The organism is Hymenobacter telluris (genome assembly GCF_017313265.1).
Taxonomy (GTDB): Bacteria; Bacteroidota; Bacteroidia; order Cytophagales; family Hymenobacteraceae; genus Hymenobacter; species Hymenobacter telluris.
The window spans coordinates 1-57,671 of sequence record NZ_JAFLQZ010000022.1; the positions used below are offsets into that span (position 1 = coordinate 1).

Sequence of the window (57,671 nt, forward strand, 5' to 3'; positions counted from 1 at the left end):
CCGTCAACTAGTTTTTTGTCGGTCATGAGCAGCGGAAGTTAAGACTTCTCGCTGTCCGTTTCGGCTAGACCACCTCACCTACGAGGCTTTACCTACTGGCATTTAGTACGCTTTCTTCAGAAGCATAACCCGAACGTAATCGGGCTAAGCGAAAAGTTATTGAAGCCGACAGCTCGAGTTTTAAGCAAGGCGGGAAAGTTCTGGAAGGAATATCTCTCTGCCGAGCCAAGCCAAACTTGTATCTATTCTGGCGAGCTCCTAACCTTAGCGAACATGAGCCTTGACCATTTCCTACCATGGTCTTATGTCGCGCATGATCAACTGTGGAATATTATACCGACTCCTAAAAAGGTAAACTCCGCCAAAAGTGACTGGTTGCCTTCCTTCGGGCTGTATTTTGATGCCTACGCACAACTGCAATTTAATGGCTTTCAATACCATGCTTCACGAGGTAATGACACACTCTTAGAAGACTACCATATTCTTTTCTCTCAGGACCTAAATTTTTTACAAGGGCAAACTTTTGACTGGTTTCGCGAGCGGTTAGAACGCCAGATAGTACCGCAGCTCCAAACTGCACAAAATCTAGGCTTCTCCTATCCATTCGAGTATAAGCTCCCAGTACCCAATGTCTAATAACCCTAGATTCAAAAGCTAGTAATGGAATATCCCAAATTAGTGCGCGACTACATACCGACTATAATTCGTAAGTCAGGGCGTCATTGTCGCACCACAATACTGGCTGAGCCAGCATATCGTGTTGCTCTACTGGCGAAGCTAGTTGAGGAAGCCAAGGAAGCAGAGCTCGCTTCCTCAGAAGAGTTGTTGTCTGAACTTGCTGACGTACTTGAAGTCCTAGACGCACTATTTGTGGCTAACCAGTTCACTATGGATCAAGCTCGCCAACTTCAGCTACAGAAGCGGCAGGATCGAGGAGGGTTTGAAGGTCGACTGCAACTTGATTTAATTGAGGAGTAAACGTCAGTGCTGTTATCTATAAACTACTCTCTGACAACGTCAACTGAAACTAACAGTCAATGCTACCTGAAAGAGCTGGGATCTAGATCGCTGCATAGTAAGGACAAGCTAGTGGCCTAGTTTGACCCAGTAGGTTGAGCTAGATAATGACTTACTAGCTGCACCACTATCATTTAGCTTTCTAGTTGCTCTGTGTGGGCTTGCTGAGTAATAATTTTCAAGTCACTCATGGTCACCCAAGGTCTTTTGCGGTGTAGCATACGGTGGCAGTTTGAGCACACAAAAGCCAGGTCCTCCGGTTTTGTCAGCATTTCTTCCCTCAATTGTGATAGCGGAAGCACGTGGTGAGCTTCAATAAAACCGGCTCCCAGCTCGCCATACTTTTCAACGAAGGAAAAGCCACATATCTGACAGCATAGCTTGGGGTCCTCAGCTAAGCGTTGCTGCTTAGCCAACCGAATTAGTGCCTTGTTACGCTCTTTCGATCTGTGTAATGCAAACACTTCTTTACCCTCTGGGAAATACAAGACATCATCTTCCTCGGCAATAGCTTGTTGAGCAGGTTGCACATCTTCCACTGAATATATTACTGATTCAGTGGCTCTTACGTGCTTCGACTTAGTTTTAGCAGATCCTTCTTCTATCACAGGACCCTTCATCTGGTTACCTAGTATCCAGAGAAACGAGTGAGCGTCTAACAGCGTCGCCGCACTATCCTTTGTTCGAAGAAAGCTTTGTACCTGCTGGATGATGTCAATGAACGTCTTATAGTTTTCCCAAGAGACGTTCCGAGAGGTTTTAAACTCTGATAGTCCAATCAACTCGAATATATGATCAAATTTTTCCTGCGATATTGGAAGAAACCTGTTCCTATCCTTAATAAAGAAGAGATATGCAATAAATTGATAGCTTATTTTTTCATTAATCAACCGCTCGAATATCGTAACCTCAGAAGCCTTGCTTTTGTATAGATTAAAAAATATTTCCTCCAGGTTTTTGTTTTTACTTTGGTTTAGCAAATCATTCTTTTGCCGCCAATTGACAAGATTATTATTTATCCTCTTTCCAGAATGCACTACATTTGCATGGATTGCATTTGTTACACTCTCTTTAATAATTCCGCTACCGATCTGGTCTTGCTTCCACCACTTACTGCCCAGCGCATTTCTCGCCTCTTCATACACTGAGTATTTATAGTTTTCACTCATATTTATGAACACAGAATCTTTAAAAGATAAAAATGGACATTTATCCATTTTTTTAATGAATTCTTCAAAACGGCTGTAGCGTTGCTCAAGAAGATCAATACGTATTTTCACAATCATTTTTTTGATTATATCTTTTAAATATGTGCAAATACTTTTGGTGTATCTGACTTTTAAATCTGATTTACGCTTCGGTTCAGATTCCTAAATATTGCGCAGCATTAAACCGCTTTACATCATCTAATCGCGCATAGCGCTCAATCATGGCATCGGTTTTCTGCTTAGTTTGATTCTTAATAGCTTTATTAGATTGTCCCGCTTCAACTGCAATTGTGACGAAGGATGCGCGCAAGGAGTGAGCAGAATACATAAATCCTAGATGCCGCTGCACTAAGTCATTTACACTCTGATCCGTTAAGCGGTGTTTGCTAGGCTGAGCTGGACGATCCTTCGTGCCGCGACTCATGCGGGTGAACAAAGGACCACTCGTTCTACCTAAGGATTCAATCCATTCCTGCACGGCCCGCACCGGACAGAAATCCGCGCTAGGCGAATAGAAAACGGCTTTATCTTCCTCTAAGCCATATTGGTTGGTCTTGCTCTGCCGCAGATGAATCACCAGCGCTTGGCGGGTAAGCTCCACATCTTCTACGTTCAGCGCCACCAACTCCGAGCGGCGAAACGCTCCCGCAAAGCCCAGCAACAGTATGGCCCGATCCCGTAGCCCGGTGGGCGTGGTCACGTCCATCCCCCGAATGGCCTGCTTCAGTTCCGCCACGGTAAAAGCCGGAGCCTGCCGTTGCCGCTTGCCCACGACCCGGGCAATGCCATCAAGCACAACTTGCAAAGCCTCGTGACCAGTGGGCGACGGCTGACCAGCGAGTTGGTGCAGCTTGGCAATGGCGGCCACGTGCCGACGAATAGTCGCGAGCTTCATACCGCGGTCCGCCATTTGCGACACATAGCCGGCGACCGTGGTGACCTCCGCCGGCAAATGCGCGACCTGATGATGCTCGCAGTAATCCTGAAAGCTGCGTAAATCCGCCGAGTACCCACGCTTGGTATTCTCGGCACCGTGCAGACCAGCCTCGACGTACTTAGCAACCGAGGATGGCAGCTCAACCAAAGAGTTGTTACGAGTCGGAACAACGACGGTCAGCGAAGACGAATTTTCCATGCGCCTATATAAGGAGTAGCGATGAGTTTTCACCCCTAAAATAGTATAAAATAACTTAGTACCGATAATTGAGCATTATCGGTACTAAGTACAGCTGATGCCCTTTAGCATTCGACTTAAGTCTTGGGATATGTAAATTATAGAAGAAGAAGATGAGCATGAATAATTACTAATATACATTACATTAGATATTCAAACACCTTCATCAGTCTAATAGGATTAGTGATCCCTTGATATGGATGAAAGCGGATTCTTTGCAGATTCGCCTTCATCAGTTTCCCTGGGCACGGCAACTACAAACTATCAGTTAGTAGAAGTAGGTGCTGTCCGCCCCCAACAAGCCAGTCACCTCGAACCAGAGGTCCTGGTATACTTTAGCCCTGTCCAGCAGGGTACGCATGCTGCCGCCGATGCAGAGCGCATCCAGCAACCTATCCCGATGCAGGTACGCTTCTCGTAATCGCTGTCTGCTTTCCCCTTGCGATCTTGGTTAGTACCCAATTCCCAACCACTCGTTCCACTTGGCACGAACGGCATTGGTTGACCAGCAGTGCTGAGGCCGTCCCAGCCACCGAGTTGTATCCCCTCAGCAGAGGAAAAGCTGACATGCGACAGCTCACCAGACGATACAATGGGGAAACCTAGGTAAAACAAGTCGGGCAATGGCTGCGTTGTAAGTGCTTCCCATTTTCCTTCATTATGCCAACGAACACTCCCTCCGAAACAGTATTACGCGACTTGCTAAAAGGGCTTTACCGCGAGCTGGACGTTCACGAGAGCGCCAACAAAACGACCACCCACCCCGGCGTAAAACCAACCAACGACACCCTGATTGCCGAGGTCCGGGTGGCCATTGCCTGGGTGAAGTACCTGCTTCAAGAACCCCTTGAGGACGTAGAAGAATACCGGAAGTTTCTGCCACGGACCTAACCCTACCCAAATGATTGGTCACGAAAAGGCCCGGCTACTTCGGTATGGCCGGGCCTTTTGTTTTCCAGTAAGCGGCTGGGCGGCCTATTGGAGCTTAAAAGCGAACATAATGGTTTGCCGGGCCGCCACGGCCTTCGTGCTCAGCCGGGCCGGCGTCCACGTGTCGGGAATGGTGCGGGCCACGCGCAGGGCTTCTTCGTTACAGCCGTTGCCCAGGCCCTTGAGAATCCTGTGGTCTGATACCCGACCCAGTGTATCGACGGCGAAGGTAACCTAAACCTTGCCCTCGGTGTGGCGCTGGCGGGCCTACGCGGAGTAGGCGAGCTGGCTGCCCAGTACGGCCAGCGCGTCGTGGCGGCCGATAAACCACGGCGACTGGTTGAGGATGGTGCGCTCCCAATGCCCGGGGCTTACCTCAATGAGCCGTCGCAGTAATTCAGGAAAAGTGGACTTGCCTTCCAGCAGGTCAGCCCAGCGTTCGAGGTCGGTTGCGGTGACGAGTAACGTGTGCAGCATGATGATCCCGTTCAACTAAAAAAGCCCGGTACACTCCGAAGCGAGGACTTCGCCCGCGATGCATCTACCACCGAAATGTAGTCTGTCGCGATGATGGGCAGCGTGGTGGCAGATAGATTTTCTATCTCTCGACAGTCGCTGTATACTAAGCGGATGTAAAAATCAAGTAACAGAACGGCAGTCGGTTGGTAGCTGGTGCGCCGACTTATCGGCATCAAAGCTGCCTTGGCTAAAGTCAATTGCCAGCGAAAGTCGCTTTTTAAGCTATTTTTACTTAACCCATTTTTAAAGCAATGTTATTGAAAACCAACGCGTTAAGTAATATACAATAATATTTTGTAGGCTTAACCACAGAAAACAGATTTGATTTGCCACATTTGCAAAACAAAGTGGCAAATCAAATCTAAGCTTGTGGCAATTCCCGATTACGAAACTTGGCAGGGCAGCCCTAAGGAGGCAACGCAAGAAGTAGCAGCACTCTTGCTGGTTCATCACCCTGGTGTAATGCCTCCTACCGAGCGGGTACTGCGCAAGTGGCGTCAGGAGGAAGTAATCAGCCGCACCGGACGACGGTTCACCGGACGCAATGTGCTCGAAGCTGTGTATACAGCTTGGCAACGACGGGAAGGAGCCACGCTGATTGCTATTGCCTCGCAATTGCAGACTTTAGAATTGCCCCAGCTACACACGCAAGTAGCCTCGGCTACTGAAGCCACTACCCCAGCATATGCTGACGACCGGCGACTGACACAACTTATGACCCTGCTGGCGCACGGCGTGTTGAAGCAGTTTCAGGCTGTGCAAGCAGGACGAGCGGTGGGTGTCGGGTTAGGAGATACCACCGCCGCTACCGAGGCCGTTATTCCGTTGCCGCTTCGGCAAGCCCAAGCGCAACTAGCGCGGTTGGCATTTGAAGGTGGACAGGTAGATGAGTGTGCTAGTGTGCACGAGCTACTGTGGCGCTGCACTAAGCCCTTAAACGAGTGGGCCCCTCTGGCGCTGGCCCAACACCCGCATTACGCCGATGTGGTACTCATTGATGCCGAGTACCGAGTCCCTAGCCCAGCTTGCGAGGATTTTGGCGAGGAAGGCGGGCATTTGGCTGACCTCGTAGAAAATCAGATTTATCGGGGCCTGCGGCAGGCCCTTGACCAATTAGACGAGTCGGAACGCGACGTGACGTACACCTTAGTGCGGCGCTTCGTAGCAGAGCACCCCATGGTATCCCGCACGGGGCAAGCGTGGCGCAAGCTCTGGGCCAGCCCACGGCTCAATCCGGCCGTGCGCGAGTGGTTGCGCTTCGTGTATGAGCCGGCGCACGCCGCCTTGGCCAACCGCCAGGGCCTAGTAGCTCAATGCGCGCATTGCCACGCTCCGCTGGTAAGCCAGGACCGAAAGCCGCTCTCGTGTGTGCTATCGGCTTGCCGGGCCACCCATCCCCACCCAGCTGCTACAGGCGAACCCCTGGCATTAGCTGATGCCCTAGTAGCCCGGCCAGAAGTGCTACGCTACTGGTGCAATCCATCCCTCGATGAGTTGCGCCTGTTTCGGGAATTGACGGCTTTATTTCCGGAGGAAGAGGTGCAATTGTATCCTTATCAGGATTTGTGCGACGTGGCTGTGGGCACGCGCCTTGGCTTCGATGTGAAAGATTACACAGACCCAGTGCTGCTGGCACGCAAGCTGAACCGGGGCGTGGGGGGGCTGCGGCTCTATGACACAATGGTCGTGGCTGTGGCCGAGCGCCAAGTAGTAAACCGGCCACAATACTTGCCACAAGTGCGCGAGCACCTGCAAACGGCGCTCAGGCGCTCGCTCCGCGTACTTTCAGTGGATGATATTTTAGAAACCCTCCGTCATGATGGCCAGCTTTCGTAAGAAAAAATCAGGTCCTGCCAGTACCGACTCCGACATGCCGGAAGCAGTGGCCTGGCACCGCCAACGCCGTATTTTATGGGCCTGCGTCTTGCTAGAACAGTTAGGCGAAAGCTCACTCGACCGGCTGCCTCTACTTCTGAGTGGCTTACGGGCATGCCAGACCAGCTATCAAGCCGCCGACCACGGGGCTGCCTTTTTCCATATACGCCAGCGGGTAGGACCATTGCCAACGCGGCGGGCCGTGCAAAAAGCAGTGCGCGAGCTACTAGCCGCCGCTAGAGCACGGGAGTTTACGGCGAGCTACCGCATCAACGAGCACACCTTGGCGTTCGAGCGGGAGGCCGGGCATGAGGCCCTGATTGAGCAGGCCCGCCGTCAATTGGCCCAGCCCCCGCCCCGCCGGCAAACCCGTCGGACCCTGGCCCCAACTACTGGCGATTTGACCGTGCGTTTACGCGAAGACACGCTGCCGGTATCCATATCGGTACGCCTGACCAACATCACTCCCCCGCCCCCGCCGCAGTACGTGCTCAGCAGCGGGCCGCGACCACCGTTGCGGGTACCGTTAGCCGACCTGATGGCAACTGCGGTGCGTCTCGATGCAATTGACCAGGCGGTACATGGCCATGCCGTTGAGCACTGGGCTAGCCGTCTGAACGACATCCTGGTGGAAGCTTGGCGGGACGGCAAGCTAACCGAAACCGATACACTGGACTTGAGTGGGTTGCGCCACCTCATCGGCTTGCCGGGCTCGGGCAAGACCACGCTGATACTCTTGCTCTGCGCACTGCTAGCGGAGCAGGGCAAGCGCGTGGCGGTGTTTTTTACCAGCATCGAAACCGCACGCGACTATCTGGAGCGGCTTCGACGCTACGATGTCAACTCGGCGCTGCTCGTGGGCCGCAGCCCGGCCACCCATGCCCGCCATGCCGATCGCTTGGCACAACTGATTGCCTTGCAAGGACATGGAGGCTTCGGCTACACCCGGCCGGGGGCTGAACTGCTGGCCCAGACCTGCCCGTTGCCCGCCTTTGCCGTGGATGAAGCGTCGGCTTGGCGCGAGTGGCAGCCTACAGAGGCCCCATGCGAAAACTTCTACCTACCCGATTCGATACGCCAGGACCGGCCGCAACCGCTGCTGTGCCCCTTATGGGGCGGCTGTGGCCGGGTGCGCAACCAACGAGAGTTGGTGGAGGCCAGCGTATGGTTAGGCCACGTACGCGGGGCCGACACGGCCGTTCCGGCGCACACCAGCGCGGAAAAGCTTCAGTATTTCGAGCTGCTGGCGGATACGTTCGACCTGCTGATTTTTGATGAGGCCGACGAAACCCAGGCGCAACTCGACCAATTGGGGGCTCTGACGCTTGAGCTGGGCGGTACCAGCGAAAGCATTCACTACCAAGCCCAGCGCGTAACGGACCGAGCCATGACTGGGGCCATGGCACCCCGTGACCGGCAGCTACTGCTGCCTCACCACTACGCCGCCAATACGTTTGAGCGCCACCTGATTCGCTTTTATGACGAGGTGCAAAGCCTCGACCCGGAACTGGGCAAGCAGCTGGAAAACCAGCTCCTCACCACCAATTACCTTATCCGCTTCGCTCTCCGGCACGCCCGACTGGAGCTGCCGGCTGAGCACCGGGCCGGCATTCGCTCGTTTTGGGAGTCGGCCCTTTACGCTTCGTTTTTTCGCGATGGAGAGCAGATGCAGTCGGGCGTTACGCAGTGGGTGCGGCAACTAGGCTTTGCTTCGGAGAGTGCCGCTCAGGAGCGGTGGCGCGAATTGGTCGAGGCGTTCAACACGTACCTCTACGCCCTATACCACGACGATGATGTAGAAGCCGCCGTTGAGATACTGGTGGCGCAGGTAGCGAGCCTTGCCGACCCGACTAAGGCTGACCTGCTGGCCCCTGCGGCCCGCTTGCTGATAGTGGCCGGGTTTGGGGTAGCGGCTTACCAGAAGCTTGCCCGCGTTTCGCAGCCGCTGGTGCAGTACAACCTGTTGCCCGACTGGATTGCCGGCACCAAAACCAGCGAGGCGCTGCGCAACGCGGTGCCGCTTAATCTGCTCGGGGCGTTCAGCAGTGTGCGGTTTCGCTACCAGGAAAACCGGCACCGGGGCTTGTCCATTGACTATTTGCTGCTGGACACAACCCCACGCCTGCTGCTGCACCGACTGCACCAGCGGGGGGCACATGTGTTGCTCGCCAGTGCCACCTCATGGCTGCCCGATAGCCCGGCCTACCACGTGGGCGTGGAACCGGCCTACGTGTTGCGCACCCGCCGACCCGACCCAGTGGTGGTAAAGCTGCACTACCTGCCCTTGCCACATCCCCACCGGGCGGGCGAGTTTCTGCGCTTCAGCGGGGCCGGTGGGTTTCGCCACGACAACCTACGGCACATGGTGGCCAAACTGGCAGCCCCGGCAGGCCAGGCGCACAGTGGCACGGGCTCGCAGCTGGAACGGGCGGCGCGGCGCTCGCCCAGCGGCCGACACCGGCGCCTGTGCGCGCTCGTGGTCAATTCCTACGAGCAGGTTCGCCAAGTGGTGGTAGCCATCGCGCAGGTTAACCCCACGCTCGCGGCACAAACCCGGGGCATACTCCGCGAGCTTCCGGCCGAGCCAACCCTGGAGCGTTACCTGCTGAAAGGCCAGGTTGAGAGCCTGGGGCAGCTGGTCGTTGAGGAAAATGTGCAGGTAGTGGTGCTGCCTTTCACGGCGCTGGGCAGAGGCATTAACCTGATTTTCAACAACCCCGACGATGCCCAGGATATAGACAATCGCACGGCCGCCATTGGCAGCGTGTATTTTCTCACACGGCCCCACCCCACTGCCGATGACCTGACGCTGATGCTGGCTACAGTAGCCCAGCACACCGAGCAGTTTGATCAAGCCAATTTTGCCACCGCCAGCTTGGCCGAAGTGCAGCAGCGCTACGATGAAAGCAGACAGCACCTGTACACGCGGATTATGCGGTTGCTAGGCCGACCCCAGAGTGCCCAGCGCCTACCTAAAGAATTCCGCAAAGCCTTCGCGGCTAATCTGCTCATTCCCATCCTGCAAACCATTGGGCGGGCCATCCGGGGCGGCAGTCCGGCCGATGTATATTTCATCGACGCAGCCTGGGCACCCAACAGCGCCGAGCAGAAGCCCGACTCCAGCCAGACCAGCGTGCTGGTTACCATGCAAAAGCTGCTGCGGGCCTACCTCGGCCCTAACAGTCGGCCCGCCGACTGCCCGCCCGTGCTCCGGGCCCTCTACGAACCTTTCGGACCTGCTTTTCACGCCATCGACGGACTGATAACCAAACGTAATGCGGCGGCGCACCGCGCCGATTAAGTCAGTCTCCCACCCGTCATCACTCTTTACATTTTCCCCTTTCCGCCTAATGGCTTCGAAAAGCACTCCTTCATCCCTGGCCAAGTCCGCCCCGCCCACCCTGTTGGCCTTTAGCTTTGAGTCCCTCACCCCCGCCACCTACCGCGTCACCCGCGTAGCCTGGTCGCCAGAAGCCTACCAGATAGTGGCGGGCCTGCGCGAGGCTCTGCGCTCGCCGGCTTACGATAAGCCCAAGGAGCTGCCCATCAAAGACCTCCGATTGCGCACCCAGGTGTATGATCCCGGCGTGGTGCGAGTGAACGCCCGGCTCGGCATCGGCCATCCGCTGGCCGAAGGAGATGCCGTGAACATGTTGTTCACCACTTCGGCGCCGGCCGAGGCGAGCGAGCACGCCAACCGGGCCGTGGCTCATTGGGTGGATGAGGCGGTGAAGAAGATTCGTGGCCTCAAGCCCATGGATGCCCGCATCGCGCAGGGCCTCCGCACCCTGGCCGTGAATCAGCAGGCTATTGTGACACAGGCCGATAAGGTAAAAGTCTTTCAGTGGGCGACCACTGAAGCCACTAATGCCGCGCTGCCGCAGACTGCCACCGGCTTTGCTGATCTGGCCGACTACGTGGCTGCCCAGCTCGTGGGCAAGGTGATTTTCCCGGCGGCAGGCCCGCTACGGCGCGAAATCGGCAGCACGCTGGACAAGGGTTACGCCCGCTTGCTAACTGACCCGGAAGTAGTTCCGATGGGTGCCGAAGCGCCGTGCAGCATCAGTCTGGGGCTTACCATCACAGTAGCCACATACCCCGCCCGACCCCTGCCTGTGATTCTGATAAACATGGGCAAGCGGGTATGGACCACAGGCCCTAAAGGCCGTTTTTTTGGCAATGACCTGGGCGGGTTTGTCCTGCCGGTGGGCGAAGACCGGGCTTTTAAGTTCAGCATCGACTCCCACCGGCTAACCCTGGACGATGACTACCGCGCTATTGCGGCAGGCTACCCCGACCTGCCGGCCGGCGACCAACTCACGGCCGGCGACTTGGTGCGAGCAGGCGGAAACTATCCCGGCAACCGCGTCGTGGTGGCCGCCGCGCCAGGCCGCTCGGTAGAAAAGGTGGCTGGCCGGGGTGTTACTGACCTCGACCGGCAGCTGGCTTTCGAGCGCCTGACCGAGCTACTGGCTCCCCAGGGGTTCACCCCGTGGGGCGGGTATCTGCAACGCATCGAAACCGGGGCCAAAACGCTGAATGGGCTGATAGGCAAGTGGGATGTTGCCCACCACACCGGAACGGATGAGGAAAAGGCCAAAGACCAGGTGCTGCAGGAATGGACGCGCGAGCTGCACACCGGGCTCAACCAGTTCTACGATGGCACGCACCGCATTCTGGTAGCCTACCAAACCGGCCTGCACGACGATGCCGCCCGCGTGGAAGCCACACTCACTAAAGTATTAGGTACCAAAGGCGTGGTGGTGACGCGCGTGCTCTTGCCAGACCACGTGCACGGCCCCCGGGCCTGGGGCCCCGAAGGCGAGAAGCCCGCCCCACCCGAGGAGCGGGGCAAGGCAAAAGCAGCCATCTGGACACCCTGGATAGCGGAGCAGGTCAAGCAGCTGACCACTAAGAAGCAGGACTTGCCGCACGGCATTATTGTACTGGCGCGCCGCAACTACGGTGCGGGCCAGTACGACGATGCCATCAGCAAGCAGGTGGGGCGGGTTGCGCTGATAAAGGGTTTTGCGGGAGCCAACGTGCAGTACTTGCTGCCTTCGGCCTCGGCGGGCGTTACGCCCAGCGCCGCACAGCTAAGCAAATTTCAGATGCGCGTGCTGAACGGCTGGCGCGACCTAGCCCTGAAAAGCGTTGGGCGAATGCCTATTGTGCCCAGCCGCCTGGCTAAACGAATGCCCTTTGTACAGCAGGGCAACCAGCCGCCCGTGATATTAGGGGCCGGCATCGTGCGGGTAAACAAAACGCGTGAGCGCAAAAACAAAACCAGCTTTATTCCTTACGTAATCGAGCTGGACCCCGTCTCGGGCGAGTGCCAGGCCACGTTGCTGCTGCGGGCGGCGGGCAGCAAACAGCCCGTACAGCCCGTCTCGATGCGGCCGCTCAAGCAGGCCGTGCTGGCGCTGGCCACTCACGGTCCCAGCTACCTGGCCGAGCACAGCAGCCCTCAGAAAGTACTGGTCGAGCGCCAGCAGCTGACCGAAGCTTTTTTGCACGACGTGCTGCTGAGCCGCTCCAAGCACCACCAGGGCCGGGAAATAGTGTTGCTGGCCGACACTTCAACCCTAAATGGCATCTGGCGCTGGTTGGCCGACGCGCAGGTGAACCCGGCGGATGTGCGGTTGCACGGCCTCACCGAGTTCCAGAAAGCCCTGCCCAACGTGACGTTTGTGCGCCTGCGCCACAACCATTCGCCCAAGGCGCTGCTGCCCACCGAGCACGTTAAAGTTTCTTTCGACCAACCCGACGGCACCCGTTCGGAGCCCCGCCTGTCGGCCCGCTGGGCCGATGCGAAGCTCTACCGCCTCACCGACCCGAGCGTGGGTTTGCCCACCTACCTATCCTATGGCTCGCGCATGTTCCAGCCGGTGCGAAGCGCCAGCAGTTACCGGCCTACGCGCAGCGTGAAAGGAGACAAGGAACCCCCCACCGCTCCTTTCACGAAAACCTGGGCCACGCCAAACCCGCTGGAAATAACGGTGCTGCAAGACCCCGACCAGCCGGCACGCTTTCAGCCCGATGAGCTGGCTTTTCTGGTGGAAACCCTGCGCTCTTCCTACGACCACTTTGGCGGCTGGACCACTTTGCCTGGCCCGCTGCACTTTGCCTCAGTACTTAAAGAGTACGTACCCGATTACGTGTTGGCGGAGGAAGAGGCCGCGGCGAAGGAAGAAGCCAAAGAGGAGAAAGAATAACTGTTCTACGCCAACCATTAGCGGCGCAGCCACCTATCCAGCAGGTGGTTGCGCTCGCATATTTTCCACAATAAGGCTGGTTCTGCTATGCAGCAAATTTCTACCCCTACCCCGGAGCCTAGACCCGGGGCTTCGCCCCTGGCGGAACTACTCGATAGCCTGAATGCCCAGCAGCACGAGGCCGTGACGCATCCTGCCGGCCCTGTGCTGGTGGTAGCGGGGCCCGGCACGGGAAAGACGCAGGTACTGGCTGCCCGCGTGGCCTGGGTATTAGCCCAGCCCGGCGGTCCCCGCCCCAGCGAAATTCTGTGTTTGACCTACACCGATATGGCGGCCAATAACATGCGGCATCGCCTGCGCCAGCTACTCGGGCCCATTGCCCACGAGGTAGAGGTGCATACCTTCCACAGTTTCGGCCGACTTATCATCCGGGACAACGAGGAATTGCTGGGCCGACACGATCTAGCACTGGCCTCCGAAACCGAAACCCGGCAGTTTTATACCAATTTGATTGACGAGCTGCCTCTAGGACACCCGCTGCGGCGGGAAACGGGCGACATCTACTACGAAGCCCAACGCCTTGAGCTCACGTTTAGCATCATGAAAAAGGAGGGCTGGACGGGTCCTCAGTGGGTAGAAGCACTCGAAGCTTACCGCCAGCAGCTGCCCACCTTGGAGGCCTACCAGTACCAGAGCGCCAATAAGACGCGCAACATCAAAAAAGGCGACCCCCACCTGGAAAACATCAAAAAGGAAACTAAGCGCATTGAATTGAGCCAAGCGGCAGCGGCACTTTTTGAGCCATTTCAAGAGCGGTGGCAACAAGCCAAACGCTACGACTACTATGATATGCTGGGGTGGGCTATTGGCCTGCTCCAGGCGCATCCCACGCTCCGCGAGCGGTATCAAGAGCAGTTTCGACACGTGCTGGTCGATGAATATCAGGACACTAACGGGGCGCAGAACCAACTACTCTGGCTAGTAGCCGGCCCAGAGCCCGACGCCAATGTGCTGGTGGTGGGCGATGATGACCAAAGCATCTTCCGTTTTCAGGGGGCGTGTCTAGCTAACTTAGAAGCCTTTACCGACCGTTACCCGGCTGCTGCTGTAGTGGTACTGACGAATAATTACCGCTCGTCGGCCCGGGTGCTGGAGGCCGCCAGCCGATTGATTACTCGCAACCGGGAACGTCTGTGCCACAAGCTGCCCAAGATTAGCAAACAGTTGGTGGCCTGCCATCCGCAGTTCAAAGCGTCGGCCGTTGCGCCGGTCGTGCGGCGCTACCAATCGGCCTGGCACGAGGCAACGCACGTAACCGCCGAGCTGGCCTCCTTATACAGCGATGCTGGTCCGACGTGCCGCTGTGCCGTGCTGGCACACGACCGAAACCAGCTCGACGTGCTGGCGCAGCTGCTAGCTGCGCGGGGTATCCCCTTCTTCCGCAAACGGCAGGTGAACGTACTGAAGGAGGAAGCGCTGGCCACCAACTTGCACCGGGTGCTCACCTACTTGGCCGAGGCTTTACGGCCGGTGACTGCCCTAGCCGAACCGGCGCTATTTGCGGTACTGCACTTAGAGTGTTTCGGCGTGCCGCATGCTGACCTTGTGCGTCTGGCGGCCAGCTACCAGCAGCGCTTCCCACGCGGCAGCGCGGCCTGGCCGTGGCGCGAGTGGCTGGCTGCTGCCGCCGAAGACCCGGAAACAGCTGATGACTTGCGGCTCTCGGCCGCTGGTCGCCCCTTGCTGGCAGCCGCTTTGGCGCAACTCGACCACTGGGTACGGGCCGCCGCTAGCCTGCCCGTCGCCGAAGTGGCCGAACTGGTAGTGCGGAATACCTTGCTGCCATGGCAGGTTACCCATTACCCGCACCCGGCACACCAGCACGCGGTAGCCCGCACGTTGCGCAGCTTCCTGCGGGACGAAGAAACCCGCCAGTCTCGCCTTACTTATGAGGGGCTGCTGATTGCCTGGGACATCACGGCCGCCACCACGTCGGGCCTGCCCCTGGAAAGAACCACGGGCAGCGAGGCGGCGCACCTGCACTTGCTGACCGCGCACACGGCCAAGGGGCTGGAATTTGAGCGCGTATGGCTGCTGGGCTGTCAGCAAAATGTGTGGCACCGCAAGTCATCGCCACGCCACTACGTGCTGCCGCCTGCGTTGGCCACCCGCTCCACGGGCAGCAGTGAGGAGGAATCTAGGCGCGTATTTTTCGTGGCCCTCACCCGGTCGCAGGAACACCTGACTATCAGCTACGCCAGCCAGGATTTTCTGGCTGGTGAAACGGAAGAGTGCCGGTTCATTACGGAGTTGGCCCAGGATGGATTAGTCGCCGATGAAACTGGGATACCCGATGAATCGGTGGTGCTGGCCCAAGCTCAGTTGCATGCCCCTGTCGTAGCTGCGGCCCCGCTGCCCGACTCTGCCGCACTAGACGCGCGACTGGCTGATTTCACCCTCAGCATCACCATACTCAATGCTTACCTGCGGTGTCCCATAGGGTGCTACTACGAGCAGGTACTGGAGGTACCCTATGCCGAAAATGAGTCCCAGGCATTTGGTAAAGCTGTTCACCGAGCACTGGAGAAATACTTTAGCGCTGCCCGGGATGACGAACGGCAGGAATTTGGCCCAGCGGAGGAACTTGTTGATGCTTTTGAAAAGGCTTTCTGGTACTACCGGGCCACTTTATCTCCGGTAGCCTACCAGCGCCGACAAGCTGCCGGACGGCGCTGGCTCTTCGACTTTCACGCGCACTTTCAGGCTATCTGGCGGCCCCATGCCCTAACTGAGCACCCAGTGACGGCACTATTACCCAACGGCATTGAGCTTACCGGCGTGCTCGACCGGCTCGACCCGCACCCTCAGGGAGGCCATCAAGTCGTCGATTACAAAACCGGCAAACCGGATAATGCCACTGCTGCACTCAAACCGGCGGCCTCCGATACCACGCTGGCTGAGTGGCTGCAAGACTCGAAAGTACGTGGAGGTGATTATTGGCGTCAGGCGGTATTCTACCACCTGCTGCTAAAGCATGACGTAACCCAAGCATTCAAGCCTCTCAGCGTTCGCTTTCAATATGTGCCCCCTCGGGAAGACAAGGCTCCGGGCCAGCGCTATGAGCCTTACGAAGTCAATGTGCAATCGGAAGATGAAGCTGCTGTGCTCGCCCAAATCACAGCAGTCGATGCGGCCATCCGGGCGCGTGATTTTAGCCATGGCTGCGGCACTTGCTACTGGTGCCTACTACGGGGCAAGATTACTGTTCCCTCAGAACAATAACTATTTGTGCTGGAATCGTGAGAAATTGTGCAACCGCTATACCCTAAGAACTTATGCGAGTACAACAGCAACAAGAACAAACAGCAATACCCAGATAGATAATTTGATTACGTGCTTCTTGGTTTACTTCAACCTCGAACAGCATAACCCATTGAAAAAAAGCAGTCTCTGAGGTTAAACCCATTAGAACTCTCTATATGCAGCAAGATAAAATCGTAGCGGAAATTGGACAGCTATTTAAGTCGGCCGTAGCATCTGAGCGAACGGAGTAGCTTCACTTTTTCTAACCACTGAGCCACTGTAACCAGTAGTACCAACAACTGGACTTTGGCAAAGGCTGGTCAGCCTATTTTTAACTGCCTCTACTTGTCCTTGGACACGCAAAAGCATTCGCCAGTCCAGTGACTACGACCTCGATCATTTGCTACCATTAGCTGTGTATCCCGTCAATGAATTGTGGAACCTGGTTCCGGTAGACCGTGAGTTCAACCAGCGAATCAAAAGAGACCGGGTACCATTTGATCAGCGCTTGCGGGAAGCGGAACCTTGGCTAGCAGAGGCCTACCGGGGCTATGATCGGTCCTGTTCGTTGAGGCAAGCCGTGCAGGAAGATGCCGCTTTGCGTTTCTCGGCAATTCAACACCAGCCTGATTTCGCAGCGGCTCTAGGGCAGCAAGCAGTGGAGTTTAGTAATGGCGTCGCGGCAGCCCGTTACGTCATGCGTTTTTAACCATGCATGGAATACTGTAAACTAGTCCGCGACTTCATTCCTGACATTATTGCCGCGTCAAAGCGGCGTTGTGCAACGCGCGTGCTGGAGGAGCAGGCGTACCAGGATGCACTACGCGAAAAGCTGGTTGAGGAAGCCCTAGAGGCGAAATCTGCTCCTTTGGCGGAATTGGCCATTGAACTTGCTGATGTACTGGAAGTCATTGCTGCCCTGGCCACAGCATAAGGTTTACGCATGGAAGAAATACAACAACTTCAGGCCGCCCGTCGCCAAGAGCGCGGAGGGTTCCAGGCCCAGCTGCAGCTGCTGAAAATTCACGAAGAGCAACCACAACAGCCAATCCAAACACCTAACAAGTCAAATCAGCACGAGCACTAGTAACTCTTCAGTTTTCAGCAATAAGGATAATCACGCAACAACAACACACTGTGCATAACGACACATATTTTTCACAATGACAACTCTTGCTATGAATGTCCAAATTGATACCCTAATTGCCAGTCAGTATGCAAACAAGCACTATGGTGAGCTTGAGGCCGTCTCTATGCTATTTAGCCGAGCCTTCTTAACCGGGCTTAAATCCATTTTAAACCACAATCCTTGGCATAGGCCCAACATAAAAAGCCGGTACAATATTCGAATCGGCTGGATTGACAAGATTCCATTAGCTGAATTCAACCCACCAGCAATTGGCGTTAACGGCGCGACCATTACCCAACGGGTGGAGGTAGGGGACTTTATGATAATTCTATCTGAGAACCATCTGCAGCGCAACCCGGATGACACTATTAGATATTGTAAAAATCAAAGGGCATTAATAGTGCAGGCTAAGCTGTCCGACCAACAAAATCCAACTTCTCCAATCGGTCATATCCCTCCGTCAGGCATTACCCCAACTCTCAAGGAGCTGGCACTGTTAAGCTCTTGGCCTTCATTTGATCTTTACTTAGCCTCTAGATCAAAAACCCACATTATAAAAAATCTAAACATTCCCTTTAATCCACAACAATCCTGTTTCTCAGGATTTAATAACAAAAAATGGTTCTGCGGTCAAGCAGTAAATAAAGCTCCTTGTAATCTATCCCTTGGGGAGGTAATCGAAAATATAACGAAAAGAAATGCTGGCTTTGTATTTAATGAGGTCAGCCCCCAAAATGATTGGGACGAGCTCATAAAAGCCATGGTTGATATATGCCAGAAGAAAAACCGTCCTAAGCGTTATATCAACACTGCCGCTCCCGGCCGATTGCTTAGTGCTTTTACTCAATTTATTGATGACACTCAATACAAAGATCTGGTACTGGAAGAGGACAATCCCGTTTTCCCCATCCTGTTTATTGATAGATATCTGATAGAAGGCGAATAATATGAATGCACCTTGGTAACTCATCTCTACTCGGGTGCCCCCATATGAAAACACTTCCGTGCCTATCAGTGGCGCTATCGTGACCTTTTGAACTCGTATGTCCTCACTTTTATTTCTGCTGGTCTGCGCGCTTGCAGCAGCATTATACTTTCTCTACGCCCGTTTGCTTGAGCGCGACGCTACAATTCAAAAGCTACAGCGGCAGAACGCGGTCATGGGTAGTCGGTACAAAAGTTTAGCTGAAATTGAAACTGCTCATCAGCACCTTACGCGCCAGAACCAAGCGCTGCAGCAACAGCAGGTGCAGCTGACCAACACCGTTCGACAGTTGGGCAATACTATTGTCGAGGTAAAAGCGGATCTTGAGGCGCATCACAAAGCAATGCGGGTTGCAGCTACGGGCTACGCGAAGGACCGGTTTGTGCTTGAAGTTCCGGCTTTTGAGCAGCGCTTCAAAACCATAAAAGGCCGGCAAGCACAGATGATAGTAGAAGGCAACGCGGCCCGGGCCGAAGAACGATTGAGAGTCGCGGGTAACGAAGCCGAGGGCAAACGCCGCCAGGAGCAGGTAATGAACCTAATGCTAAGTGCATTCAACGGCGAATGCGAAGCAGTGATTGCACAAGTGCAGCCTTATAAACTTGAAATCGCGGAGAAACGCATTCGTAAGGCATTCGCCGCAGTAAATAACCTGGGTGCCGCGCAGAAATGCTTAATTACAGATTCCTATTTAGCGGTACGATTAGAAGAGTTATTCCTTACCGAAGCTTACCGTCGCAGGCTGAAGACCGATAAAGAAGCACAGAGGGAAGCTCAAACGAGATTCCGAGAGGCGCTACGCGAAGCCAAGAAACTGGACGAAGCGCGAGCTAAGGCCCAACGGGACGAGGACTTTTATGCAGAGGCGTTGCGGCGCGCCAGGGAGCAGGCCCAGCATTCCTTTGGAACTGAGCGCCAACGCTACACGCAACAAATTGAGCAGTTAAGGCAATCGTTGGCTCAAGCACAGGAGATGAAACGTAGGGCAACGGCTCAGGCCCAGCTCACCACTGCTGGGCACGTGTACGTGATCTCCAACATAGGCTCCTTTGGAGACAACGTGTACAAAATTGGGATGACACGCCGCTTGGATCCGCAAGACCGAATCGATGAGCTAAGCAACGCATCAGTTCCCTTTCCCTTCGATGTGCATGCCATCATTTCCTGCGACAATGCGCCGATGTTGGAAAAACGTCTTCACCACCTGTTTCAGCACCGCCGGGTGAATATGGCAAACGAACGCAAGGAGTTCTTTCAGGTTTCCCTGCACGAAATTGCAGCTGCCGTTCAGGCCAATCACGGGGAAATACGCTTTGTGCACGAAGCTGCCGCCGATGAGTACCGGCAAACACAGCACCTGCGTGCGAAGCGGCCTCAATAAGTTTAATCATCACATCCGTTAGCTACGAGCGCATATTCGCCGCACATTCATTGACTCAAGTTGAAGATGCCGACTTCACAGCCACAATCTCCTGGTTTGCAAGCATGCCAGGTCGGCTTCAGTCTCTTCCACTGCTTGCACACGATGCTGCACTGTTCGATTGACCCCGAGGACGACGCGCAAAAAGACTTCGTACGCTTAACCTGTGCCTTGCACAATACCGAAGCGATCTGCCGTAGTTTTTGGGCACTGGAAGAGCGAATTTGCGAAGGAGAAACCATCAACGTCGCTGAATACGTCTATGTCGGATTGGAAATTATGCTCCAGGATCACGATGCCTGGAACATGTTAACTACGTTCGGTGAAGCATTGGATACGTTCCTACTCAACGGCTTTGTAGTAACAGAACAAGAGATTCCGCGTTATCTGGATACCGCACAGCTTTTTTGCCAAGGAGTCAAGAACAGACACCTAGATGGATTGAGTCCCTTAAATTTTGCTACCAAGCATTTAGTGAGTTACGTCAGTTGGCTACAAGTAGCAGGTGCCTGAATTCCGCTTTCAAAGATTGCAGTGTTATACGTTACGGTTGGTCTTAATCAACACCATCAAGCACAAAGCCTTCCGGAGCCCGGTTGGAAATGCGCTGGTGGTATGGAGATATATAAACCTCCCCTAACTCCTTGCTGCTGTAATCAGTCAGATGGTAGCAATCCACTGGGTTATCGATTCTAGCGGCAGAGCGCGAGCCGGTGCGCTGCCAGTCCAGCAACCGGCCGTCGGGTGGGCTCAGCCGGCGAAAGTACAATTCGGCGGACACGATACCGGCCATGGGTACTGGGTTGGAAGCTACGCGGCCAAAAGGGCCGGTGCCACCGGGAATTTCGTCTGCATCGTAGCCCACCGGCCCGCCTGACTCGGCTACTAGCCGCGCGGTGAGACGCTCCTGCTCGTCCGGCGAGACCGGCACCCGGGCAAACAACAGACTGAGCAAAACGGTAGTCATCTGCTCTGCGGTTAGCGCAAAGTCGAAGTCTTCGCTGAGCACCGTGGCCCGGGAATGAAGCTCGGCAGCTGACTTGCAGCCACGCTAAATCACGGATACAGCGTGGCTGCAAGTCAGCTCCATCAGGACCGCCTCTGGCAGTGTACCAGGGCACAACTGTAGCAGGCGCTGCAGGGCAGCTTGATTTTCAGCCGACGTCTCAGGCAGTTGTATTTCGTCGGGGTCGTTAGTAGTCATCATTATAGAAAGACGGTCTGGCCATTACCTTCTAAAGCAGGCCAGCTGCTTTGAAAATCCGGGTCCATTCAACGTAGTGCTTGGCGTAATTCCATTCTTTGCAAAGCAGATACTTATGCCGCGTTAGTAGTGGTTTATAATAGCGTGGGCGTCCTTTTGAATCCAATCTCAAGGCATTTAGGTCGGAACTGTCATCGTATGGTCTTAATACCTGTAGCTCACGTGCCATGCTCAAACGCGTCCCCTCTGCTAGTATATGCTCAACTGCTGCCAGCGCGGCGGGCTCTTCGTCCAGCACGTGAAACACATGCTGAATCCCTTGCCCAATTTTGATATGACCAAGTTGCTTGTTGTCTGTTTCTTTCACCTGATTCCAGATAGCCTGCACGGCAGCTTGCACAGTTGAGTCAATCATTGAATCCAGCTGTGTTGCGGTTGCAGACATGGCGGCTACCGGCATCAGTGCCTCTGAAGCATCCGCAATTCCAGCTTCGGTCCTGAATACTTCATCTACCAGCCAGTCTTCCAGCATATCCCGGCGGCCATTGTTCCACTGGCTGCCGAGGTAATAGGTTATACCATCCAGCACATAGGGCTCGGTATAGTAGCGCGGTTGGCCGGCAATGATGAGGCGCTCCGTAGCCAGTACTGGCACATACAAGCCTAGTTGCCGGGCACTGTATTGCTTTTCCTGCAGACGCTGTACAAAAGGAGCAACTCGCCCATCAGCAAAGAGTTGGGCGAAAAGCGCCTGAGCCAGCCGGCCAATACGGTGCTTTTTGTGCGCGGCCAGCAATTCGCGGTAGGCAGCAGGCAACCGGTCGGTCAGGTCTTCTTCACGGCCCGTCTCTTCATCATCTAACTCTTCCTCTTCATCCTTTTCGCTGTCGAGCATGCTGCTCATCAATTCTGGCGGGGCCATGCTTTGCACCTCCGCCCTAATCAAAGCACACAGGTCTTTTACCTGCTGATACTTTTCCTCTAAATATTCAGGTGAAAGGACCGCTGAAGAAGTGGCCTGCCGGTACCCGGTTTCTTCCATAAAGGATTCTATTCTGGCAATAGCCGTTTCTCTATCCTGGGTAGTCAGGTGGCTGAGGCTGGCGAAGCGGCCGGGAGTGCTGCGTAAAAACTCCACGTAGGTGAGCGAACCTTTCTCATTATTCGCCTGACGGCAGGCTGGCAGCAGGTTACCGAACCGGTGCAGGCCCCCACTTGCCCGGTTTAGTGGAATGGCGTGGTCCCGGTCAATATCGGCCGGAGCCAATGCCTTGCCAGTATAAGCACAACGATTTCCAAAAAAATCAAGTGTCGCTTGCCAGTGCTCTTTGGTAAAACCGCCGTGCATTTCGCCCACATCAGCAAGTAAGCTGCGGACAAATAAGTTGGCAATGCTACTGTGGTGAACGCGGCGAATGGTGGCCATAGGAAAATGAAGAAGTGACGAAAGGTGGTTGAATTAGAATCAGGTTGTAGCCAGAAAAGCCTATTGCGCATCGTAGTGGTTAACAGCATATCGAATTGCCTCCGCGGTAGCACCGGGCCGGTTATGCGCGTCACGCAGCTCGGACCTGTATTCTTTACCAACTCCGCTTTAGGAAGCGCCAGCGTGCCGCGTGGTAAGGAAAAGCCCTCCTGGGTGGTGGACTGTAACAAACCTGGGTAGATCATAGCAGCTTTGGGCGATATTGAATGGCTATTCTAAACTCGTATCTTATGCCAAAGTACTACGATCAGCAGGAGATAGAGTCCCTGCCGACCCTCAATCTGTTGGGGGACCTGCTGCGCTCCCCGCTAGCTTTGGCCCGCCTCAGGGGCCGGCAACAACCCTATGACTCGCTGCTGGCCGCGCTACTCGCCTGGGAGAAGCCAGATCAGCTTCCTACCATTACGGTCCTGCAGCACGCGCCTGCATCAAGCCGGCCCGGTTCCGGCTGATTTTGGAATCGCTCTACCAAGCCTTCCTCAATGCCCTCGCCGCCGAGGAAGTCGTCATTAGTTGCCCGCTGGTTGCGCACTGCTTCATTATCCCGGGCCAGCATCAGAACCAGCTCGTCTGGTGCCAACTGGTCCGCGTCCCGCAAGTAGGCGAGAACATTGAGCTGGATTTTCTCTGGGCTTTAACCGGGCGGGACTCCTACTTTGTGGAGAGCATCTCTTCGGAATACCGGGAAGGGAAAACCACCGTGTACCTGCAGCTGGCGGCGGGCCGGTATGATCCCTACTACCAGCTGCTACTGGCCCGGGCGCGCTTTGAGAAGAAACTGACCCATTCCCTGGAGCGGCAGCTGGATGAAGAGCAACTGCGAGCCTGGCTGCTGACCGCCTACGGGGTTACCAAAGCGTCTCCACCGGTTCCGGATGTGCCTGCCCGTCGGGCGCGAAAGCACAGCTAAGTCTACAATTGATTCGCGTTATCTGGATCTGCCGTCAGCTCAGCCTATAAACCTGAAATCAGTCCGGGAGTATGACGCTAGGCTGAAGACCTTTATGCCTGTACTATAACTTTCCACCCTGTCTGAAACTGGACTTAAAAAACCTACCTTAGCTCTCTTTGACGTTTGGTGCATTGCTACCCGGTCAATCTTGTTATGCAGCTTGCAAAAATTTATCAATATTATAATATCAGTCCTAAGCAGCTGGAAAATATTCTGGGTAAGCATGGGATAAAAGCGCAGCTGAAGTTCGTAAAGACGGCACCGCCTGCCTGGCTGACTATATTGAGTGATGAGCTAGGCATTCCTCATCCGGAGAACATCGCCCCTCTGGAGAATGCTTCATTTACGGAGCTGACCTCTGATGAGCCCCAGCCTCCCCTCAACAATCACACTATTAACCTGGAGCTGCTTGCGGAGACGCAAAGCCTGTTAAGTACAACACCGGCTGCAGACGAAAAAGAGCCTTCGCCGGCAGCCCAAGCCGCCCAGCAGCCCAAAGCGGGAGGTCAAAATCGCGCTGCCAGACCTAAGAATGCAGCGGCAAAGCAACCCGGGGATGATGAGTTGTATCTGGGGCAGGTAGTCGACGTAATTGGAGAACGGGGTTTTGGCTTTCTGCTGAAAAGAGGGGCGAGTGAAAAGCTGTTCTGGCATTTTTCCGCCTTTGGAACCTTGCCCGAGTTAAAGGACTGGGTGCTGTTTGCCGAAGGCCCCAGCAGAAAGAAGCCGGGCACCCTGGAGGTTCGTTGGGCGCGTCCCCTCAGCCAGAACCTGGCGTTGCTTCACCGGGTGCAGCAGCACGTGGACGTGGACACCCTCCTGACTCTGCTACGCGTACTACCCGAAGAAGCACGGGCCGAAACCGCCCTGGAACTACTAAGCCGCATCCGCCCGGTAACGGACACCGAGTCGTGGAGTCCGGCTATACAGGCGCTGACAGAGATCAGCCAGCATCTGCCGGCTTTGCTTGCCGAGTCGGTGCAAACGGTTCTCAATCGATCGACACCATTTTATGCCTGGCAGCTATGGCTGTACTACCAGTCGCCCCTGGCTGGCCACCTAGCCGTAGCGACTCCACTAGCTCATCTGCTGGCCGCGTCCGAAGCCGCTGTGACGTGGTGGACTAGTACGCCGCACCATACCTTGTCCGGGCTATGCCTGGCCTGCCTGCCCCAGCAGGACGGTGAACAGCTGCACACAGATCTGGCCAAGCTTAAGGGACTTCTGGCCAAGATGCACCCCGAGGTATACAACGAGGTTGTCGCGCTGTGGCTGCAACAGGCCGGCACTACCACTGAGGTCGAGGTTTTCCGTCAGCGCCGCCGCATTGCCCGAATGGCCATTGCGGATGCCGCGCAGGAGCTCGAGCAACAGCTTTTTGAAGCACTTCCCGCCTCCGCACACTTGGAAGTCTGGTTGGAAGAGGAGCAGCCCCATGCATTTCCGCGGGAGGCGGCACTTGCCCAGTTCAACGTCCTACTACCAACGGCTCAGGATAAAGTAGCGGCGCAGCTGACAGATGAAGAGCTGCTTGCGGTGAGTCAGTGGTTAACGCCGGCTAACAGCCCTCTGCTGCTAGACAGGGTGCGGGCCGGCCGGGATCAGCAGTTCCTTACTGCTTTTTCTGCTATAGGCCTCGATCTGGAGAGCGACCGGGAAGTCATCCACGAAATTGCCTGGGGCCGGCCGGGCGCGTGGAATACGGGCCAGGGTGATACCGCCGTGGAGGAGCGGGTGCAGCAGCTTCGGTTCCGAGTGGCCGACAGCGCTCCCTACCTGCTGGTGGGACATAACCTAACCGATTTCGACGCACCGGTACTGGCGGAGCATGACGTGGAGCTGCAAGCGGACTGCCTATGGGACACGCTCACGGTTGAGATGGCACTAAGCGTGGACTGGCAGGTGCTGGCTCTGCGCACTGCCCACCAAGCGCAGGCGGATGCTGAGATTGCACTAAGGCTTTTCCTGACCCAGGTAAGACGGGTGCTTTTACTTTCCCCGGCGGAGTGGGAAGAGCTATCACCCCTGTTTGGGGCGGCAGTGGTGGACACCTTGACCCGGTTGCGGACGCAGCAGCAGGAAGCATGGCTAACCGCAGCCGATTTGCGACACGAAGCTGCTGGTTACCTGCGGCCGCAGCCGCAGCCCTCCTCGCGACAGCGGTTGCTGCGGGAGCAGCTGCAGCAGAGCACCTCCCCGCGCACACTCGTGCTGGCTCCCACCGAGCTATGGAACGAGTTGCGAACCGAGTCCTTCATGAGCTTCTGGGATTCAGACAACACGCCAGCTCCTTATCGGCAGGTGCTCCAGGAGCCGGTATTGGAACAATTGGTAGACCACCCGGCTGAGCGCGTTATCGCGGGACGCTACTTCCGATATTGCCGGCAAGCCCAGATTGCCACCGTGCCGGCCAATATGGCTCCGGCTTTCCGGCACCGCCTGCAGGCAATCGTGGACTTTAGCAAGTGTCATCACGTCCCGACGACACCACCATTGTGGCAGGATGGCCTACGAATCTGCCTGAGTGCGGAGCAGATGCTGGCGCACCTACCACGGCTACAGGGCCAGACAGACCTGGAAGTGATCGTCCTGGAGCCTGACCTCATCACGTTAGGCCGCAAGCTGCTGTTGCGGGAGCTGGCCACCGCTGATGTGCTGGCGAGCCCGGCCACCCGGCCCGCATGGATCAAATTTTCTGGTGGCCAGAGCTTCGTAGCACTCCGCCGTGATCAGGCGGCGGAGCTTGGGGCACAGGTTCCTGCCGCCTATACCAATCTGTGGTTGGAAAAGCATCTGTACGGACAGTTTCGCATCTGGGGCAGCTTTGACTGGGAGGCACTCCTTACCTCCCTGGCGCCGTCGCGAGTGCACGTAGTGAGTGGAGCGGAGCGCCCATTTCCTCGTCAGCAGGTAACGTGGCTGGGATTGGCCCAGTTGCCGCTGCAGCGACGGCTGGGCATTACGCCCTTCAACCCGGAAACCATCTACCGTTCCCGCTATTGGCTGCTCCAAGCCATTCTGGTTAAGGAAGTCCTGGAGCGCAGCAGCTTCTCCCCCCTGGTACTGCTCCTGCAGCGGTTGGAGGAAATAGAGCCCTTGGAGGCCTATTTCCGAGGTCAGGGATTCTTCATACCGCGGCGGGAGGCCGCGCTGGGTCGTCGCTTGGAGCTATTGCACCAGTACGGCTCGGGCCGGCGGCTCCTGATTGTGCCGATCAGTCAGGCAACGGCCGTGGTGGAAGCTAATTACCTGGGACCGGTTCAGTTTGTGCTGGAAAGCTTCAACCTGCTTGAAAACTACTTTCTGGCCCGGGGCTCCCAGCTATTCGATCGGGCACGGCTACAGTCCCGGGACGTGGAGGCAAGCGAATCAGCTGGTTCTCCAGAGTATAGTTCTGTTGAGGGCAGCAGCGTGGAGGACGTGCTCGAGCGTGACCTGTTCTTCCTGCTGAAGCTGCAGCAGCCACTGGTGCAGCAGCTGCGCTCCCGGCTACTGGACAACCACGATGACAACCATCTTTGGCTGCTGGACCCCCGCCTGGGTGACTTTCCCGCCCTGGAGCAGTCCTGGCAGATGCAGAAGTACTTCACGGATGCTCCCTGGGCCACCGAGGAGGAATACCTCACTGCCGCGCATACGATCGACCAGGTGCTGCTGAGTGCCCGGCCGGAACAGGAGTTTACGCTGGACCTGGAGGAAGCCAAGACCTTGCTGAGCAAAGTCTTTCTGGAGGGCCATCCCTGGTACGATCACCAGCAGCCCTACCTCAACAAGATCCTTCCCGCCCAGACAGACTTACTGGTCTCGCTGCCCACGGGCGGGGGCAAGTCCCTGCTGTTCCAGGCCCCGGCCCTGTATCGCAGCGCCTTTACCAACCGCTTGACCATTGTCGTCACGCCCCTCAAGGCCTTGATGGAAGACCAGGTAAGTGCCCTGTGGAAGCTTGGCTTTTACAGCAGCGTGGAATACATCAACCAGGATAAGCGGGATGAGCTGCCGCAGATTTACCGCCGGCTGGCGGGTGGGGAGATTTCCCTGTTATTCATAACCCCGGAGCGCTTTCGGAGCGGAGCCTTTACCAAGGCCTTCCTGCAGCGCTTCAATAACGACCAAGGCTTGGAGTACGCGGTGTACGATGAAGCACACTGCATTTCGCAATGGGGGCATGAGTTCCGGCCCGACTACCTGTATTCCGGGAAGGCCGTTCAGCGCTTCCGGGAAGGAAGCCCCCGCCGATTCCCGGTGCTCCTATTTTCGGCCACCGTCTCGGAAAAGATCTATCAGGAGTTTACGCAGCTATTCGTGTAATGGAGCGCATAGGAGAGTTAGCTTATAATCCGGTGCGGGAGCACATCCGCATGAGCTTTGAGCGGGTCAAGGAAGAAGCCCAGCAGGCGGAAACCGTCGTGCGGAACCTGCAGGAGAAGACCTTCGATGCAAGCGTGAGCCGGGTACTTATTTTCGTGCGGACCCGCCGCCGGGCCGAAGAAGCAGTTCAACAGCTTAGTGAGCTGGCCGCCGAAGCGGGGCTGCCCTGGGCCGAGCAGATTGACTACTTCCATGCCGGGCTGGATGGCTTTGACCGGGAGCGCAAGTACGCCGCGTATCAGACGGGTGAAACAGTTGTCTTGGTGGCAACCAAGGCCTTCGGCATGGGAATGGATATTAAAAACATCCATTACGTCTATCACCTGGGGCCCTCTTCCGCCTTTGAGGATTTCCTGCAGGAGGTAGGCCGGGCCGGCCGTAACCGGGCTGCACTGGAGGCAGCCGGATTCTCTGAAGCCCATCCTATCCAGGCCGTTTGTGTAATGGCCAGCCGGGATTTTCAAGTGCTGCGCGACCTGCAGCACAAATCCGCTCTGAGCTGGGAGTACGTGCTGAAGACGCAACAGCTGATTCACCAGTATGCGCAGAAGTACCGGGAGCTGGATACACTGGTGCATGAGCCCTTGGCACTGCCGCTGGATTTGTGGCAGCGGGATGCCGATGAGAAAGAAGAGGACGATGTCCGGTTCCGCCTAGCGCTGCACTGGCTGGAACTGCTGGGTCGTATTCGCCTCGGGCTATTTACCCCCTCGTTTCTACCTCTGCTGCTACTGGAGAAGCCCAGCTATCTGAAAATCAAAGACGATACGGAGCGGGCGCAGATGCAGCAATTTATTGCCCAGCTGCATGCATCGAAGTATCGCGAAGCCACCGCTGTGAGCATGCCGATGGAAGAGCTCAAAGCGCTATCGGGTAAAAGCCGACACGCCGAGCTGTTCCGGTTTCTGTTTCTGGCCCAGAAGATCAAGGCCATATCCATTGACCGGAAACTGCATCTGGAGCTGACGCAGCTGCGGGAAGCAGAACTCAAAGCCTGGCAGGAATCCCGCGGGAACAAACGGGACTTGCCGCTGGTGGAGTCGGTGTTTTTGCTGGCGGAGCATCTCCTGGCCCCAATAGCTCCCCAGACGCAGCGCAGCTTGGACGGCAATGAGCTGGACCGGCTGGTAGGGGAAGTGGCGGCTGAACATCTTCAGCCGGACCACATCTATTGGACACCGCTCAAAAAAGGGAAGCCGGTTGACAAGAAGACAACCGCTAAGGATCTGGCAGCGGACTGGCGGGAGAAGCGGGCTAAATTCGCCCTGAAGCTGGTACGGCTGCTGCCTAACACGCGGCTGCAATCCGTCATGAACGTGCGCGACCGCAGTGAGCCGGGCGTAACGCAGCTGATTTATAACGGTAACCGCCACGACTCTCTCTGGCGCAAGCCCCTGGCCGAATTAAAAAAACGGCTCCTGGCGTTGCTACAGTATGTGACTGCTCAGACGCTCACGGGAGAGTACACCTTCAACTATGCCGACATGGTGGTGGCGCTGGAACTGGAAGAAGCGGGGGTAGATTATTTAGATAACCTGCTGTTTCTGGCGCGGGCGCTAGGCTACATCAAAGGGGGCGGCAGCTTTATGCCCATGGGCATTGAGCTGTTCCTGCTGGATCAAACCGTCCCGGACTACGAGGACCAGTCTTCGCGGGATTACCAGACCCATCAGCAGTTTTTAGAAGGAGCCGAGCTTAAAAAGCTTCGGCTGCTGGCTCTGGAATGCCTGGCCGCGATGCCCCACCAAAAACAGGACGCCTTTATCAAGCAGTACTTTGCCTGTGAGGGTAGCGCTGACCTGGTGGGCTTGCTGGCAGATCACCTGGGCGCTGACCATGCCATGCTGCGGGCCTTTCGGCAGGAGGCGCTCAAGGATGCCGAGGAAAAGCTCAGTGCGGAGCAGCGACAAGTCTATGATGCGCCGCTAAGCGATAACCTGCAGGTGATTGCCGGGCCCGGCAGCGGTAAGACGCACACCCTGACGCTACGCGTCGCTCGCCTGATCCAGAAGAATAATATTCCACCAGACCAGATCCTGGTACTGGCGTACAACCGGGCCGTGGTAGTTGAGCTCAAGGACCGGTTGAGCACGCTGTTTCGGGCCTTGGGTTACGGGCAGCTCATCAAGCGCCTGCACGTGTATACCTTCCATGGCTTATGCCGCCGCTGCCTGCAAGGAGAGTTGGAGGGTGTAGAGTTCAGCCAGTGGGTACCGCAGCTGGCCCGGGCGCTGGCCCATAATCCGCGGCTGATTCGCCAGCAGTTGGGGCCAGTTGAATACGTGTTCGTGGACGAGTTTCAGGACATAACGGGTGAGCGCCTAGCCATGCTCAAAACCATTGCTCCCGTTGACTCGGCCAAGCTCTGCGTTATTGGCGATCCTAATCAGAGCATTTATGGGTATGAGCGCGTAGCAGAGGGAGGTGAGGTTGACCCATATCCCTATTATGCGGAGTTTGAGGAGTTGTATCAGCCCCAAAAGCATTACCTAAGCAACAACTACCGCTCCTACCCCGGCATTTTGCAGGCAGCGGCCCGGCTGCTGGCCAATAACCCGGACCGGTTTTCAATTCCACCCCTGCAGCCCGTTCGAAAGCCCGCGCGAAATATGGGCTATTGCGAGCTGCTGTCCTTCCGGGAAACCAAGACTGACTGGAAGGTGAAGCTCGATGAGCTGCTAACAGAAACCGAATACGAGCCGGGCAAGCGCTACCAGCAGGTTGCCGTCATGCTGCGCTCCAATGATGAGGTGTTCCGCGCTTTCAACGAGCTGCAGTCCCGAACCCTTCCGCCCGATGTGGCCCTGCGCATTCAAGGGGCTTCCAACTCGCCGGTAACCTCGCGCGAATTTCAGCATTTGCTGCAGCCCTACCAGCAAAATCCGGAAGCGCTCCTTAGCCCTAACTACCTGCAGGAGTTTGCTCGCGCTAAACAGCAGACGCTGCAGAGCTTTGCCGGCGCGTGGGATGAGTATCTAATTCATTTGGTGCATTGCCTGGTGCGGGAGTTCAGAGTTGAGCAGGAAGACGACGCTACTAATCAGGACCTGCTGGACTTCATTGATGACATGGCCCGTCGCGATGATGGCCATTTCATGAAGCTCTACGAGAAGCACATGCCAGAACTGGTGCCGGGCCACTCACGGCGGGAAGTAGTGCTCACGACCATGCACAAGGTGAAAGGACTGGAGTTCGATGCCGTGCTCATCCCCCCATCCTTTGCTGATTTCGCTGCCGATTGGGACGGTAGGCCAGTAACCAACCTGCGCCAGGTAGCGGAGGAAGAGCGGCGGCTAGTGTACGTAGCCTATACTCGGGCCCGGTATCGGCTGGCCGTCATCCAATACGACCGGGAAGCAGCCGTACAGGAAGGGCGGGCTTATCAACTGGCCAATAAGGAGCAGCGCCTGGGCCGGATTGTCAAGCCCGGCTTAGATAAGCTGTTTATCTCTTGGGGGGCTCGGGAGGATCGAACGTATGAGTTCATCCGTCACAAGATCAAGATTGGCGACCCCGTGAAGCTAGTAAAGGTTCAGAAGGCTTTCAACGGGAAATCCTGGGTGGAATGGCAGCTATGGTGCAACGGTTGGCAGGTAGGACAATTACGAACGGGGGCATTCAAGCAGGAGCCGCGGGTAGATCAGCTGCTGGGGTTGGCAGTCTCCGGCATTAGCTATTATACCTACCAGGATTCGCAACAGTATGATGAGAAACACAACACCGATTACACGCTGAAGAACTGGCGGCAGAATGCTGTTACCCGAGGGCATATCTATCTGGTTGATTTCGCTGGCTACTACAAAGAGTAAGGCAGCCGGAGTTAGCCTGTGATTTGTTAATCCTTCCAATCCTAACTCCGCTTTCCTATGCCTAAATCCTATCAATCAGAAGAAATGTCCCTAATGAAGTCGGAGGATATGACGCGTGACTTGGTAACAGTGCCTGAAGTGCTGCGTCGCCTTGCCGAGCAGAATGCCGAGTGGCAGCCTCTAGCGAAAGTCCTGCTCGCCGTTGATGGCGACGCGGGAGTTCCCACAGGTAAGAAACTACAGCAGGACTTAGGCATTTCTCCTTCCAAATACCGACGCTGGCTTGACGCACTATATGCTGCTTACCTGCACCTACTGGAATCGGATGCCGATACCGTAGTCTTCAAGCAAGTCGAGCACCAACTCATCCTGACTGGCCGTCGAGCCTCACAGACCTTTAGCTGCCGCCTACCTATCACGCCCCGAGTGGGCGAACAGTTGCAGTTGGATTTCTTGCGGGCCGTCACGGGAGAGTCTATGTTCTATGTGCAGAGCATCACGCACGATTTCACCGACGGGCGCTACGTTGTGCTTGTATACCTAAAGCCAGGCTATTTCAACGCGTATCAGCACCAACTACGAGCGCGCGCCCGCTTCGAGGAAACCATTGGTCTTGACGTCAGCTTTCATGCGCCAGACTATTTCCTGGATGACCTACTGCGCGAACGTTACCCACCACCTACGGAATCAGCTAAGGCGGAGGAATTACTCGATAATGCAGAAGTTCAGTACGGGGGACGCTCGATTTTTGGACGAAGAAGGAGTTGACCAATATATGGCGGGTAGAGGAAAGATCAGAGGGGGCGTTAATCTTTTATGATTATAATAAGAACCGTGGCGGCTGGTTTAATCGCCCAGGAGAAGCAACCATGGTATGTTGAGCCTTCCCTAAGTCCTCTAATTGTTTACTGCCACTTGATCACCTCATTGCAGCGGTACTGTTTAATCTCTTAGAGCATTAGAGCAGAAACCTATGTGGTTAAGCGGTCCCCATTTGCAGCGATCCTGAAGGCTGGTATGGATTCAATTGCCCAAATAGCTCTATAGGAGTGTATACGCTCGATTGCAGGTAACGCACGGGATTGCTGTTGGCCAACTGCCACCAAGCGTCAGGAGCGTTGATCTCGCTCACTAGGTGTTCCATTAATTCCACTGCTAGCTTTGCTTCGTTCTTGACCTGCGTGGTCATGAAAAAGTCGGTGCCAAAGAGAATACGTTCTCGGAAGGGGCTATCCGCAGCCAAGTCGGCAGCCAAGCGCGTAAACAATCGCTTTTCGGCCAGCGTGAACGACACGTCGGTGTACACATGCGGGTACCGCATCATCAGCCATCGGATGCTCTCATACCAGTTTTCGGGAGCAGTAGTGGGTAAGTTGGCAGCCGTGCTCTGGTCAATCTCGCTACTGCCGCCGTAGTGCGCCAAGCAGATTTTAAGATTGGGAAAACGCGCGAGTACCAGCTCATACGCGCGCGGGTCAAGAAAGAAGTCGCAGAAATTGTCATTAGTTTCCTTCACTGTGGTAATACGCAGCGGGTAAGGTAAACCATATAGTTCCCGAAGGCCATCGGGGCGAGCGGGGCTGCGCAGGTCATCTGTAATAGGTCCTCGGTAGAAGATACCGCCCCGCGTACAGTGCGTCATGATAGGCAGGCCATGAGCCTCAGCGTATTGATACACTAAGTCAAGGCGCTCGTCGAAAGGATAAAAGCCTAAGCCAGGGTAGAGTTTGATGCCAACGAAGCCACGCTCAACCCAGCGCAGTAGAAAAGCAAGGTTTTCGGCTGCGCTGCCGCGGCGCGGGTCGATGCTCACAAAGGGCAGGCAGGTATTGGGGTAGCGCCGCCGTAGATCAAGCAGTTGCCAGAGTTGGCTTTCTTGATTGAGAGTAGCCGTGCCTGCGCCCATCAGATCAAAGTTGATGGGCAGCACGACGAAGCGAGTGCCCGCCGGATAGGCAGGTAGTAGGTGCTTTTCAAAAATGATCAGTGGCGAGAGATCTGAGCCGATGTTGAGGAAGGCTGCGTACTTGCGTGCAAAGGGAAAGCGATTAGCCAGACGCAGGGTCCAGTTCTTGGCCAGAGGAAAGGCCAGAATCAGTTGAAGTAATCGGGCACCGGCTTTGCCAAACCAGCCCCTACCGATGCCGTTGAGAAACCGATCAGGAGCACAGTCAAGGTTAAATACGTGAGTGTGACAGTTGTAAATGTGCATGACGGCTAGCTAGGTTCTTTATCGGGGGTGGGAGTGGCAGTAGGCGGGCGCAGGCCCACGCTACGCATGTTCACGAAGCGATTGAGAAGCTCGAACCAGAAGGGAGCACCAAAAGACAACGCTACCGCAGTTAAGAGCCAGCCAAGCAAGGTCCAGCGGTCGAACTGCTGATATAAGTGCTGGGCACCATCCTTAAGTGAATTCCACCAGTTGCGCGGAGCTGTCTGGACTAGCTTTTGCAGTTGCGGAGCATTCGCTACGCTGTCAATTGGCAGCTTGCTTTTCTGCCAGAACACTCGGGTAAGCATGAGTCCATTGACGGTAGTATCACGACTAACGCGTTGGTAGCGCACATAATGCTCCGGCTGCTGCCAGCTGACTGACTTAGGGACAGCCTGGGTGCTAGCAGTGTTGATCGTAGTCCCCAACGCGGAAGGCCGCTCTGCTGCTGGTGTCGTGAGCGTCGGTACAAGCTGAGACGCTGCTCCGGTTGTGGCCGCTGTTGCGACCCCAGCGGCGGCATTTGTAACATTTGGATTACCTGGTTGTGTAGTAGGCTGTGCTGTGGCGCCAGGGGCAGGCAGCGCAGCATCGGCGGCTGGTTGAATTGCCGTTGGCTTTGTGCTACTGGTTGCCTTAGCTAGCTGCGGTAGCATTACTGTACGTGCCGCTTGTTTTACGAGAAAAACTGGAGGCAGCGTAGTGCTGTCGAGAGGCAGTTGCAGGGACCAGCCTATGGGAAAGCTTAACTCCTGCAGAGCGCTCGTTAACGAATCCACCCGATGTTGGTAGTGTCGTAAGGTAGTACGCGCCGCCTGCACATCCGCTGGTGGGGCAATTGGGGTGAGTCGCATGACGGTGCGGGCTGTCGTGTCGCGCGCTACTTCTTCGGCATAGGCTATAATTCGCTGCCGGGCAGCCGTGTGCGTCCAGAGGTAGCTGCTCACGCGCAAGGAGTCGAGGTTAAACAAGGCTGCTACCAATAGGCCGGTCAGCAACAAATACTTGCGAATAGCACGCTTGTACCAGCCCGCTACGCGCTCCATGTAATTATCGTACCACACAGCCGTACCGTGTATTAATTGGTTGAATACAGCCGTTTCATCCATTGGCTTATCACAACCTTCGGCATTGAAGAGTTGGGTGCGCATCAAGGCCTTGAAGTCACCTTCCGATACGCGGTTTAGCCCTTCCTTAAACTGTTGCAACGGGCTAAGTGGCAAGCCGCCAGCCATAGGAGGCATAACTTGGTACTCACTATCGCCGGTGGGCTGGCTGTTGGCGTCCAGGCGAGGCAGAAACTGATGGGTACGGGCTTCATCAGTGACCAAGTCGATGATAGCCTTGACAAAGACGCTGGATGGAATGTATGTCGGTGGTCGGTTTGACTTTTGCGCCAGCATATCCACGCTGGGGTGGCGATAAACCAACTCGGCCCAATTTTTATCTTGGCCGCTGTTAAGTGCTTTATTCAGGCTCCGGCGCAGGTAATTGCCTCGCAGATTCAGCTGGCCAGCAAACCACTCAAAAATAGAAGAGACAACCTGGCTGAAGAACAAGTACAGCAAGGAAAGGGAAATAGCGACTTCTAAAACCGGCGTTAAGGACATTGGCAGTCAACAGCATTGAACCACTAAAGCTGCTTTTTGCTACGCCACAGCGCTTCAGTGCTAACACTGATTTTGGCACTGGTATACAGTTAATTTTATAGCTGTTTAATCCCAAGATAGCTTCCTGAGGCATTGCAACAGTAACTGAATCAAGAGCTCAGCAAGGTAGCAAACACCGTGTCCCAGTTGGGTCTAGCTAAGCTAGACCCAACTGGGACACGGTGTTTGTAATAGTTTTGCATTCAGCCTTCCGCTTCCCTCACCTTAGATAGAATTGGAAAGACTGTGCCGGCACGAGCTGCCGGCACAGTCTTGTGGTCGCCCCTTACTGGCTCGTCGTTCTCTGTGTCGCGAACTGTCACCCACCTCCTAAGTTTGAATTCTATATTTGAAAGAAAAGCATTCCCAGGTAAGTCGAAGGTGTCTGGCCGTGGTTGTTGGCTTATCTATTGTTGCCGAATCCAGCTAGAAAGGTTAAAGCGGCTATAAGGTTACCATCTTTCGATACCGTGCCGTCAAAGTTCCGGCCGAAGGAAAACGTAAGTTTTTGGTTCTGGAAAATAGCGTAATCTGCATTAAATACCATTCGCCAGGAAGGATCAATTGTGTTGCTGGAAAGGACACTACGATAAATGCCTTCTGCACTGGCGCTGAATTTCGATTGAGGTCTGGAGTAAGCCAGACGGAGGCCGCCGTCCAGGGTATTGATGTTACCTATCTTATTGGGTTGATTGTCAAGTGCAAAGATTTGGTTGGGGTTGTGCAGATAGCGCGCTAATGCCAAGAGAGCAATACCGTCCTTAGTGGTATACCCGAAGTTAGTCCAAACGCCGGCATTGTAAACTCGTGATCTGTTGAATCTTTTGTCAATAAACTCGCCGCTAACCCCACCGTTTATGTCCCATGATAAACCTACTCTGCTGGTTTGAAACGTTGCGGCTGTTTGCTTGATTTCGGCAAATATCTCTTGCCTTACCTGTGCCGTCTGCTGATCAGTGAAGTTTTGTAATTTTTCACTGATCTGTCTTTCTAAGCTTTTATACTGGTCGCTGTTTATGACTTGTTGAGGGGTAAGTCCTGTCCTGTTAGTGAACAATTGTTGCCTTTGCACAACCAAGGCGGCGTATTCAGGATCATTTCTGGTAATCCATTCTCGAACAGTCTTGGCTAAGTCATCGGTCATTTTCTTTTGCAAGCCAATAATCTTATCAAGCTTTGTTTTTGTGGTATCATCGTATTCCCCTCGCAGAATCGAGAATTTTAGTCCTAACCCCGCGTAAGTATTGTTGACATTTAAATTTGTTTCTGCTTCGTCTGGATTGCGAATGGCCGCTGAAATAATAAATGTTTGTTTGAAAATATCTTCGTACTTCGTGGATTGCAATCCATTGGTAGTGAAATCTCCTCGCTTTTTGGTGAATAAGTAATACGGAGAAATATCTACTGCATAATTGGATGGCAGTTTCGCAAAGGAACTGCTGGCCGATTGCAAGGACAGCATGAAGGCCGAAACATCCGTGGGCTTGTCAATATCGGTAGTCGCTATACCCAGCAGGTTGGAAGCCGGCGAAACCGGTGCTCGTAGTACGTCCAGTTTTATTCCTTCTTCATTCTGGGCCAGCGCAGTAACCGTAACGCTGCAAAGAGCTACGGTCAGGAGAGTCGTTATTTTCATGACTAAGGCTTGAAGAAGCGTACAACGCAGACGTAGTTGACTGAGTCACCTTCCTCTGCCACGGTAGCGAACAGCGGGTATTCCATAAATAAGATTCCTCCGTTTAATCGTATTCTGAGTTCCGTATAATTAGTATCTCGGGAAGTATCAGCAATCGAGCAGGTAACAGATAAAATCTTCCCTTGCAACTCTTTGTTGCTACCAATAGTAGTCTGAGGCAAATTTCCTTGTATGCCTTTAGCAATTATTTGGCTACCGATAATTTCTACATTGATAGTGCTGGTCTGATTAATTCCACCGGTTATCACTTCTAACGCTATTGATTGGTCGGTATCCCCTACTAAGTAAAGCGTGTCTAGGGCAATAGTCTCTTTGGCGGCTGTGTCCTTTTTTGCCATGATGTTGGTTTTTACCTGTTTTGTGAAGCTGTTATGGCTTGGTTTGTTCCGTGAGGGCAATGAAGGAAATGCTTCTGCGGCAACGCAAGTCTATTTACCCCTCCCCTTCATCACATCAGTGCCACCACTGAATGGAAGGGTGTAAGAGGGTTTGGTACTTTGAAAAGCTACTTAGCAAAGTCAGCTCACATGCCGTCGACTAGGCTAGTTGATCCTTTTAGTCAACAGCCTGTTCTTATCTGTCAGATCCCAGCGCATCCCGGCAGGGAGTTCGGCTTAGGGTAGTTACGTAGGCACGAACACGTGTAAAACAGTAGCGCCGTGCACAAATGGCGCCTTACTTTCTTGACACAAACAGGTGGAAGTCAGCCCAATAAGATGAAGCCTGCTTTATTTCCTACTCTACTTCTTAGCTCCGGTTTTTAGACGCTTTGTTGTGTAAACTGTAGGTAAGTAGGATAAGCCAGGAAGCTATGGTGGCTGCTGCAGAACTCCCAGTGGCTAGGTGCCGTACATTTTGCTTTCTGTAAGCATAGCTACGGAACTACCGGTAGCTTCTAGCCGGTAGCCGGTCCTCACGTAGCAACAAACCTGTACACCGGACTATCGCAATCGGTAGTTCTTGAAAGAGCAGGCAGCGCGGTCCCAATTACTTATTGCGACGGACTTAGGTGCAGTATCCAGAACGGGAGAAGTCAACGCTAATAGTAACCTATCGAGCGTGAGTGGCTGTTCGGCGGCCTGGGCACTTGCCAGCATAGCTCGCCGGCACACTGGCCCTACTCGCTTTCCTGGCTTTCCGCCGGGTAGTGGCACTGCCTCAGCTAGTTGCCCGGGCACTGCCGAAAATACCACGGGGTTGGGCTCCGCGAATTCGTTCATCTTACGTACGATTGCCATGCTTGCCTGTGCAAGGGCGGCTACTTGCTGAAAGGTCTGTTGGTTGGCTAGCGCTCTGAGGGTAGCTTTCTCGTCCTGGCCTTCGTAACAGCAATCCAGCAGCATGACAAAAGGCAGTTTCGTCTCGGCCAGCGCATCATATACATCACCTGCATACACAGCAAGCTCGCCCATGCTGACTGCGTTGCGGCCTGTGATAGTTGCCGTAAAATTGCCTGGCATCATAAATAAATTCCATCCAAACCCTTCAGACACGCCATGACCTGCAAAGTAAAAAATCAGTAACGGGTTGGGGCGGTGCTCTCGTAGCGCGCGGGTGCTAAGCTTGCGCACGGCCGTCAGTACGGCGGCTCGTGTTACGAGGGAGTTTGGCCGTGAGATAAGAGAATCTAGGTAGGCCACTCGCGAAGAGCCCAGTAATTTTACCATCTGCCGGGCGCTGGTAGCAGCCGCTGGCAGTTGTGGCCACCCTGCAAAACCTGCCTCGTATTGAGTGAAATTTGTTTCGTAGTCGGCACTTCCGATGCTGAGTACGTAGAGGCTGGCCCCCGGCTGGGCACTCACTTGCCAGTTACTTAGCCCCAGCAGTATCAGCAGCCAACGGATGTACCATGTCTTCATACCACGATTCCTGTAGAGAATTTTGACAGGTTTTAACTAAAAAGTAGCCTTTCTGCTTCAAAATAATTTCGTTTGATTCTCCCAATTCAACCGATTTCAATTCGTCGTTGAATTGTTTGAGGGCACTCGAAACCTTGGAATCGTCTACTAAGGGGAGCTTGCCCCAATACAACACGTAAAAGCGCCGGCTTAGCGAATCAAATTGTGTGTTCTCTCGCGGCTGCGCGGTGGGCGGTATGCCTGCTACTAGAGGCACTTCCGACGGAAAAGCGGTTACGAGTTGAGCGGCAACCATGCTGATTTCCTCGTAGGCAGCGAGTCGCTTGCTCCACATGGTGCGCTTAAATTCGAGCGCCTCGTTGTAGGCCTGTTGATCCTGATACTGCCAGACTCCAATTAATAGGCCCGCAGCCGTCAACGCTGGTGCCGCGAGCTTGCCCAGCTGTTCGCTCCAATTAAATGAGGAAGGCTCCGGGCGTTTGGGCTCCCAGCGTCGCGGGTTATTGGAGTTGGAAATAGTAGTGGATGGTGGAGTCGCCGGGGTTTTTTCCGGGCTTGGTGAAGCGGAGGTGCGGAGATCCATTTTTTGGTACAATTCGCAGGAAATACGCTGTTTTATTGTCAAATATCAATTCAGGTTCTTTGCCCGCTATTACCTGCACCCGCCAGGTATGCTGCGACGCTACCCAAGTGCTGTCTACACACACTTTCTGCTGCACCACTTTTTGGGGCATTTTAACAAACGTAAATATCATGCCCGAGCCGCATTTCTGGCCCATGGTTTCGCGCTGATCCAGCTGCACCCACTGCGTAGGTTTGGGGCTAATACCCTGGCTCTTTTCTTTGCTTATCTGACCGCTGGATTTCCCCGTTCCCATTTGCAATAGGTAGTTCTCCCACTCAGATGCGGTCTCTTGGCTAAAGGCTGACCGGCTACTGACTAATATTAAAAAGACGAGCAAAAACGTACTGATTCGCATGGGCTTTTTAATAAAAAATAAATGTATTTAAAGACAAGAAAACTTTATATGAATCTATTTAACAGACTGTTAGAGATATAATCACAAAGCAACTTTAGCCTGTGAAGACTACCTAAGGAAGCGCTTCTCGAAGCGAAAGGGGTTAAAAGTTCCTAAACATCGATCGTAGGAATAAAGACCAGGACTTTTAAAATCATGTCGAGAATACGCACGCCTAGCCTCGGGACCAAAAGGGCCAGTTACTTGACGTAGATAACAAGTGCATTATACCAATAAATTTTTATAAATTAAATTCATCACATAGTGGTCTGCGACTCAAAGATGTGTGAGTTCAGGGTAAGCAGCGACATAAGCTCTTACCCAAACTCGTCGAACCGAGAGATGAAGCCTAGCATCGCTTGGCGAAACTGTTCTTGGGTGCGGTAGAAACAGGTATTGATGCTCTACACCGGTAAAAAGGGACAGGCCTGCGGCACAAGGCGTTCTGCTCGGTGGCTTTGCTGGTAGGAAGCCACCGAGCAGAACGCCTTGTGGCATCCATCTTATAGTAGACCGTGGCTGTTGCAGAACTCTTGATGCGTTAATAAGTTGCGGCTACCTGCTCTCTATTTCGGCGAGCTTTCGTCTTGTCCGCAGCTAGAAAAGGTGTCCTAAAGGGGGTGTTGGAAGGGGGCCGAGCGTATTCAACTGCTTGTGATCCGCATATGGTACGCAACTGGTATTAAAGTCGTAGTGCTGGCAATCAAGGTAGAAGGCTCGATCGTGTTTCGTCAAATTCCCGTCGGCCGTGGTGCTGTACTTGCGAAACGTCGGCAGTTTGTCAGCCTGACACTAAATTCATCGGCTTGTTCCCGGTAAGGACCCCTTCAATAACGGATTTGTAGGCGCTAAACACGGGAATCCAGGGCATAATCTCTTGCGGCCTTAATAAGGTGTAGTTGAAGCCGTTGGAGTAGCCCGTATCGGCTACCACGTCCCTATTCTAAAGTGAAAGTGCCCCGGTCAGCTGGTTGGGGTGCTTTTGTTTCGGCCTCACCAGGCTACTTACCCTAGGTCTGCTTTCTGGCCAGGATCACGCTATCCACCATCAGGCCAAGTTCGGTTCGGCGAAGGGTTTCGTTCATACCGTGACCGTAGACTCAGGGTAACCGTGTGCTCGGGGCTAGGGGAGCTCGTTATTCATCTATTCGTGGCCGCGAGCGTGAACTAGGTAGCACTTAGTGACCGACACTTAATAGTTCGTTTAACCTTTATACCAAACTTTTAATCAAGGCCAGAATACGACCCGCTTGGAAGATTTACTGCTGGTAGGATGAGTTTCTCTTAATCTTACAACTTAGGCTCGCGCCGTTTCAGGGCTTGGGGCTTTTGCTTAGATTGGCTTACTTTCCGACGGGACGTCGGGCTGAACCGGCTGGGCCAATTTCACCAGTTTCTGTCCGCCCTGCGCCAGGGCAACTGCGTGTAGCATGAGCTTTGCATGCCTGGAAACTCTCAGTGCCGCTTGTTGAATGCCCTCTCCCCTTTCAACTGCTGCTTCGCTATTAGGAACCAGGCTCACGTGTTGTAGGAGTTAATTGCCAGAACTGGCGTCACTCCGATCACGTAGGAACTAGTCTACAGGCCTCATTGAGGTTCCATGTGCTACATGTCGGGATTGGGTTGCTTAATTGGCCGGGCAGGCAATTGAGAACTAAACAGTAGTTGTGGGGGGTGGCTATTCATGGCCGTTGGGGGCGGACGGTGGCCGGAAGTTGGGTTAATTTTGGTAGGAGGTTCTCCAGTCGGTTGGTGATTAAAGGCAGTTGCGTTGAATAGTGAAGTGCAGCGGCACGGGTTATGAGTTGCCGTACCTCATCCGGTAGCCGGCGCATAGGCCTTCCTGATTGAAGGAAAGCAGGGGACTGGTATCATGCGGGTTTTTCGCTGATTCCACCGTTTTAGCCATCTTTTATGCTTATAAAACCTTTCCTTTAACTAGTACAGTGTTGGGGTAAGGTTCTTAGGTGACTTATAAAACCTTTCTTTTAGGTGCTACACAACTCGTATAGACTGCTCAAATTACTTATAAAACCTTTCCTTTCAGTTGTAAGACCCTCGTTCCAGCGGTGCTGCTCTCGCTGGACAATCAAGGGTGTAGTGCGTTAAGATCGATAGCTGACTTATAAAACCTTTCCTTTCGAGGTTTGAATTGGCTACTGCGTGCTGATCTTGATGTAGTTGAGTGTGGTTTGGTAAGCTCAGGAATGTGATAGTCGCAGTTAATAATTTATAAGTACTAATAATTATTGTAAAAGTACAATCACAGTTTAATATAGGAGTAGCATACTGTCGTCTGTTGTTTTGCTTTGTTCTCACTGAAGTTGAGCTTAACACACCCTAAAAGCTGTTTTTTTGGCTACATCACAAGTTTGTGAACTTTGTTAGTTATTTGTTACTATTTGTAAGGCTTATAAGTGCCTGATCCTTAGGGGCTAGGAAGTGATCAAGGAAAGGTTTTATAAGCGAAAGGAAAGGTTTTATAAGCGGGAAGGAAAGGTTTTATAAGCGAAAGGAAAGGTTTTATAAGCGGGAAGGAAAGGTTTTATAAGCGAAAGGAAAGTAGTAAGGGAAAATACTTTCTTTTGTTCTTTCTTTTACGCCGATATGGGTTACTTTTGTTTTTATCACTACTATGATGACCTATGCAAAGCCTTGATGAAGCGATTGTTATGAGTAATTCTACGGGGCTGGAAATTCGCCAGCACAATGCTATTACTACGGCTCGTTACGAGATGACGGCTTGTGAGATGGATATCGTGTTTTATCTGCTCTCGCTGCTTAAGAAAGAAGACCGCATCGGTACGTTCTACCGGGTGAAGGTGATGGATCTGCAGCATTTGACCGGCCGGCAGTGGAACTACCAGCAGTTTCTGGAAGCCACGTCTGCTCTACGCACCCGGGAGTACGTGATCGAGGATAACAAGCGCATCCTGCAGGTAGGTCTGCTCGCTTCAGCTGAATATATCAAGGGGGAAGGGGTCATCGAGTTGGAAATCTCGGAGAAGATTCGCCCTTACCTGATTGATTTGAAGCGTAATTTCACTTCTTTCCGCCTACAGGCAGCGTTCAGCTTGACCAGCAAGTATGCCAAGCGGATCTACCAGATTGCTTCGCAGTGGAAGGACAAGTCCGAGACGCGTACGTTCACCCTCCATGATTTGAAGGTGATGCTGTCCCTGAAAGATCCTAAGGGGGTGGAATCCGAGCAATACACCAAGGTGTCGATGTTTCAGAAGTACGTGCTCGATGTGGCCGTCACCCAGATCAATCAGAACACCGATTTGCACATCGGCTACGAACTCATTAAGAAGGGGCGCTCCTTTGAAAGCATCCGCTTTCAAATTAAACAGCAGGAGCCCCAACAATTGCCCCTGCCCTTTGAGCAGCCGTTGGATGACTCGCGGCTGCAGATGGCCCGGCAGCGACTCGCCGAACTTGATATTCGCGACCCACGGCTTACCGAGCAGATTCTGAGCGAAGGGCGCATGGTAGATGAACTGTTCTCGTTTTGCTATAAGCTGAAAACCGGCAAAGTCAAGGCCTCTTCCAACCCTGGTGGCTTATTTCTAACCATGGTGGGTCTGCGTAAGCCCCAGGTGCAAGCCGCCAAAAACTAATAATGCTTGGTACAAAAGAGTGAGGACGAAGCTCAAGAACAAAGTATTAAAAAGTACATCCAGAATATGATTTTATACCTTTTAATACTTTACAATCAGATGGTTATCCCGCTTTAAATAGCTAAGGTTTACCAAAAGTTGTGCCTTTGATTAGAGTTTTGGTACAATTAATAGTCAGTATGCCGACCAACAGTTCTTTTCATACGAACAGTGAGTGCGTTTCCCCAGCACGAAATAAAGCATGAAGCTTGGGAAGCAGAGTAGTTAACGAAGCAACCGAATAGGTTTTGCAAATCGCTGAAAGCTTGTCAGCAGAAGCTTTCAAAATTAGCGCGTAAATCAGCCGGCGCGTACTGGCGTGGGGCAATACGCCCCTGGCCGGATTGCATCATATCTACCTGGTAGTGATGGGCTGTAAGAACTGGCATCTACACAGCTTCCATCTTTGGTGCAAAGACTACCGATGGCACCATGATATGCCGATGATGGTTAATTACGCAATTCTAAAGCTGACGAGGTCGCGCAAATCCAGCTCTAAACCTTCCGCTAGGCACACCAGCATATCCAGCGTGGGAGAAGCTTGCGCGGTTTCAATCCGGTACACGGTCTTCTTCGTAACGTTGGCCCGGTCAGCCAGCTCCTGCTGACTCCAGCCCCGCTGCTCGCGTAACCCCCGCAGATGGAGGCCAAATGCTTGGCTATGGACGGGTTTTTTCACCCATGCAAGCTTAAAGTGGATTATCGTCCACTTGTAGACATATACGTCTACAATTCGAGTAAAAGTTAGTATGTTTGGTAACCCGTTTATTCCTACCTGCTTGCCTCCCTATGGCTACTTCGAACACTGATGAGCCGATAGCTCAACAGGTATTGTACACACAAGCATCCCACGCACAGCATGCTCAGGCGCTACACACCATAGTAGACCGGTTCGGGGCGCTTTTCCCACAAGTATCGGAATTACATTGGTGGCAAGCCTATCATCATTGCCAACTGGACGTGTATATCGTGACTGACACGATGGCTATTGAACCCCATCCTGTCACGCAGCTTATCGCTTGGGTTACTCTGCTTCATGGCCCGGCCGTAGACGAAACAGATTGGTATGCGCCTGCTAGTATTTACTTAGCCGATCAGATTAACAGCTTCACCAGCGCCTTCGAGAGGGTACTCGCTACCTATCAGGGAAAAACCACGCCCCAAGCAGCCGCAGCGTATTTGGCCCTATTACACCGCTTGCTTCCCCAAGATCTCATTGCTCGCCACTTGCAGACGATAGGCAGTTTCCCGGAGCCTGAGTGGCAGCAGACAGCGACTCCCCACCCCGCATCCTCCTCCCTGCAGGATGTATTAGCTTGGCTACCCGAGCGAACAGAAGAGTTGGTGGCCCTGCAATGGCAATCCTTACGCGAATGGATTAGCAAGGAGCAGAATTCGTTACAATCATGGAATATAGCTAGGTTCAGTGAGTATCTGGGGTGGCCCTCTCTCTTGGTGCAGCAACTCTTCTACGGCCCCCAAGAGCCGGCGCAACACCCCGAGATCTTTACGCTTGAGCGCTTGACTCGCTTGCAGGTGCTACTGCTCCACCATCGCCTTCCTTTTCCCTAACCACCCTCTCCCACCACTTGATCAGCTCTATAAAAGGATAGGATGTTACTGCTATATCCCACAACAACATAAGAGGGGCATAACTGCTATACTTGTTCCCTGTATGAGACTTTCCAGCTGCGGAGTTATGTTAGACGCATGTGTCAATTAGTGCCTACCCTTCCTCTCAAGTCCAATAGAGGCGGTGGCGTGCTATCCTGTTGCTGGCAGCCTTTCTTCACTTCTTGGTCGGGGGCTATATTCCCTCCCAGTTAGTACTCGATACAACGCTACAGGCCTGATCGGGGTGTACTACATGCTGCAAGGCAGTTCGTTTCTGCTACTCGCCATTCACGCCTACCGTCTGTCTTCGCTCAGACCGGCTTTAATAAAGCCGGCTGCCGGGTCGATGGCAAAATCTGGCTGGCCACCAGCTCTGATCCATTCGGAGGCAAGGCAATCTACGTCTACTGGCAAAAACTGCCGTTTTCCCTGCGGGCTCCACTTAGCATTCATCTCAGCCACATTGTGGATGATGAGTGCGAAATGCATGCCCAGACCAGCATCAGTCTGTATGTGCCCGACATTCGCTCCACGGGCACCTTCGAGTTGAATCAGACGATCAATCCCGCCTTGTCCAATCCCGACCCGGCCTACGCCAGCTTCTCCTTTAACAGGCCGCGTCCGACTCAGTTGTACCGGACTGGTCCTACGGCGACCGGCAGGCTGATAGTCACGCGCTTTGATACCGTGGCCCGCATCGTAGCGGGGACCTTCGAATTCACGGCGGAGCGGGCGAATGCCCCAACTGTCCGCATAAGTGAGGGCAGGTTCGACTTGAAGTTCAACTAGTTCGCAGGTTTGGCACCGCCACGTGGAAGGCAGTTGCCAGGACTACGCCAACTCTTATCTCTTCCCCGCAGCCCTACCTGATCACGGCATGAACGCCCTCGTTACGCCGCTGCTCTGCCTGGGCTGGCCACGATACCTTATCAGGCCGTCGTTGTCGATGCCACCATGGGCCTGCCGCTAGCCGGTGTACACGTGGCCGATCTGAGGCAGAGAACGGGGCGGGCCACCGATGCCGCCGCATACCCGGGGCAGTGGGGAGAAAAAGCTGATCACCCGACGATGTTGCTGGTGCTGGTCCCGCAATAGCCACCCTGGCCCGAAGTGGGTCGCAGGCTCGCAGTCACCCCTTTTGGAGAGAGGGGTAGCCGAGGGGTTTGAGAAGGGAAAAGACTACTGCGCGGCAGGCAACCGGGGTGCGGATACCTACTGATCGGACGCGGCTGTTGCCAAACTACTCGAGCGCCCGGCCAGTAGCGCTCGCTTTGTGCTGGCAACCTAGCGAGAAGAGTCCTGGTAGCTGGGGGGTGGGAGAAGGCGTAAGCGCTATTCCACCACGATATAGCCGATGTGCTCCCCCTCGCGGGAGTAGACTAGCAGTACGGGGCCCAGGTCCTCGAACCAAAGCTGCTGCCGCACCAAGTGGCGTAAGTCGCGCACTAGGCTCGAGAGTTGCTGCACGAAGCAGTTGACGGCCAGAAAGCGCCGAAGCTGCTGTTCCAGGGGCTGGTCCAGCGGGAAGGATAAGTGGAGCGTGGGAGCGGGCATACACAAGCAAGCGGGAAGTAGTGGGTCCTACAACCTACGCCGAGCCGGGCAAGCGGCCAAATCCTTTCGTTGAACGGCCGGGCGGGTGTCCTCAACCGCCTCTTCGCTCGGTGAACGGGCCCGCGCCTGCCTGTCGGGCGGTAGGCACGCCAGCTACTGTGAGCGGTATTCCTGGCCGCTATATTCGGTACAGGTCAGCGCCCCTATACTGCAATTTTGCTATTATCATTAGCATATATAAACCAATTGCAAATTGCTATAAATGGCCTATTTTTGCTTATTAAGGCTATTTCTCCTCTCCTGTCTTGTTTTTCTTACTGCTAATGTCCGGCTCTTGGGCAACCACTACAATAACTTCATTAGTATACTTGTTGCCTTCGCTCTTTTTTAGTGCCGCATAACGACCATTGAATTAATTCACGTAGGCACGCTTACCACCTCGCTCTACCTGCCCCTGTTTGCATCCCTGGTCCCGTGTGGCTTTACCTCCCCAGCCTCCGATGACCTGGAAGAACTCTTCGACCTGAACCGCCTGCTCTTCCGCCACCCCGAGGCCACGCACCTGATCCGCGTGGCCGGCGAGAGCATGAAGAACGCGGAAATTCACCCAGGCGATCTGCTCGCCGTCGACAAGCGTATGGAAGCCGACCACAACCACATTGTCGTCGCCGTACTCGAGGGCGAGTGTACCGTCAAGCGGCTGGTCTGCCGCGCGGGCAACTGGTGGCTGCAGGCCGAAAACCCCGACTACGCCGACTTCGAAATCACGGACCCGGGAAATCTGCTGCTCGGTGGTGGCGGCTAGGCAGCTTTCCAGAAAATAGCCGAAGGCCCGCTTGTTATCCTCGTGCTCGTAGATGTCGGGGATGCGCAGCTTGGGTTTCCAGTAGAAGGGGTGGGCGGCGCCCTGAAACACCTGCTTCTGCTCGCTGATGACAATGTCTAAATCGACCATGCCCGTTCCCGGTGTACCAGAGCAATGCCTGTGGTTAATAGCCTATAGGCATCACCCGACTGGCTATCTTCGTTATTTCCGCAAAACTACTATATGGAACCTACCGACGCCGAACCCCTGCTAGACCTGAAAATGAAGCTTTTGTGGGAATGGGGCCAAAGTGGCGGCTGGTCCACCCTACGCAATGTACAGTTAGTACGGGAACTCACTCAGGTGCGAGCAATGCCCGATGGCAGCGGCCGCGTTGACCCTAGCACGCTGACCTCACGGGTACGCGCTTTAGCTAATGCTGAGTATGGCAGCCAGCTGTTACCTCCCCTGCTGCATCCTGAGCACCTGTCCATGTACCAGTCGTTCGTGCAGAAGGATAATTACTTCGACCAAAAGCGCATTGACACGGTGCCGGAATTGGAAGCCCTTATCACGGAACACGCATCTCGAACAGACCACCTGTACCGAGGTATAAACGAAGCTAAGTTTATGCTATATAGCTCTTTACAGCGTAATTGGATAGTAAACAGACGCGAAACAAAGCCGACTGACCATCAGGCATTCTTAGAGCGGCTAATGGACAATGCCCGCGTGTATTGTGGTGGACTTCTGACCAAGTACATCGAAGCCAATGGGGGCGACTCTGGCAACGATGTAAGCGTACTAAGCATCTTACAACATTACAGCTGCCCTACCCCCATCCTTGACTGGACTTATAGCTTTCCGGTAGCCCTTTATTTCGCTGCCCTGGGAGCAACGGAAGTTCAGCCCCAATCCGCTCGCGAAATAGACAACTATGTGAGCGTATACTACATCCAGGAAGAAGGCTTTGCGCAAGCGGGACTGCGGGAAATGGTGTCCATGAGCATCGAAGGCAATTTGCCCCTTATAAAGCAGGTATTCCAAGCCAATGTGGAAGCCCTAAAACAGCGCCGAGGCATTATGGCCAGCTTCTCGCCCACGTTTTCAGATGAAAACATGGACAAATTTGCCAACGATGATGCCGCCGCCCTTCGCTGGGCGCGGGCCTCATTTCCTGGCGGTGGACTCACCAATTATTTCTGCCGTATCGAGCACCTCAAGCCAATCCCTAACACGTATTTCTCGGACCGAGGCGACGATTTTGTGCGAATGGGATTGGAAAACAATGCTAACGTTATCAACCAGCAGGGTGTCTTCACTTGGAACAGTTCGCCTACTGAGCCGATGGAATATATAGTACACCAGCAGGTGCTAAAAGACAATCCCGACGCTAACCACTGCTATTCCTACTGTTTTAATATTCACAAGTCCTTGCTTCCGCACCTTCGGCAGCGTCTACCTGAGTTAGGCATTACGGATGCTTTTATTTTTCCCGAACAAGATCAAGCGCAATTACGCGAAGTAGTGTGGGCCATATTCGACATGACAGCCGCTGAGTTTGCCTAGATTAGTGAATCTAGGCTGCGCCGGGCGTGCGAGGCCAGCCCCAGCTTCTGGAACTCGGTAGGCGTGAGGCCCGCTACTTGCCGAAACTGCCGCGAGAGGTGCGCCGGGCTGCTATAGCCCAGCTGCTGGGCCACTTCGCCCATGCTCAACTCTCCGTAGCTGATGAGCTCCTTGGCTCGTTCCACCTTTTGCCGAATGATGAACTTCTTGATGGTGAGGCCCTCGAAAGCGGAGAACAATTGGAAAAGATAGTGGTAGTCCTTGCCCAGGTGCTTGACTGGGTAGGGGGAGTAGTTGAGCAAGCGCGGGCCGGGCGGCGGGTAATGAATCAGGGCCACCAGCAGCGTTTTAATGCGGTCCACGAGCTGGGCGCGGAGGTCTTCCAGCAGCTCGAAGCCGGCCTCCTGCAAGCTGGTGCGGATAGCGGGGTAATCGGGGGCGGGTTATGCCTTCGAGGTCCAGGGTTTCGGTCTTGGTAGTTGGTTCCATAACTAGTAGGTTACTACGTAATTGATGGGTCCGCTATCCTACCAGGCAAGGCCCACAATCACCCTATAAAGGAACGGCCACCCGCCAAGGAAATTGGTGCTAAATACCGCCGCTGATTTGCATAATTTGACGGTTTACGGCAATTCTTGATTACGCCTTCGCCTGCTCATTTTCGTCAGTTTCTGGGTACTCGTCCTCATGCGCCGTGGAAGCAACGGCATTGCGGAAGAACAGCAGATTGGCCTGCTCGGCCAGCGCTCGCTCCTGGTGGTCCCATACATTGCCCTCCAGATACATCAGGTCATAGCTTTCCAGCGCATCAAACCCACCTGCCTCGGTGGCAATGCCGACAAACTTCTTGGTATTGCCGAAATTCCGAAACTTCACCGCCAGCCCGTAGGCTTGTAACATCTCGAACCGTTCAGCTCGATATTCTGCCTTGGTTTGGTCATTGCGCCGGGGCAACAGCAGAAAAATGTACTGCACCCCGCTGTCTTCCAGAGCTCCGGTATGCCGCACCCGGTACTGGTCTGGTTCTGACTGCGCTATCATCTCCCGGAATGCGCGGGCCAGCATTCGGCGGCTGAGCCGGGGCTCACGCGCCATGATGCGCAGGGCCGCTTCCCGGTCAGCAAAGGAAGAGCTATTGGCCATAGGGTAGGCTTTGTCCTCCCCGGTATTCTCGTAGATGTACTTAATCAGGCTGTCCCAGACGTAGCTCACCTGGTCAGCTGCAATCCGGGCACGGAACTGTTCGCTATGAATGAAGCCGTCCCAAAATCCTTCTTCAATGTGCAGGCCTTCATAACCCGGCGACACTGGGAAGATGTGGCGGCCAAAGGTAGGGCTGTTTTCATCGTGGTTGGTGTTTCGCAGGTAGTAGGCCAGCAAATCATCCTCCCCTGCAGACCACACCTTCAGGCCGCGCTTGGAGAGCAGTGCCTCCTTCTTTTCCAGATACGCCACAAAATCGGAAATGGTATCCAGCATGCGCATCACGGCGGCCAGCGATGCATCGTCAAATACGTGCACGTACTCTTTAAGCGGGTCCACCAAACCCAACGTGAATGGCTCAGGCTTAAACCGATGGGTGTCGTAGTGGGCGGCACCGACCACCTGGTTATCAATCATCAGGCTGCCCGTGCCGCCGTACTCGGCTTGGCACGGCGCCGAGGCACCGTGCGCCACTACGATGCGGTGCACCTTCATATCGGCGGCCATTGGTAAAGGCACCGGAAACGGATGCTGGCACTCCTTGTCTAGGTACACCCGGTCGGGGTACTGCTTCAGCCACCGCTCGGCCCCGTAGAGCTGGTCGGCCCCCGCCGCCACCGCCCGCTTGTACCATCGAGTCCAGTTCAGCACCGGGTCGTCCGTGGTGGGATACTCGCAGTGCTTGCTGGAAAAGATGATAACGTGCTCATCAAATACGACCAGCATATCGCATAGCTCTTTACCCTCGCTGATTTTGGCGCTGGCACTCTGGTCGCGAAAAGGGCTGGCGTAGCTCCACAGCGTCAGAAAAGACCGTTCGCCCAGTTGGGCGAGGTACTGCTCGGCGGGTGTGCCGCCGGGGTTTTTGGGTATTAATGACATAAGCGCGGAGAAAAAGGCTGGAGAATCCACAACCTCAACGATAATTAGGTTCCCGGTGGCCGCTGAAAAACCGCTGGCTCGCTACCTTGTGCCCTACTCATTATCTCACCCAGGAGCTCCGCTAGCTGATGTTGAATCTGACCAAATTCGAGGACTTACTCGCGAGTGATGACGCGACTTACGAAATTCCCCAGTACCAGCGGGCCTACGCTTGAGCAGATAAGCAGCTTGACCAGCTACTGTTGGACTTGCGGGAGCAGCCCGCAGGCAAGGAGTATTACTTGGGACACTTCCTGCTGGAACGACCGGACAGCACCAAGTGAGCTGGTCTAGTTCAGCAATACAGAAGTAGGATCTAGATTGTAAGTGAATGAGCGTTCTATTTTAGCACTGCTTGACGTCCTGCTAAACAGGGGTGATCTAGTGAAAGCGGACAGTGAGATTAGGTAGGTTGAGTTTTAGGGCGTATTCAAATTGGAGCGGCGAGCGGTAGTTGAGGGCTGAGTGGCGGCGGCCCAGATTGAAGTACGTATCGAGGTAGTGCGTCACTTTCAGGCGGGCTTCTTCGAGCGAGGCAAACACGATACCGCTGGACAGCAACTCAGTTTTAAGGGTGCTCCAGCCGGCTTCGGCCTGGGTGTTGTCGTACGGGTTGCCCGGCCGACTGAAGCTAGACACGGCCCCGGCCGCTTCGATGCGGGCGTGGCAGGCAGCGCTGGTGTGTTGGCTACCGTGGTCGGCGTGGACAATCAGGCCCGGCGCGGGTTGGCGCAGCGTCAGGGCTTGTTCCAGGGCCAGTAGCACGAGTTCGGTGGGCATCTGCGTGGCCAGGTGCCAGCCCACCACGCGCCGGGAGCAGGCGCCGCGCCACATGACCGGGTAGCACCAGCGCCCGCCCAGCAGGGGCAAGTAGGTGATGTCGCCGACCCAGATCTGGTTGGGGGGTGGGGGCCGGCTGGCCGAGCAGCCGGTTTTCGGCCACGGTTGTGCGCGGGCGTTGCGGGTGGGTGCCCAGGGCCCGGTAGCGTGGCGGTACAACCAAATGCGCAGGGCGTAGCGGCCGATGGCGTGGCCTTCGGCGTTCAATTCTGCCCGCGTAACCGGCGCGTGCTGTAGCAGCCAACATAGCGCTTAAACGCCTGCTGAGCTGCTGTGTGTCAGGGTACTGGGGCCGTAGCGGGCCGCTGCCGCCACTGGTAATAGCCGGCTCGCTCACAGCTAGCAAGCGGCAGAGCACCGGCCACGCCTTCCTGCACTCCTCGATGAACTGCTAACGGCTTATGATTGAGGCGGTTGCGCAAAGATGCTTACGACTTTTTTAAAATATCGTGCTCCATTTTACGCGCTTGAGTTCGACACACAGTTGCTCGATTTCCTCGCGCCCAAGGCCTTTGCCGGGCTCCGCCCGCTACTTACCGCACGCACTTGGCTTTGAAGTCCTCATATATTTCTTGCGGGGCAACCCGCTGAAATTTCATTTTTCAGTCACAAACAGTGGAAGGTAAGACTTCGCCCTGTACGACTCTACTAAATCACCCGAATTTCGGCTTAAGCACATGTAAAAATATCGTAAAAAATTTATATACTACATATACATTTCTTATTTCATCTTAACTAGTGCAACAGATGGCCAGTTTAGATATGGATTCGATCATTGAACTCTTTGATGGAAAATTGGAATCAGTCGAAGGCGTCTATCGACTTCAACGCACGCTAAATAAGTTGAAAGGAGATGTCTCTACTCGTCTAGTTGTCCATTTTCACGGCGGCCTTGTATCAAAAAAAAGCGCGCTAGAGATAGTTGATTCTTTGTACCCTGTTTATCACAGTGCAGGTGCTATTCCTTTGTTCTTTGTTTGGCAGACTGGTATTTGGGATGTTCTCAAACAGGATATTCAAAAGATTGGCTCAGACGACATTTTTAACCAGGTTCTGCGTCGTGTGGCAAGGTTTGTACTAGCTAAACGTCCGTCTGAAATGGAGCGGGCGTTCAACCCAAACCCTGTGCAGTTTACTGTAGATATGATGGATCTTAATGAAAAAGATGCTGCACAGTTAGCGGAATTTCTAGATCAAGCAGAGCTACAACCCAAGACTGTTATTAGGGACTTTAGAGGAAGGCAAGGAGGTGATGGCCTCAAAGATTCATGGGGTTTGACTGATGAAGAGGAGGCAGCGTTTAGAGATGATCTTTTAAGCGATAACAATCTGGTTGATGCGGTATATGACACAGTGGTTCAACTGGAAGGTTTTGATGCACCCAACACCCGAACTGTAAGACGCCTTGAGAGTCCACGACCCATTATGTTAAGCAACCACATCACGGGCGAGATGCTGGCTACTGAGAAGGAGTTGGTTTCCGATGGAAATGCAGATACGAGGGCGGTAAGCATTGCATCAACAGCAATGATGGTAATTATCAGGCACGCTACCAAGGTGCTACGGCACGTTCTAGCACGTTATCGTGAGAACAGACACCACTCCCTTTACACCACCATTGTCGAGGAGATACTAGCTCAACTCTATATTGATCGAATTGGGGGACACTTCTGGAAAACAATGAAGGAGGATACCACAGACGCATTCAGAGCAGGCGGCGGCGGTACCATCTTTCTGCAGCATCTACAATCATTATGGAATGATGAAACCGCGCATAAACCATGTGTAATGCTTGTAGGACATAGCGCTGGGTCTATATTCATAGGCTCATTCTTGGAAAGAGCAGATCGTGAATTACCTGCCGAAGCTCAGTTTGATGTGGTGTTACTCGCGCCAGCAGCAACCTTTGAGTTTTGGCATAAGCAAGCAGATATAATTAAACGCCGAGTGCGCCGTTTTCGCCTATTTGCTCTTAGCGATGAAGCTGAGTTGGGCTACTGGGAGGTACCTCTAGTTTACCGTGGCTCCTTATTGTACATGGTCTCGTCGTTATTTGAACGGACTCCTTCTGTACCCTTTGACCCTTCAACTTGTGACGTACCCATCCTTGGGATGGCTAGGTATCATACTCGTGAACAGCCATACGAAGCCTCGCCGTTTTCTAATGTGATTACCCAATTGGAAAGTTTTGGCAAGCCAATTTGGGTGAACCGTATTTTACCACATTTGCCCGCTGCTGCCGGTATTCCTGGTGCGTGCTCGGAAGCCCAAACACATGGTGCTTTCGATGACGACCCGCGAACACAGGAATCCTTAAAATATTTGCTTAGTACAGATTGGCAATGTTCCTAATCATGCAACTCTATGAATCAGAAGGAGGATCACTATGCAATTGTTGTAGGGATTGACCATTATCAGCGATATGACTGCTTGCAAGGAGCATGCAACGATGCCAACGATTTTGCTGAGTGGCTCGAGAAAGCTTCAGGAGGAAATCTGCCGCATGGTAATGTAAAAACGATTGTATCAGATAAAGGACTAACAGGACCCACTGTTCAACTTATTGACGAAGCAGTAATTCAACTGCTTGAGAAATCTAGAAATTATTCTCGACGAGTTGGCACACGACTCTATCTATTTATGGCAGGGCATGGCTTATCGGCCAAGACCTTTGGGCCTTTTTCGGGAAGCAGAGAAGTGCTACTGGCAATGCCAAAAGATGGCAATATACAAGCACAACAATACCCAGGTATTAGATGCGCCGATCATTTCAGAGAAAGCGGAGTGTTTAAAGAAGTGGTCCTGTTTATGGACTGCTGCCGGGATCATCTCAATTTCAACCTGATGCCTTATTGGGTTTTCGTACCCTATCTGAACGCGGAGGCAAGAGTCCATCACTATTATGCATTTGCTACAGGAGCAGGGCAGCGTTCTCGTGAATACGAAATCAACGGCAAATGGCGCGGTATTTTTAGCCAATATCTCATAGAAGGACTTGAAGGAAAAGCTACGGATGGTGAGGGTAATGTCACAGGCAGATCTCTAAAAGAGTACGTAGACAGAATGGTGGCGATGGTTAGCGGCCTGAGTGGGCAAGCTCCCCAGCAGGTTGACACAGTCGGAGACGAAAACATCATCTTGGTGGCAAGTAAGCCTGCACAGGAAAGCGAATTAGTTGTTAAACGCTCCAATCCAGCTCAACAGGTTTGGCTGTTTGCAGGAAATGATATTAATCATCTAGTTCTGCCTAAAGAAGAAAAAGACTCCTTTATGGTTTTTCCCGTTTCTGAGGGAAATCTTTACCTGATTGGCTACGCTCCTACTAATAAGCCAGCTTATGCGAAATACCTTCAAAATCCAAAGCATCTAATTATAAATGATACTACTCGACTTATCGATGATGATTTTTTCAATTCAAAGTAGCGATTATGAACAAGGCTCTCCCCCCTTTACCAGAGGATGCTTCAGTAGCATATGCTACACTTCATATTCACTTGCCAAGCCCCTTTACAAGTGTACAAGTATTCAACGCTCGCTTCGAACGTCAAGCACCTGCACATAACATTGAACCAGATATAGCTGAATACAAAGTTCCTATTGGGGTATATGCAGTTCATTTTGTTGTAGGTGACGTGGTTGAACAGAAACTTGTTTCTGTTTTTGAGCCAGGCGCAACTCAAGATCTATACCTGCTTGATCCAGTAAAGTTTACTGCCATAGCGCCAGTGGCGCATACTTTTAAATACAATGACAAGCATGCTGAATTTGTCAAAGCACTCAGTTTTTCTAAACCGAAAAGCTTATTTAATACAGCTAGCGATGCTCAGTTGTTACTGTATGTTCGTGAACTACCGGAAACAGGAATCCAGATAGAGACTCTCTTTGCTAAAGTATCGCTTCTTAGTGTAACAGGAGAGTTATTACTTAACCTTGAGGAAGCAGCCAACAATGATCTAGTAAATCGTCAAGCTGGTATTCATCTGGCTCTTGCACCAGGATATTATCGAATTCGAACAGAAGATGCCGATGTCTTTGAAATAGGCTTATATCTACCTGCGCAATGGCAAACTCAAGTATTTTTTAGTCACCGTTCATTATCTCAGCCTGCTAGTAATAAACAATCACCCATTACTATGCTGAGGTTGGACTTAGCACGTGCATCGATTCACCTGGTACAACGAGGCACTGGTTTTGATCCTACCAATAAAGCAACCATTTACACAGAAGCTGCTTTGCGCGCTCTGGAAAGCGGTAAAGTAATATCTGATAAGCTTTATGAAAGGTATGCTTTCGAATTTCCAGAATATCCCATGTTTGGGATTTATCTAGCACATCTGCACCTGCGCGATCAAACAAACAATTTCCCCTTGGTCAGAAGGGTATTAAATAATCTTCGAGAACAGCTTGGCTCATTTCCAGATGTAGTGGCAATTGCTGCTGCAATTGCCACTAGGACACAAGCAGAAGGAGATCTTGCAATAGTACAGAAGCTCGGCCCTGTCACATTTCCACCCTTGCTTGCTTATAGCTGGGAAGAACTCTTGCGTTTTAGCTTTCATCAGCCGCACATAGTTGGTGATCAATCAATACTTGATCAGTTTGCTCCATATACTACCCTTTCTTATCCGATACTTGTATTCAATAAATTAGTAACTGAGAGCTTTCAAAAGGAAAAAACATTAAATGACGCATATGATGAAACCGGTTTGATACCCTTGAGAGCACTCGAGTCAGACTTGAAAAACCTCGCTGGGTTCCTAGATATATTAATAAAGGCAATTTCTACACCAAGTGGCAAGAGCGGTTATCGAAATAATGGAAGCTCATTTGAAATTATTTCTTCTGTGTGGTCTGATGTAGAAGCTCGAATTCTCAATTGGCTTCAGTTTGATCTAGATCGTGCCAAAAAGCTTCGAGAGGCTTTGCAACAGAAGGAGCAGCACAGGGAATCGACTGTAAGTCATTCTATTGGTGAAGCTGTAGCTCTTGCTTTAGGCATTCCATGGACAAGAATAGCAGATGCAATTGTGCATGCTGCCAAGATATCCACAGAACATATGTCATCACATGCGTCCGCTTATTCTACTTCTGCCCTCTCCGAACGGCTGAACCTCAAGACTGACTTCATTGCTACTGGTGCCCGCAACCGATCCGGCCGGCCGATTACGCCCACTTTTATCACCATTCACAACACGGCCAACGCCAGCAGAGGGGCCAATGCGCTGATGCATGCCCGCTATTTGAAAGGCAGTGAAGCCCAGCAGCGCTTGGTGTCGTGGCATTTCACGGTAGATGATAGCCAGTGCATGCAGCATCTGCCGCTGCACGAGTGCGGCATGCACGCCGGCACCTCCTTAGGCAATACCCAGAGCATTGGCATCGAAATATGTGAAAACGTGGGCATCGATCAACCCGCGGCCAATCAACGCGCGGCGCTGCTCACGGCCGCGTTGCTGCGCCGTCTCAACCTTAACGTG

Annotated in this window: 41 protein-coding genes and 1 pseudogene (1 of these 42 running past the window's edge); 23 read left to right on the forward strand and 19 right to left on the reverse strand. The window is 53.7% G+C overall.

Features of this window, described 5'->3' with window-relative positions:
• Positions 1-159 precede the first annotated feature (159 nt).
• Both J0X19_RS24890 and J0X19_RS22130 read left to right on the forward strand, forming a co-directional pair.
• The gene (locus J0X19_RS24890; protein ID WP_257573411.1) at positions 160-636 is read left to right on the forward strand and encodes an HNH endonuclease domain-containing protein; all 477 of its coding nucleotides are present in this window, start codon (positions 160-162) and stop codon (positions 634-636) included.
• Positions 637-660: 24 nt separating this feature from the next.
• Positions 661-978 (forward strand): nucleoside triphosphate pyrophosphohydrolase, encoded by a 318-nt coding sequence (locus J0X19_RS22130; protein ID WP_206986598.1) that lies wholly within the window; start codon positions 661-663, stop codon positions 976-978.
• 173 nt (positions 979-1,151) lie between these two features.
• Here the strand turns inward: J0X19_RS22130 and J0X19_RS25180 are convergent, their stop codons facing one another.
• Positions 1,152-2,297: an HNH endonuclease gene (locus tag J0X19_RS25180; protein WP_206986599.1), complete on the reverse strand. Its 1,146-nt coding sequence runs from the start codon at positions 2,295-2,297 to the stop codon at positions 1,152-1,154.
• A gap of 82 nt (positions 2,298-2,379) precedes the next feature.
• Entirely contained in the window at positions 2,380-3,360 is a 981-nt protein-coding gene (locus J0X19_RS22140) for a tyrosine-type recombinase/integrase (RefSeq protein ID WP_206986600.1), read from the reverse strand.
• A 699-nt stretch (positions 3,361-4,059) separates the two neighbouring features.
• Between J0X19_RS22140 and J0X19_RS22145 the strand changes: the two genes are divergently transcribed.
• Positions 4,060-4,290, forward strand: a complete 231-nt coding sequence (locus tag J0X19_RS22145; RefSeq protein WP_206986601.1) for a hypothetical protein — start codon at positions 4,060-4,062, stop codon at positions 4,288-4,290.
• Positions 4,291-4,374: 84 nt separating this feature from the next.
• On the opposite strand, the pseudogene J0X19_RS25265 reads toward J0X19_RS22145, so the two are convergent.
• Positions 4,375-4,551: pseudogene (locus J0X19_RS25265) on the reverse strand (energy transducer TonB); the annotation flags it as partial.
• Between the two features lie 45 nt (positions 4,552-4,596).
• Positions 4,597-4,806, reverse strand: a complete 210-nt coding sequence (locus J0X19_RS22155) for a hypothetical protein (protein ID WP_206986602.1) — start codon at positions 4,804-4,806, stop codon at positions 4,597-4,599.
• 504 nt (positions 4,807-5,310) lie between these two features.
• Here J0X19_RS22155 and J0X19_RS22160 point away from each other — a divergent pair.
• The 9 genes from J0X19_RS22160 (at position 5,311) to J0X19_RS22200 (ending at position 20,288) form a co-directional block, all read left to right on the forward strand.
• On the forward strand, positions 5,311-6,684 hold the full coding sequence (locus J0X19_RS22160; protein ID WP_206986603.1) for a restriction endonuclease-related protein: 1,374 nt from the start codon (positions 5,311-5,313) through the stop codon (positions 6,682-6,684).
• Positions 6,665-10,024: a hypothetical protein gene (locus J0X19_RS22165; RefSeq protein ID WP_206986604.1), complete on the forward strand. Its 3,360-nt coding sequence runs from the start codon at positions 6,665-6,667 to the stop codon at positions 10,022-10,024. Before J0X19_RS22160 ends, J0X19_RS22165 begins: the two co-directional genes overlap by 20 nt.
• 49 nt (positions 10,025-10,073) lie before the next feature.
• The gene (locus J0X19_RS22170) at positions 10,074-12,938 is read left to right on the forward strand and encodes an RNaseH domain-containing protein (protein WP_206986605.1); all 2,865 of its coding nucleotides are present in this window, start codon (positions 10,074-10,076) and stop codon (positions 12,936-12,938) included.
• A gap of 87 nt (positions 12,939-13,025) precedes the next feature.
• Positions 13,026-16,220 (forward strand): ATP-dependent helicase, encoded by a 3,195-nt coding sequence (locus tag J0X19_RS22175; protein WP_206986606.1) that lies wholly within the window; start codon positions 13,026-13,028, stop codon positions 16,218-16,220.
• Between the two features lie 337 nt (positions 16,221-16,557).
• Entirely contained in the window at positions 16,558-16,950 is a 393-nt protein-coding gene (locus J0X19_RS22180) for an HNH endonuclease domain-containing protein (protein ID WP_206986649.1), read from the forward strand.
• 6 nt (positions 16,951-16,956) lie between these two features.
• Positions 16,957-17,175 (forward strand): nucleoside triphosphate pyrophosphohydrolase, encoded by a 219-nt coding sequence (locus tag J0X19_RS22185; protein WP_206986607.1) that lies wholly within the window; start codon positions 16,957-16,959, stop codon positions 17,173-17,175.
• A 244-nt stretch (positions 17,176-17,419) separates the two neighbouring features.
• Positions 17,420-18,316 carry a hypothetical protein gene (locus J0X19_RS22190; protein WP_206986608.1) on the forward strand — a complete coding sequence of 299 codons (897 nt, stop codon included), beginning with the start codon at positions 17,420-17,422 and terminating at the stop codon, positions 18,314-18,316.
• Positions 18,317-18,413: 97 nt separating this feature from the next.
• On the forward strand, positions 18,414-19,736 hold the full coding sequence (locus J0X19_RS22195) for a DUF4041 domain-containing protein (protein WP_206986609.1): 1,323 nt from the start codon (positions 18,414-18,416) through the stop codon (positions 19,734-19,736).
• 144 nt (positions 19,737-19,880) lie between these two features.
• Positions 19,881-20,288, forward strand: a complete 408-nt coding sequence (locus tag J0X19_RS22200; RefSeq protein ID WP_206986610.1) for a hypothetical protein — start codon at positions 19,881-19,883, stop codon at positions 20,286-20,288.
• A gap of 43 nt (positions 20,289-20,331) precedes the next feature.
• Here the strand turns inward: J0X19_RS22200 and J0X19_RS22205 are convergent, their stop codons facing one another.
• Both J0X19_RS22205 and J0X19_RS22210 read right to left on the reverse strand, forming a co-directional pair.
• A complete protein-coding gene (locus J0X19_RS22205) occupies positions 20,332-20,742 on the reverse strand; it encodes a hypothetical protein (RefSeq protein WP_206986611.1) in 411 nt (136 codons plus the stop codon).
• Between the two features lie 268 nt (positions 20,743-21,010).
• Positions 21,011-22,405, reverse strand: coding sequence for an HNH endonuclease (locus tag J0X19_RS22210; protein ID WP_206986612.1), 1,395 nt, complete (start codon positions 22,403-22,405; stop codon positions 21,011-21,013).
• A 514-nt stretch (positions 22,406-22,919) separates the two neighbouring features.
• On the opposite strand from J0X19_RS22210, the gene J0X19_RS22215 reads away from it, so the two are divergent.
• The 4 genes from J0X19_RS22215 (at position 22,920) to J0X19_RS22230 (ending at position 32,362) form a co-directional block, all read left to right on the forward strand.
• Positions 22,920-23,375 carry a hypothetical protein gene (locus tag J0X19_RS22215; RefSeq protein WP_206986613.1) on the forward strand — a complete coding sequence of 152 codons (456 nt, stop codon included), beginning with the start codon at positions 22,920-22,922 and terminating at the stop codon, positions 23,373-23,375.
• Positions 23,376-23,543: 168 nt separating this feature from the next.
• Positions 23,544-27,725, forward strand: coding sequence for a DEAD/DEAH box helicase (locus tag J0X19_RS22220; protein WP_317194806.1), 4,182 nt, complete (start codon positions 23,544-23,546; stop codon positions 27,723-27,725).
• The gene (locus J0X19_RS22225) at positions 27,725-31,594 is read left to right on the forward strand and encodes an ATP-dependent helicase (RefSeq protein WP_206986615.1); all 3,870 of its coding nucleotides are present in this window, start codon (positions 27,725-27,727) and stop codon (positions 31,592-31,594) included. Before J0X19_RS22220 ends, J0X19_RS22225 begins: the two co-directional genes overlap by 1 nt.
• Before the next feature lie 57 nt (positions 31,595-31,651).
• On the forward strand, positions 31,652-32,362 hold the full coding sequence (locus J0X19_RS22230) for a hypothetical protein (protein WP_206986616.1): 711 nt from the start codon (positions 31,652-31,654) through the stop codon (positions 32,360-32,362).
• Between the two features lie 211 nt (positions 32,363-32,573).
• Here the strand turns inward: J0X19_RS22230 and J0X19_RS22235 are convergent, their stop codons facing one another.
• The 7 genes from J0X19_RS22235 to J0X19_RS22265 form a co-directional block, all read right to left on the reverse strand.
• Positions 32,574-33,806 carry an amidohydrolase family protein gene (locus J0X19_RS22235; RefSeq protein ID WP_206986617.1) on the reverse strand — a complete coding sequence of 411 codons (1,233 nt, stop codon included), beginning with the start codon at positions 33,804-33,806 and terminating at the stop codon, positions 32,574-32,576.
• Between the two features lie 5 nt (positions 33,807-33,811).
• Positions 33,812-35,416 carry a hypothetical protein gene (locus tag J0X19_RS22240; protein WP_206986618.1) on the reverse strand — a complete coding sequence of 535 codons (1,605 nt, stop codon included), beginning with the start codon at positions 35,414-35,416 and terminating at the stop codon, positions 33,812-33,814.
• 442 nt (positions 35,417-35,858) lie between these two features.
• Complete coding sequence (locus J0X19_RS22245) at positions 35,859-37,091, reverse strand: hypothetical protein (protein ID WP_206986619.1); 1,233 nt, start codon at positions 37,089-37,091, stop codon at positions 35,859-35,861.
• A gap of 2 nt (positions 37,092-37,093) precedes the next feature.
• Positions 37,094-37,489: a hypothetical protein gene (locus J0X19_RS22250; RefSeq protein WP_206986620.1), complete on the reverse strand. Its 396-nt coding sequence runs from the start codon at positions 37,487-37,489 to the stop codon at positions 37,094-37,096.
• Between the two features lie 603 nt (positions 37,490-38,092).
• On the reverse strand, positions 38,093-39,010 hold the full coding sequence (locus J0X19_RS22255) for a caspase family protein (protein ID WP_206986621.1): 918 nt from the start codon (positions 39,008-39,010) through the stop codon (positions 38,093-38,095).
• The gene (locus J0X19_RS22260) at positions 38,961-39,593 is read right to left on the reverse strand and encodes a hypothetical protein (RefSeq protein ID WP_206986622.1); all 633 of its coding nucleotides are present in this window, start codon (positions 39,591-39,593) and stop codon (positions 38,961-38,963) included. Before J0X19_RS22260 ends, J0X19_RS22255 begins: the two co-directional genes overlap by 50 nt.
• The gene (locus J0X19_RS22265; protein ID WP_206986623.1) at positions 39,511-39,990 is read right to left on the reverse strand and encodes a hypothetical protein; all 480 of its coding nucleotides are present in this window, start codon (positions 39,988-39,990) and stop codon (positions 39,511-39,513) included. The genes J0X19_RS22260 and J0X19_RS22265 overlap by 83 nt, the downstream gene beginning before the upstream one ends.
• 2,684 nt (positions 39,991-42,674) lie before the next feature.
• On the opposite strand from J0X19_RS22265, the gene J0X19_RS22270 reads away from it, so the two are divergent.
• Positions 42,675-43,649 carry a replication initiation protein gene (locus tag J0X19_RS22270; protein WP_242583207.1) on the forward strand — a complete coding sequence of 325 codons (975 nt, stop codon included), beginning with the start codon at positions 42,675-42,677 and terminating at the stop codon, positions 43,647-43,649.
• Positions 43,650-44,142: 493 nt separating this feature from the next.
• On the opposite strand, the gene J0X19_RS24900 is transcribed toward J0X19_RS22270, so the two are convergent.
• Positions 44,143-44,367 (reverse strand): helix-turn-helix domain-containing protein, encoded by a 225-nt coding sequence (locus J0X19_RS24900; RefSeq protein ID WP_206986624.1) that lies wholly within the window; start codon positions 44,365-44,367, stop codon positions 44,143-44,145.
• A gap of 110 nt (positions 44,368-44,477) precedes the next feature.
• Between J0X19_RS24900 and J0X19_RS22280 the strand changes: the two genes are divergently transcribed.
• Positions 44,478-45,260, forward strand: coding sequence for a hypothetical protein (locus J0X19_RS22280; protein ID WP_206986625.1), 783 nt, complete (start codon positions 44,478-44,480; stop codon positions 45,258-45,260).
• A 336-nt stretch (positions 45,261-45,596) separates the two neighbouring features.
• On the opposite strand, the gene J0X19_RS22285 is transcribed toward J0X19_RS22280, so the two are convergent.
• Positions 45,597-45,791: a hypothetical protein gene (locus J0X19_RS22285; RefSeq protein WP_206986626.1), complete on the reverse strand. Its 195-nt coding sequence runs from the start codon at positions 45,789-45,791 to the stop codon at positions 45,597-45,599.
• A gap of 843 nt (positions 45,792-46,634) precedes the next feature.
• Complete coding sequence (locus J0X19_RS22290) at positions 46,635-46,856, reverse strand: hypothetical protein (protein WP_206986627.1); 222 nt, start codon at positions 46,854-46,856, stop codon at positions 46,635-46,637.
• A 505-nt stretch (positions 46,857-47,361) separates the two neighbouring features.
• Here J0X19_RS22290 and J0X19_RS22295 point away from each other — a divergent pair.
• Both J0X19_RS22295 and J0X19_RS22300 read left to right on the forward strand, forming a co-directional pair.
• Positions 47,362-47,661: a LexA family protein gene (locus tag J0X19_RS22295; RefSeq protein WP_242583217.1), complete on the forward strand. Its 300-nt coding sequence runs from the start codon at positions 47,362-47,364 to the stop codon at positions 47,659-47,661.
• 243 nt (positions 47,662-47,904) lie between these two features.
• Positions 47,905-49,230: an FRG domain-containing protein gene (locus J0X19_RS22300; protein ID WP_206986628.1), complete on the forward strand. Its 1,326-nt coding sequence runs from the start codon at positions 47,905-47,907 to the stop codon at positions 49,228-49,230.
• On the opposite strand, the gene J0X19_RS22305 is transcribed toward J0X19_RS22300, so the two are convergent.
• From J0X19_RS22305 to J0X19_RS22315, 3 genes are all read right to left on the reverse strand, one after another.
• Positions 49,227-49,640, reverse strand: a complete 414-nt coding sequence (locus tag J0X19_RS22305; protein ID WP_206986629.1) for a helix-turn-helix transcriptional regulator — start codon at positions 49,638-49,640, stop codon at positions 49,227-49,229. The two genes, J0X19_RS22300 and J0X19_RS22305, sit on opposite strands and share 4 nt — an antisense overlap.
• A 229-nt stretch (positions 49,641-49,869) precedes the next feature.
• Positions 49,870-51,315, reverse strand: a complete 1,446-nt coding sequence (locus J0X19_RS22310; protein ID WP_206986630.1) for a hypothetical protein — start codon at positions 51,313-51,315, stop codon at positions 49,870-49,872.
• A 420-nt stretch (positions 51,316-51,735) separates the two neighbouring features.
• Positions 51,736-52,401 carry an IS3 family transposase gene (locus J0X19_RS22315; protein WP_206986631.1) on the reverse strand — a complete coding sequence of 222 codons (666 nt, stop codon included), beginning with the start codon at positions 52,399-52,401 and terminating at the stop codon, positions 51,736-51,738.
• Positions 52,402-52,941: 540 nt separating this feature from the next.
• Between J0X19_RS22315 and J0X19_RS22320 the strand changes: the two genes are divergently transcribed.
• The 3 genes in view from J0X19_RS22320 to J0X19_RS22330 are tightly spaced (at most 12 nt apart) and all read left to right on the forward strand, a layout consistent with a single transcriptional unit that may run on beyond the window.
• A complete protein-coding gene (locus tag J0X19_RS22320; protein ID WP_206986632.1) occupies positions 52,942-54,546 on the forward strand; it encodes a hypothetical protein in 1,605 nt (534 codons plus the stop codon).
• A gap of 12 nt (positions 54,547-54,558) precedes the next feature.
• Positions 54,559-55,617, forward strand: a complete 1,059-nt coding sequence (locus J0X19_RS22325) for a caspase family protein (RefSeq protein ID WP_206986633.1) — start codon at positions 54,559-54,561, stop codon at positions 55,615-55,617.
• 5 nt (positions 55,618-55,622) lie between these two features.
• Positions 55,623-57,671: the 5' end (the start) of an N-acetylmuramoyl-L-alanine amidase gene (locus tag J0X19_RS22330; protein WP_206986634.1), read on the forward strand. Its footprint extends 2,358 nt past the window's final position; 2,049 of the gene's 4,407 nt are visible here — the first part of the coding sequence; the start codon lies at positions 55,623-55,625; the stop codon falls past the right edge of the window.

Excerpts from the sequence above, each read along its gene's own strand:
- J0X19_RS22130 (WP_206986598.1), top strand. The coding sequence starts at position 661 with ATGGAATATCCCAAATTAGTGCGCGACTACATACCGACTATAATTCGT.
- J0X19_RS22140 (WP_206986600.1), bottom strand. The coding sequence starts at position 3,360 with ATGGAAAATTCGTCTTCGCTGACCGTCGTTGTTCCGACTCGTAACAAC.
- J0X19_RS22145 (WP_206986601.1), top strand. The coding sequence starts at position 4,060 with ATGCCAACGAACACTCCCTCCGAAACAGTATTACGCGACTTGCTAAAA.
- J0X19_RS22155 (WP_206986602.1), bottom strand. The coding sequence starts at position 4,806 with ATGCTGCACACGTTACTCGTCACCGCAACCGACCTCGAACGCTGGGCT.
- J0X19_RS22160 (WP_206986603.1), top strand. The coding sequence starts at position 5,311 with ATGCCTCCTACCGAGCGGGTACTGCGCAAGTGGCGTCAGGAGGAAGTA.
- J0X19_RS22165 (WP_206986604.1), top strand. The coding sequence starts at position 6,665 with ATGATGGCCAGCTTTCGTAAGAAAAAATCAGGTCCTGCCAGTACCGAC.
- J0X19_RS22170 (WP_206986605.1), top strand. The coding sequence starts at position 10,074 with ATGGCTTCGAAAAGCACTCCTTCATCCCTGGCCAAGTCCGCCCCGCCC.
- J0X19_RS22175 (WP_206986606.1), top strand. The coding sequence starts at position 13,026 with ATGCAGCAAATTTCTACCCCTACCCCGGAGCCTAGACCCGGGGCTTCG.
- J0X19_RS22185 (WP_206986607.1), top strand. The coding sequence starts at position 16,957 with ATGGAATACTGTAAACTAGTCCGCGACTTCATTCCTGACATTATTGCC.
- J0X19_RS22190 (WP_206986608.1), top strand. The coding sequence starts at position 17,420 with ATGAATGTCCAAATTGATACCCTAATTGCCAGTCAGTATGCAAACAAG.
- J0X19_RS22195 (WP_206986609.1), top strand. The coding sequence starts at position 18,414 with ATGTCCTCACTTTTATTTCTGCTGGTCTGCGCGCTTGCAGCAGCATTA.
- J0X19_RS22200 (WP_206986610.1), top strand. The coding sequence starts at position 19,881 with ATGCTGCACTGTTCGATTGACCCCGAGGACGACGCGCAAAAAGACTTC.
- J0X19_RS22205 (WP_206986611.1), bottom strand. The coding sequence starts at position 20,742 with ATGACTACCGTTTTGCTCAGTCTGTTGTTTGCCCGGGTGCCGGTCTCG.
- J0X19_RS22210 (WP_206986612.1), bottom strand. The coding sequence starts at position 22,405 with ATGGCCACCATTCGCCGCGTTCACCACAGTAGCATTGCCAACTTATTT.
- J0X19_RS22225 (WP_206986615.1), top strand. The coding sequence starts at position 27,725 with ATGGAGCGCATAGGAGAGTTAGCTTATAATCCGGTGCGGGAGCACATC.
- J0X19_RS22230 (WP_206986616.1), top strand. The coding sequence starts at position 31,652 with ATGCCTAAATCCTATCAATCAGAAGAAATGTCCCTAATGAAGTCGGAG.
- J0X19_RS22235 (WP_206986617.1), bottom strand. The coding sequence starts at position 33,806 with ATGCACATTTACAACTGTCACACTCACGTATTTAACCTTGACTGTGCT.
- J0X19_RS22240 (WP_206986618.1), bottom strand. The coding sequence starts at position 35,416 with ATGTCCTTAACGCCGGTTTTAGAAGTCGCTATTTCCCTTTCCTTGCTG.
- J0X19_RS22245 (WP_206986619.1), bottom strand. The coding sequence starts at position 37,091 with ATGAAAATAACGACTCTCCTGACCGTAGCTCTTTGCAGCGTTACGGTT.
- J0X19_RS22250 (WP_206986620.1), bottom strand. The coding sequence starts at position 37,489 with ATGGCAAAAAAGGACACAGCCGCCAAAGAGACTATTGCCCTAGACACG.
- J0X19_RS22255 (WP_206986621.1), bottom strand. The coding sequence starts at position 39,010 with ATGAAGACATGGTACATCCGTTGGCTGCTGATACTGCTGGGGCTAAGT.
- J0X19_RS22260 (WP_206986622.1), bottom strand. The coding sequence starts at position 39,593 with ATGGATCTCCGCACCTCCGCTTCACCAAGCCCGGAAAAAACCCCGGCG.
- J0X19_RS22265 (WP_206986623.1), bottom strand. The coding sequence starts at position 39,990 with ATGCGAATCAGTACGTTTTTGCTCGTCTTTTTAATATTAGTCAGTAGC.
- J0X19_RS22270 (WP_242583207.1), top strand. The coding sequence starts at position 42,675 with ATGCAAAGCCTTGATGAAGCGATTGTTATGAGTAATTCTACGGGGCTG.
- J0X19_RS22280 (WP_206986625.1), top strand. The coding sequence starts at position 44,478 with ATGGCTACTTCGAACACTGATGAGCCGATAGCTCAACAGGTATTGTAC.
- J0X19_RS22285 (WP_206986626.1), bottom strand. The coding sequence starts at position 45,791 with ATGCATTTCGCACTCATCATCCACAATGTGGCTGAGATGAATGCTAAG.
- J0X19_RS22290 (WP_206986627.1), bottom strand. The coding sequence starts at position 46,856 with ATGCCCGCTCCCACGCTCCACTTATCCTTCCCGCTGGACCAGCCCCTG.
- J0X19_RS22300 (WP_206986628.1), top strand. The coding sequence starts at position 47,905 with ATGGAACCTACCGACGCCGAACCCCTGCTAGACCTGAAAATGAAGCTT.
- J0X19_RS22310 (WP_206986630.1), bottom strand. The coding sequence starts at position 51,315 with ATGTCATTAATACCCAAAAACCCCGGCGGCACACCCGCCGAGCAGTAC.
- J0X19_RS22320 (WP_206986632.1), top strand. The coding sequence starts at position 52,942 with ATGGCCAGTTTAGATATGGATTCGATCATTGAACTCTTTGATGGAAAA.
- J0X19_RS22325 (WP_206986633.1), top strand. The coding sequence starts at position 54,559 with ATGAATCAGAAGGAGGATCACTATGCAATTGTTGTAGGGATTGACCAT.